We start from the raw sequence: 55402 nt of genomic DNA, 5'->3' as shown, positions 1-55402 counted from the left end.
GCGCAAGCACCTCCTCGACACGCCCGGCTTTGCGCTCCTCGACCTTCTCTCCGATGCAGAGAATCACCTTCAAACCGTGTTCCAGGCCGAAGGCCGTTTTCCGGCCCACCAGGGCGTCATCCTCGCCGAGGACGTGCCTCCGCTCGGAATGCCCGGTCAGGGCATAGTCCGCTCCCAGGTCGGCGAGCATGGCCGGGGATATTTCCCCGGTAAAAGCGCCTTCCTGCGCCGGATAGAAATCCTGGCCGCCCACGTGGAGCCCCTCGATCGGCGTCAAGACGTCCGAGACGGCCTTGAGCGAGGTGAAGGGCGGAATGATCAGCACTTCTCGCCCCGCGGGCAATTTCCCGTGCAGAAGTCCGGCCAGTTCGGACGCTGTTGCCGAAGCCTGGTCCCAGGTCTTGTACATCTTCCAGTTGGCGGCCATGAGTTCTTTCATTTCGAATACTCCTTGAGAGCCTTGAAGCCGGGAAGCTCCTTGCCTTCCATGAATTCCAGAAACGCCCCGCCGCCCGTGGAGATGAAGCTGAAGCGGTCGGCAAGCCCCGCGAGATGGACCACGGCGTCGGTGTCTCCCCCGCCGACGATGGTCCGGGCGTCTTCCAGTTCCGCGATGCAGCGGCAAAGACTCAGAGAGCCCTCGGCAAAGGCTTCGCGTTCGAAGAGTCCCATGGGGCCGTTCCAGACCACGGTACGGGCGCTGCGCAGGGAGCTACAGTATTCCTTGACCGTTTGCGGCCCCACGTCAAGGATCACCGCGTCTTCGGGCACGGAATCGACTGGGCAGGTTCCTGCCGGGCGCTCGTCCTCGACGCTGTGGGCATAGACCACGTCCGTGGGCAGATGCACGACCACCCCCCCGGCCTTGGCCTCGTCCAGGATCACGCGGGCCTCGTCGAGCATGTCGCGCTCGGCGAGAGAATTGCCCACTGCGTGACCGAGCGCCAGCAGAAACGTATTGGCCATGGCCCCGCCGATGATCAGGTGGTCCACCTTGCCGAGCAGATTCTTGAGAATGGCCAGCTTGGAGGAAACCTTGGCACCGCCGGAAATGGCCACATAGGGCCGCTCCGGAGAAGCGATGGCCATTTGAAGGTATTCCCATTCCTTCTTCATCAAAAAGCCGGCGCAACAGATCGGGGCGTGCGCCGGAAGGTCCACCACCGAGGCATTGGGGCGGTGCGCGACGCCGAAGGCGTCGTTGACGAAGACGTTGCAGAGGGAAGCCAGACGCTTGCCGAAATCGCCGCGGGCTTCAGGAGTCTTGCCCAGCTCCTCGGCATGGAACCGCAGGTTTTCCAGCATGAGCACCTGCCCCGGCCGGAGCGCTCCGACCAGGCGCTCGACCTCCTGCCCCACGCAATCCGGGGCCAGGGGCACGTCCATGCCGAGCAGTTCGCCCAGGTGGCGCGCCACGGGCGCGAGGCTCAGTTCCGGCACGGGCACGCCCTTGGGCTTGCCCAGGTGCGCGCAGATAACCAGGGCCGCGCCCTGGTCGAGGATATAACGCAGAGTCGGCAGGGCCGCACGGATTCGGTTGTCGTCGGCGATGACGCCCTTGTCCAGCGGGACGTTGAAGTCCACGCGGATCAGCACGGTTTTGCCGTTCAGGCTCACTTCATCTATGAATTTCATCCCTCACTCTCCTTGGACTGTTCTGCTTTCGAAGCGGGCGCATTATGCCCCAAAAAAGAACATCTGAAAAGGAGCGCGTCCTCCTTGGTGTCGGGATAATACCTCTTCCGCTCTCCATAAAGCTCGAACCCGAACCGCAGGTAGAGCGCGATGGCCGCCTCGTTGGAACGCTTCACGTCCAGAAAGCCGTCTTCGGCCCCGGCCTCGCGGCAGACGGCGAACAAGGCGCGCATCAAGGCCGAGGCCAGTCCCTTGCGGCGAAAGGCGGGGTGCACTGCGAGGTTGAGGATTTCCATCTCCCCGGCCACGAGGGAAAAAGCCAGGTACGCCGTTGGGCGGCCATGCTCGATGATTCCGAGAATCCGAAAAGCGCCCTTTTCAAGGCCGAGACGATACTGTTCCTCGCTCCAATGATACTCGAAACAGCGCCGCTCCAGCCGCATGAGCCCCGGAAGATCCTGTACTCCCAATTCCACGACGCGTGGACCGCATCCACAGTTGCGCACTGTCCGCCCTCCCTCGGTGCTCCGGAAAAATGGCTTGCCTGCAACGAAATTTACCGTAGAATTCCAGCCGCGTCACGGAGAGAAAAGCATGAAGACCATAGCACCAGCACAAGCGCCCCAGGCGGCCCCCAAAAGCGTCGAGGTCATGGACACCCGCAACCGCCCGCTCCTGGTCATGCCCCTGCCCGACGTACACAGGCAGCTCCTGCCGCATCGCTCCGTGACGGTGCTGATCTACGATCAGGAAAACAAGCTTTTCCTGCAAAAACGCAGCCATAAAAAATCCATCTTCCCAGGCCGATGGGATGTGTCTTCCAGCGGACATGTTCTGGCCGGTGAAGCCACACGCGACGCGGCCTTGCGCGAATTGCGCTTCGAGCTGGGCATCGAGGCGGAAAGATTGCGCTTCGTGCAGAAGCTGCCTTCTTCCCCGGGCACGGGCTTTGAATTCACCACGGTTTTCGCCCTGGATCGATACGCTCAGGAAATGGAGCCAAACCCCGACGAGGTGGAAGAAGGCTATTTCTACAGCGCCGAGGAGATTCATTATCTCGTGCGCGAATTCCGCGAGCTGCTCACCCCAGGGCTTGTGCATCTCTGGGAAGTCGGTCTGCCCTTCCCTTCCTGGGACGTTCTATAGTGGACGATTCTTTCGGCGCGATCAGGAGCTGAGCAGATCGCTCATCTGTCCGTGAATCAGACCGTTGCTGGCGAGTATGGACGAGTCTCCCGGCGAATAGGGCACGTTCTGATCATAGCATGACACCTGCCCTCCAGCCTCCTCCACAAGCAGAATTCCGGCAGCCGTGTCCCAGGGTTTGAGCGCCCTTTCATAAAAGCCGTCATAGCGCCCGCAGGCAACATAGGCCAAATCCAGCGCGGCCGCGCCAGGACGTCGCACGCCGCGCGTGCGGGGAAGCATCTTGCCGAGATGGTCCAATATTTCAGGCAAGTATGTATTGATATCATACGGAAATCCCGTGGCCACAAGCCCCTGGGAAAGATGATCGGTTTCGGAAACGCGGATGGGCTTTCCATTGCAGAACGCCCCTGCCCCGCGTTGCGCGGTGAAAAGTTCGCCCAGCAGCGGAAGATTGATCAGACCAAGGAGCGGAGCGCCTTCGTGCCAGAGCGCCACGGAACAGGCCACGAAAGGAAGCCCGTGCGCAAAGTTCGTGGTGCCGTCCAAGGGGTCGATGATCCAGGTCAGGTCGCCCAGTCCTGCTTGGGAGGCGGATTCCTCGGCCAAAATGCGCGAGCCCGGAAGCAGGCCCGCGAGGCGCTCCTTGAGCAATTCCTCAACGGCCACGTCCGTTTCCGTGACGAGATCATTGTTGCCTTTTTTTCGGATATCCTTGGGCAGCCTGAAGTTGCGGGCAATGAGACTGCCTGCCTCCGACACGGCCTGACGCGCGTCTTCCAGCAGCAGTGCGGAATCGAAATCCGTCACGTCGCGCTCCCTGCGGTTTGCGGACAACGTCCAGCCGCAGCTCACCTGTCGAGCAGGACGTGATCGAGATCCGCGTTCTTTTCCAGCACCTTCGCCGTCCCCCGAACCACGGTGGTCAACGGATCGGCGTCTCTCCGGACCTTGATGCCGCAATCGCGGCTGATGAGGTCGTCCAGGCCCGCGAGCATGGACCCGCCTCCGGCGAGCAGCAGGCCGTTGTCGTAGATGTCCGCGGAAAGAGAAGGCGAAGTCCTTTCCAGTGCGTTGCGCACGGCTTCCACGATGGCTCCCAGAGGTTCCCGGATGGCCTTGCGCACGTCGCTGTCCGTGGCCACCACCGAGGAAGGGGCTCCGTCCACGAGATTCTTGCCGTAGACCTGCATGGTCCGGGGCTCGCTCAGGGCAATGGCCGCGCCGACCTCTATCTTGACCTTGTCCGCTATGGTCTCGCCGATGAGGAGCTGTTTCTTGTCCTGGAAGTAGCGTTGGATCGCCACGTTCATGGCGTCTCCCGCGACGCGCACGGACTCGGCGAAAGCTATGGACGACAGGCTGATGACCGCGACCTCGGAAGTACCGCCGCCGATGTCCAGCACCATGTTTCCGAGAGGCTCGCGAATGGGCAGGCCCGCGCCTATGGCGGCGGCCAGGGGTTCGATGATCAGGTCCACCTGGCGCGCGCCCCCTTCCATCCCGGCTTCGATGACCGCGCGCTTTTCCACGGGGGTCACGCCCATGGGCACGCAAATGACCAAACGCGGCTTGAAGATGTTCATCTTGCGGCTGGTGTCGCGCACGAAATGGGCGATCATCTGCCGCGCAGCGTCGTAGTGGGCGATGACCCCGTTGCGGATGGGCCGCAGCACCTGGATGCGTTCGGGAGTCCTGCCTATGTACGCCTTTGCCTCTCGACCGACGCAAATGATCTTGTCGGTATAGGTGTCTATGGCGATCACGGAGGGTTCGTTGGCGACGATTCCCTTTCCCGGCGCGGCCAGCAGGATATTGGCCGTGCCCAGATCCATGGCCAGACTCTGGCCACCGAATAGAGCCGATAGTTTCCGTATCAACGCGCCTTGCCCGCCTTGCTGACGTTCATCTGAAACGATTATCTTTTGTTACGGCGTTGGATGAAGAATTCGATACTGCGATTGTAGGTTTTTTCCTCTTCGACAGTGAAGTAGCAAGCGGGAAGTTCACCGCGTTGCCTGTGGTAATGGAGACACTCGCAACACAACGCATGCTTGTCGCAGGTGAAAGTGCAGGTGCAATAGGATCTGTTGATTTTGACCCGGGGACATTGGTCCTGTTTTCGCATAGTTAAAAGGCCCTCGCTTCCGAAATGTTCTCTCTCGCTCCCGGATTGGCATATAGGCAATCCCTCCTCCGTGTCAACGCGATCCAGCGGCTTTCCAACGGATTTCAGCATACCGAGATCACGATCATCACCAGGTCGGGAAACAAGGCGCAGCGTTGTTTTTTCGGGCGAAAAAGATTAAGTGGAAGAGATGATAGCAGCAGATTCATAGCTGACGATGATTCTTTCCGAGGGGGAATGACAAAACATGTGGCGAAAGGCATTCAGCGAAGCGCCCGGATATGCCTGGAAAGCACGCGGCAAGCGCGCCCGAAGGCTTCATATCGGCACGCTCGACGCGCTGCGGGAGCCGCTGGACCACGCCCACATTCAACTCTGCCTCCTGCGCCCCTTCTTCGAGCAGAAGGACTACCCTCTTGTGGAGGCCCGTGAACTGCTGCCCTCCTTCGAGGTGGATCTCTTCGAATACAAAGAACTTCCCGGCTTCAGCATGGTCGTTTTCGAACGCCCTCTCAGTGCCTTCGAGGAGATATTCCAGTACGACGTGCTCAAGACCGGCCTGGCCGGGCGCAATCTTCCGGGCCCGAAGTCGAACGCGGAGTGCGACTCCCTTTCCCCGCATCGCGCCTCGAACATGGAACTCCTGCAATCCAGGCTTCCCCGCCGCTTCCATGAAAGCTTCAACAAGGACTTCGAGGGTACGGACATCTGCGAACTCGCACAATATCCGCGCCTTCTGCCGTTCCTGCTCAAGCTGGAGCGCGGTCACGTGCTCGCCCTGGACGACCGCGATCATTTCAGCCTCGCCGGGATCTACGCTTCCTTTCCCTCGGATCTGGATTCGGAATTGAAGCGCTTCGGCCTCAAGATCGGCAAATTCAAGTCCGGGGACAACGACCTCTACGAATGCAACCGCTCCTTCGTCTATCAATTCCTCATGGAGCTGCACGGCTTTTCCATCGTCTCCGAGCGCCGCACCTCCTCGGCCCTCTTCGCGCGCAGGCTCCAGCGCATGGGCGAACGGTTCATGGTCCGGGTTCTGGGCCAGTCGGACAGGACCATCACCACCCTCTCGACCCCCCGGCGAAACCGCCCCTACCCGCGCGTTGAGAAAATCGCGCTGGTGCAGGTTTCGGAAGACAAGACCGAGGCCATCGAACTGCTCAAGGACCAGGGCTTTTTCGTGGACGCGAAGCAGCGCGTGGTCATCCTGCGCGTGACCTACGGCCAGCACCGCTTCAACCCAAAGAACATTCAGGAAGACCGCGCGCTCTCGGTGCAGGGGCAGGAGATCATCCATCCGCTCACCGGCAGGATTCTGAAAAACCTGAACATCATCAAAGAACCGTCGAGCATGATCCTCCAGCTCAACGACATCGTGCGCGGAGAGCATCGCGGCGCCATCACCTATGCGCGCAACGAAGTCATCCGCGATCCGGACACCCATGAGAAGCGGCTGAAATTCCTTTCCAGCTGGCTGAACAAGCACCAGCGCCGCATCATCGGCTATTCCGACGAATTCTACTCCAAGCTGGTCCAGGTGCTGGACAGCTACCTGCTCACTCCGGACAACTTCGAAGCCTTCTCGCAACTGCACGCCCTGCACCAGGAAGTCTGGGCGCGTTTCAGCTACATTCAGCAAACGCGGCGGATCAAGATGCTTGAGGATTTGAGCCGAAGGCGCTACAAGGGTCGCCGGATCGGCTATTTGAAAATGTTGGCCCATATGGCCGAAATCCTGAACGATCTGAAATTCGAGATCGTCAAATATTTCGACAAGCCCGTGGTTTCTGCCCTGGCCATCGGCAAGCGCGTCCTCAACGACGGCTACCTGCGCCGGACCTACGCCACGCAGCGAGACGACGACCTGACTTCGGACGGGCGGGAAATCAAGCGGCTCTATGGCCGCATCGTGGCCCTGGTCGACGAGATTTCGGCCATCCGCAAATCCCGCATGGACAAGAACACGCTCTCGGCCGCGCCCTGAGCGAACGAAACAACCGCTGGAACCATCCCCAGGAGGACACGTGGACGCTCCCGAAACCCTCCGCACCACTCCCCTTACCGCTTGGCACAGGGAGAACGGCGCGAAAATGGCATCGTTCGCCGGTTTCGACATGCCCATCCAGTACGCCGGCATTCTCGCCGAGCACAATCACACCCGCAGCAAGGCCGCTGTATTCGACATCAGCCACATGGGCGAATTCCTGCTCTCCGGCGCAGGAGCCAGGGACGGGCTCAACGCGCTCGTGACCCAGGATCTGAACACCCTGGCGCCGGGCAAGTGCCGCTACGGATTCCTGCTCAACGACAAGGGCGGCATCCTGGACGACCTGATCATCTACTGCCTTGCGCCGGACGAATACATGCTCGTGGTCAACGGCGCATGCGAGGAAAAGGATTTTTCCTGGATCGCCGGGCACCTTCCCGCTGGTCCCGCCCTGCAGAACATTTCCAGCGCCACGGCCAAGATCGACCTGCAAGGGCCGCTTGCCCTGGATGTTCTCGAAAAAGTCCTCGGCACTTCCTGGAAACATCTCAAATACTTCAATCATGAACCAGCCCAATGGAACGGCGGCCCGCTGCGGGTGAGCCGGACGGGCTACACCGGAGAACTCGGCTACGAGCTCTACCTGCCCTCGGAACAGGCCCTCTCCCTCTGGCTGGCCCTGGTCGCGGACGATCGCGTGCAGCCCGTGGGCCTCGGCGCGCGGGACACCCTGCGCCTGGAATGCGGTTATCTCCTGTATGGTCAGGATCTGGACGAGGCCCACAATCCCGCCGAAGCGGGCTACGGCTTCCTGCTGACCAAGGAAGCCGACTTCATAGGCAAATCCAGCCTTTCCACGCTTCGCCAGCACCTCGTTCCCCTGAGCATCGAGGGACGCCGCTCCGCCCGGCACAACGACAAGCTCCTCGACGCGCAAGGCAGGCACGTCGGCATCGTCACCAGCGGATCGTTCTCTCCCACTCTGGGACACGGCATCGCCCTGGCCTGGATCGATGCGGGCCACGAAACCGGGACGGATTTCCTTGTGGAAGGAGCGCGCACCAACCTTCCGGCAAAGCGCGTTGAGTTGCCTTTCTTCAAAGAAGGCACGGCGCGCAAAAAAGTCGACTGATCAACCCTGATCACGTCCATCAAGCACAAGAAAGGCGGCCATGTGGCCGCCTTTCTTTATAGCAAGCAATATTTACTGCGCGTTGATTGCGCCCGCGGTCAATCCCACTCCGGCCGCAATGCCAGAAGCGCCTCACGAACCCTGTCGCGCTCCCGGTCCATCATTTCCGGGGTCAGCTTGCCTTCGGGAATCCTCAGCGGAGCGCCCACCCGGACCCGGCAGCGCGCCAGCGGGCAAGGCAGTTCGAACTTGTCCCAGGATTTCCTGAAGACGTATTTGCGCGCGGGAAAGGCCCGCACCGGAAAGAGCAAGGCCTGGGCACGCTGCGCCATGAAAACCACGCCGTCCTTGACCTCGTGGCGCGGACCGCGCGGACCGTCCACGGTGAACACGCCCACGCGGCCGTTTCGATTCACTTCCTTGGCGAGTCCGAGCAGCGCGCGAAGACCGCCCCGGCTGCTGGAGCCGCGATTGGTCTTCAGACCCAGGTTCTCGAGAACACGGGCAATGAACTCGCCGTCGCGGCTCTGGCTGACCACTACCGCGTACTTGTCGCCCGTTCGGTAGCCGAACCCGGTGACCCCCACCAGCTCGTTGTGCCAAAGAGCAAGAACCACGGGTATTCCCTTGCTGTGGGCCTCGGAAATGGCCTGCCATTCCGATTTGTCGTCATAGCGGATCAACCAGGTCCAAAAGCGGAATAAAATAGTCAGAAACGGCGTGACCACCGCGGGATTGATTTTCATCGGCAGGCGTTCTCCTTGCGCGCCAATATCTACGTTGTCCACGGTCTCTTTGCAAGATTGACCGCGCATCCGATTCATCTATCCAATCAAGTCGTCTCCATTCCGGATAACGATTTGACCGCAACAACCCTCTATGATGGATTGTAGCCGGAGGAAACAGAAATGAATGAAATCCGCCTGGAATGCCAAGGCCTGCCCTGCCCCCAGCCTGTGCTCAAATGCAAGAAGTGCATTGAAAACGACTCTCCGGAAGCTCTTGCCGTTGTCGTGGACAACGAGCCGGCAAGGGAAAACGTATCCCGCTTTCTTGCCAGCAAAGGCTACAGGGTCAGCGTTGAAGAGCAGAACGGCCTCCTGACCATCCGGGGACTCGCGGACGAATCAAAGGAATCCGGAACCACGGACAAGAATTGCGCCGTCTGCGAAGTCATGTCCGGCGAGGAGCTGGAATCCCTGAGCGCCCGAACGGTCGCCTTCATCACCACCGCCCAGCTCGGCGTGGGTGACGACGAACTGGGTGAAAAGCTGATGCTCAACTTTTTGGCGACGCTGCCGGAACTGGGTTCGTCCCTCTGGCGCATCGTCCTGGTCAACGGCGGCGTTCGACTGGCTTGCGACGGGCATCCCTGCCTGGAAAAGCTGGAGACGCTCGCAAAGGCCGGAGTCGAAATCCTGGTTTGCGGAACCTGCCTTGATTTCTTCGGACTTCTTGAAAAAAAGCGCATAGGCGAAACCACGAACATGCTCGACGTGGTCACCAGCCTTCAGCTTGCCAGCAAAGTCATCAAGGTCTAAGCTCGTTTCACACCCCAGACACCTTCCGGACGCACCGGGTCATCGGCCCTGGCGCGTCCGGTTCTTCATGTGCCGCATGAAGAAAACCATCGTCTGCAATGGAACGAATGACTACAGACAACAATCTTATTCGACTCAACAAATTTCTCTCGCAATGCGGCGCGGCCTCGCGCCGGGGCGCGGACGAGCTTATAGCAGCGGGCAAAGTGCTCGTGAACGGGAAAACTCCCGACCCCGGCGACAAGATCGATCCGGACAAGGACGAAGTGACCCTGAACGACGTCCCCGTGCGGATGCGCCGTGAACATCTCACGATCATGCTGCACAAGCCCGTACAGGTCGTCACGACGCTTAGCGATCCGCAACAACGCAAAACCGTACTGGAATTATTGCCGGAAAGGGTCCGCGAGCTTCGGCCCGTCCCTGTGGGCAGGCTCGACTACTTTTCCGAGGGACTTCTGCTGCTGACCACGGACGGCGAACTCTGCAACCGGCTGACCCACCCGCGCCACCACCTTGTGAAACGCTACGAAGTCACGGTGCGAGAGGACGTCCCGGAAAGCGCATTGCAGACGATGCGTGCGGGAATGCGCCTCAAGGAAGGCGAGCGTCTGGCCCCGGTGCGGGTCTGGACCCGTCGTCTTCCGGAGGGGGAAACCCTGCTCCAAATGGAACTGGTCCAAGGCGTGAACCGTCAGATCAGACGCATGTGCCGGGATCTGGGCCTGACCGTGCTGAAGCTTTGCCGCGTGGCTCAAGGCCCTCTCAGCCTCGGCACCCTGCAAAGCGGGAAATGGCGGCAACTCAGCGCCCAGGAACTGGACGCGGTCCGCCGCGCCGTGGGGCTGGCTCCCTCCTCCGCTCCCCGTGGCTGATACCGGGGACGCCATCCCCTGGACGCGTTTCGCAACAACATTTTCAGCTCGCCAAGCACGAAAAAGGGCCCCGATCAGGGGCCCTTTGATTTGCGTCACTGCGGTGCGCCCTCTGCGCGGCGCTATTGCTGCACGGTGTTGTCGTTGACCTGCGCGCCTTCCGGGAGCACGAACTCGAACTTGGAATCCTTGACGTCCACATCCACCTTGAGATTGCGCAGATAAATCTCGTTGCCGTTGCCCTGGAAATCCACGGTCATGATCCGGCGCAACAAGTAGGTTTCAGGCTCGACCCCGATGTAGGCGAAGAGCATGCCGGGTTCGGGCTTGTGCGGCACCAGCCGGAAAAGCATCAGGTTCGTATCGGCCCAATGCTCCGCGAGCTTCTCCTGGCCGTCCCAGACGCCTTCCACCTTGAAATCTTCCTTGAGGTTGGCCTTGCCGATGAGGAAGCGCATCAACGTGCGCGAGTTGAGCAAATCCTGCACGGGCATCTTGTTCGCGGTGTTCAGTTCGTGCAGATAGTCCCAAACCGCGTCCTTGCCCACCACGATGGTTTCCTTGGCTTCTTCCGGAGCCAGGGTTTCCCAGCGCACCAGGGAGGGACGCTTGAACCAGATGCGCCCGGTGCTTTCGGTGCTGGCACCGATGGCCGCACGGGTCAGCCGCTGCGTGAAATCGGCCTCGAAGGACTTCACCGTTTCATAGCGATGTTGAATCTTGTCGGCTATTTCGCCGGCATCCTGCGCCCAGGAAAAAGAAGCGCCCAAGGTGAGCAAAGCAAGGACAAGCATGGAAACGACAAGGCGCATATGGACCTCCATGTTGCCGCGTCCTCGACATCAAGGACGGGGTCGGATGATTTTCGTTTCAATGATGCAATTTACGGGCAAGCACCGACGAAAGTAAAGCGGGATCATTTGGGGCGGATGACGTTGCGTGGTTTGCTGCCTTCCTGGGGGCCGAGCAGGCCGTCCTGCTCCATCTGCTCGATGAAGCGGGCGGCGCGGTTGAATCCGATGCGGAAGCGGCGCTGGATCAGCGAAATGGAAGCCTTGCCCTGACTCATGACGAAATCTACGGCCTCCCGGTACACGGGATCGTCGGAATCCCCGCCGTTGCCGTTGCCTCCCCCTTCGCCGCCCGCCTGCCATTCGCAGAAGTCCAGCTCGAACCGCTGCTCGCACTGCCCGCGCCAGTGCGCCACCACCGCCGCGATCTCGGCGTCGTCCACATAGGCGGCGTGCAGGCGCTGCAAGGTGGAACCGCTGGGCTTGTGGAGCATGTCGCCCAATCCCAGCAGGCGTTCCGCGCCCACGGTATCAAGGATGGTGCGCGAGTCGTGCCGGGCCGAGACCTGGAAGGAAATGCGGGTCGGGAAGTTGGCCTTGATCAATCCCGTGACGACGTCCACGCTGGGCCGCTGGGTGGCCAGGATGAGATGGATGCCGGCGGCGCGGGCGAGCTGGGCCAGCCGTACGATGGAGGTTTCCACCTCCTTTGCGGCCGTGAGCATCAGGTCCGCCAGCTCGTCGATGACGATGACGAGATACGGCATCGGTTCCAGGTCGCTCTGCTCGTCGGGAATGTCCTTGCCGAGCTCCACGAGACGGCTGTTGTAAGATTCGATGTTGCGCACGCCGATGCGGGCCATGCTCTCGTAGCGGCGGTCCATCTCCTGCACGGCCCACTCCAGGGCGTTCTTGGCCAGGGCCATGTCCGTGACCACGGGATGGACGAGGTGCGGCAAATCCGCATAGACGGCCAGCTCGATGCGCTTGGGGTCCACCAGCAGCAGCTTGAGCCGCTCCGGATCGGCCTTGTAGAGCAGACTCAGGAGCACGCCGTTGAGAAACACGCTCTTGCCCTTGCCCGTTGCGCCGGCCACGAGCAGATGAGGCATGCGCGCGAGATCGGCAACCGTGGGCCTGCCGTGGATATCCTTGCCCAGGGCCAGGGTCAGCAGCGACGAGGACTGGAGAAACGCCCGGGACTCGAACATCTCCCGGATGTAGACGGTCTGCCGCTTGGTGTTCGGAATCTCCACGCCCACGCTGTCCTTGCCGGGAATGGGCGCTTCGATGCGCACGGAGCGCGCCTTGAGCGCCAGCGCAATGTCGTCCGAAAGCGAGGCGATGCGGCTGATCTTGACGCCGGGAGCGGGCTTGAACTCGAACATAGTCACGACCGGACCGGGCACGACCTTCTGGATCTCGCCCTGCACGCCGAAATCGCCGAGGCAGGCTTCCAGGCGCTTGGCCTGGGCGGCGAGTTCCTGCGGCGACTCCCGATCCTGCTTTTCATCCGGCGCTCGCAGCAACTCCGGGGACGGCAGGGACAGACGCCCGGACCGGGTCTTGGGCGACTTGGGCACGGCGGCAACGTTGGCGCGCACGACCTTGGGCTCCGGCTCCTCGGTAAAGGGCTTGAGAATCAAATCATCCGCAACGCGCGGCGGTTCGGGGAAGTCCGGTTCATTCTTCTTTTTCTTCTTCTGCTTCTCGGCCTGGGTAAAGGCGCGCATGGCCCGCGCGCGGCGGCGCTGCTCCTGCCAGGCGGACCAGGCTCGAACCACGGCGGCGGATACGGCCTTGCCCAGGTCGCGCCAGCTGAAGCCGACGAGAAGATGCGCTCCGGCCAGCGTCAGAAAGAGCCAAAGAAGGAAGCTGCCCCAGCTGCGTACATAGGGCACCACCAGCGCGTTCAGGCTGCGGCCCAGCCAGCCGCCGCTGATGATGTCGTAGACGTGATCCGGGCCGGGAGCGAACCAGGGATGCTGCATCCAGGCCGTCAGGACCACGAAGAGCAGAATGAGCCCGGACCACTGGCGAAAATTCATCCGGATCCGGCGTATGAACCGCGAAAGGCCGAAGTAGAGGAAGAACAGCGGCCAGAAAACAGCGCCCATGCCGAAAAGCTCCACGAACAGCCCGGCCGCATACGCGCCGACGGTTCCGGCAAGGTTGTTGACCTTGGGCGCCATCACCGACTGGTTGAAGGTGGGGTCGGCGGGGTGGAAGGAAAAGACGCTGACGAAAAGGAAGGCGGCCACGAAAATGCAGGCCAGTCCTCCCAGTTCCGGGGTCAGGGTCCGGATTTCCTCGGGTTTCGCGGTTTTCTTCGCCAACTCTCTCTCCCATGAGCACATCGAGGCCGAGGGCTTGTCGTCCCCCGGCCTCGATGCATAGTGTACGATACGAACGCCGAAGCGCGGCGGTTATTCGCGGCCGATATAGGCGCCGGAGCGGGTATCAACCTTGATGGTGTCGCCGGTGTTGATGAACAGCGGGACGTTGATCTTCTTGCCGGTTTCAAGGATGGCGGGCTTGGTCGCGCCGCTGACGCGGTCGCCCTGGACGCCCGGTTCGGTCTCGGCCACGTTGAGCACGACCGAGGCCGGCAGGTCCACGCCGATGAGCCGCCCCTGGTAGAGCAGCGTCTTCACCGTGTCGCCTTCCTTGATATACCCACCCTCGTCTCCAAGGGCTTCGGCGGGCACATTCATCTGTTCATAGGATTCAAGATCCATGAAGACGAAATCCGTGCCTTCCTTGTAAAGGAACTGCATGTCCTGGGAAGCGAGGTCGGGCCTTCCGACCTTCTCACCGGAACGGAAAGTGTTGTCCAGAACCTGGCCCGTGATCATCTGGCGCAGCTTGGTGCGCACCATGGCGCCGCCCTTGCCGGGCTTGAAGTGCTGGAACTCGATGATCTCGAAGGGCTTGCCGTCGAGCTCGATCTTCAGACCGACGCGAAAGTCCTTGGTCGAATACATGTTTTGATACCCTCTTTATACTTATGCGCCGCTCCATGCGGCGGATTCCCATTGCCGACTATCAATCCTTCAGGCGCTGGTACAGCGTCTGAACAGCCAAGGCATAACCGAGAATTCCGAATCCGGCAATGACCCCGATGACCCGCTTGCCCATCAGGCTTTGCTGCCGCAGGGGCTCGTCCGTGCGTGCCCAGATGTTGGAGAGGTGCACCTCGACGCAGGGAACGCCGATCCAGGCGAGGCAGTCCGCGATGGCCAGACTGGTATGGGTGTAGGCTCCGGCGTTGAAGGCCACGCCGTGGACGCCGTCCGCGCGGGCCTTTTCGAGCCGGTCGATCAATCCCCCCTCGGAATTGGACTGGAAGAACTCCAGTTCCACCTCGTCCGCCCGTTCGCCGAGGAGATCCCTGACCAGGACAGGCACGTCCGCCATGCCCTTGTCGCCGTAAATTTCCGGCTGGCGCTCTCCAAGATGACCGAGATTGGGACCATTGAGAACCAGAAAACGATATTTTGCCATGGTTCCACCCAACACTTTGGATTTCTCTGCGATTCAAATGACGTCAATGCGATCATGCCGTGATCGGTTCGCATCCTATACTATGGGGCGCAACCTGCCAACCTTGACGCCGCGCCGCAAAGCAGGCAACACTGCCCGTCCCGGACTGAAACGCTCCGGCCCGGCCCCACGGCCCGGTCCAAGCGGAACCTCCGGCGGGAATTCTTATGAACCGAACGCTTGAGTTAGTCAAAACCGTTTTCGAGCCGAACCAGCTCGAAATCCTGGACGCGCCGCAGGTCGCGCTGGCGGGGCGCTCCAACGTGGGCAAGTCCTCGCTGGTCAACTGCCTGGCCGGACGGAAGTCCCTCGCGCGCATCAGCTCCACTCCGGGCAAGACGCGGAGCCTGAACTTCTATCTCGTGAAGCCCGACGACTTCTTTTTGGTGGATCTGCCCGGATACGGCTACGCCAAGACCTCGAAAACCGAACGGGCCAAATGGGGAAAGCTCATCGAGCGCTACGTGACGAGCACGCGCCAGCTGACCACCATGGCCGTCCTTCTGGACAGCCGTCTGCCCCCGCAACGCATCGACCTGGAACTCGTGGCCTACCTGAGGTCCATGGGAATTCCGCTCCTGGCGGTGCTGACCAAGGCGGACAAGTGCAAGCAAAAGGATCTGGCGCATCGGGTCAGCGAATGGCGCGACCTGCTCGGCGGAGCCGGCGTTCCCCTGCCCTTTTCCAGCAAGACGGGCCGCGGGCGGGACAAGCTCTGGAACCTGCTGGCCGAGTCGGTCAATCCCAGTCCCGCGTCGAGCGAGGCTGAGTAAGCAGCCGGAACGGAGCGCTGACAGCGCGCTCCACGAGCGGCGAGCCGACGTAGATCAGCCGCAGAAGCGCGGCGGCGGCGAACACCGCATCCCCGAACCAGGCTCCGACGATGGGCGCCACCGCTCCCTGCTGCCCGGCGGAAACCCCCACCACATACACGCCGTACTGCGCGAAGATCAGCAACAATCCGATCCCCACGCCGATGTAGATGTTTTCCGTGAAGGTAATCAGCGCCACGGCCACGAGCGCCATGGCCGCGAGGTTGAAGGCGTAGGAAATCTTCGCGTGCCAGGCGGTCTTGAGCCGCTCCACGTTGGAGCCGGACCTCTCAAGATCGCGGATGGCCTTGCCGAGCTGAAGCAGGGGCAGTTGCGCCCGGTCCGCACTCTGCCGAATGGCCGCCATGGCGTTGATGTCCTGCATGACGGGCAAAAGCATGCTTCGCGTTGTCTGCGAGGTGAAATCCACGGTGCTCAGGATCAGGGGATAAAACACGCGCCAGCCGAACTCCTCGACCTTGACCCGTTCCGAATTGATGACGCGGATCAATTTTCGGCTGTCCAGGTCGAACTCGTACACCGTGACGTTCTTCGCCGACATCTTTCCGGGAGCGATCTCCTCGGAATGGATGACGAACTCCCCACTGCGAAACCAGACGTCCTTCATGACCAGCTCGTCGAGCTGCTTCTTGCGCACGTCCTCCTTCCAGATGCGGTTGGCCTCGGTTTCCCCCCAGGAGCCGATGAACTGCGAAAAGGCGAGCTGCGCGCAGCTGAGGATCAGCGCGTAGACGAAGAAGAAGCGGACCAGCCGCCCCAGGGAGCAGCCCCCGGCGCGCAGGGCCAACAGCTCCCTGCTGCGGGCCATGAGTCCGAGCTGGACCACGAGGGACAGGAAAAAGACCGAGGGCAGGATCTGGGAGACGATCAGCGGCAGCTTGGCTCCGTAATAGGCGGCGATGGTCTTCACGCCCAGGCCCGCCTCCACGAAGTCGTCCAGGCGGTCGAACATGTCGGCCAGGAGATAGACGCCCGTGCCGATGCTCAGACAGACGCCGAGCAGGAAGAGATTCTGGCGCACGAGGTAACTGCGCAGAGTGTTCAGCCCCAGGCTCACGACTTGGCCCTCCGCAGCCGGAGCCTTGGCAGACGCGGCCGGAAGCGAATGGTCCGCTCGCGCGCGGCCATTTGCAGGATGACCAAAAAGAGCAGCAGGAAAAGCACGTTGGGCACCCAAAGCCCGATCTGCGGCGACAGGGTGCCGGCTTCGCCGAAACTCACGCCGAAGGAGAACATGGTGTAGTAGACCAGGAACAGGCCGAGCGAGATGAGCAGCCCCCATTGCTGGCGCAGCCCCTGGAAGATGCAGGCGATGGGCATGGCGAACAGCGAAAGCACGAAGCAGCCCGCGGGCAGGGCGAAACGCTTGGCCAGCTCCACCTCCACCTTGCTCGGCTTGGTGTCCACGTCGTCAAAGGCGTTCGGGTCGGCCCGGAGCTTGCGCAGCTCCGCCACGGAAAGTTCGCTCGCCTTGCGCTCTCCGGGCGAATAGTCGCTTCCGAAGAGCTGGGCCAGCGAGAGCTTGATGACGTAGGAACCGAACTGGAGGATGTCCAGCTTGGCCCCCTCGCGCCGATAGATCCGCCCGTTCTTGAAGGAGATCAGCAAGGCGCCCTGTTTCACCTCCGTGACCACCGAAGCCTTGTCCGCCACGATGTTCACGGTGATGTTCTTCTGGCGCTTGTCCTGCACGAAGACGAATTCCATGTCTCCGGTCTTCTCGTCCACCTTGTGCGCGTAGAAGGTCAGGCCGGGGAAATCCTGGTTGAAGATGCCCGCCTGGAGCGCGAGCCGCGTCTGGGAACGTACCAGTTCAAGGAGCGTGCCCTTGAAATGGGTCATGCCCCAGGAAATGCCGTGGTAGGAGACGAAAAGGCTGCCCAATGTGCAGAGGATCGCAAAGATCAGCGGGGCCGGCAGGAGCTGATACAGGCTGACGCCGTTGGCCTTGAGCGCCACCAGCTCTCGGTCCGTGCTCATGCGCAGGAAGGTCAGGAACACGGCCAGCATGCTGGCGATGGGCATGAGCAGAAGCAGGAAAAAGGGCACGAGATAGATGAACAGCGTCATCAGCTCGCCGCCGCCCACGTTCTGCGCCAGCAAAAGGTCGCGGAGCTGGAGCATCCTGCCCAGCAGTATGATGCCCAGAAGGCACCCCAGGGACAGGAAGAAGAGGTGGAAAAGTTCCTTGATGATCTGGCGATGGATGAGCTTGAACAAGCCGCCCTACTCTTTTGACCCGGCTATTTCTTCTCTTCGGCGTAGAAGCGCTGCAAAAATTCACAGTCTCCCGGACCAAGGTTGAACCGCATGCTCGCCTCTTCCAGCAACTTGGCCAAGGGCGTGTCGGATTCGCGGCGCTTTTCGTCGATCCAGGCGACGGCCTTTCTGCACATCTCGCTCTGGGGCATGACGGTGCTCATTTGAGGGCTCCTTGCTTTGCCCGAATACGATTTTCGGGAGTTCGACCAGGAAGTACACCACCTTCCCCGGCCTTGCAACTTGCGTCTTTCCGGTTTACCCCCTGCGAGAATATCATCCGGCCTCGCGGCCGCACAGGAGACTGAAATGGACGCTTGGCTCATTGCCGTCATCATGGGCATTGTCGAGGGGCTGACGGAATTTCTGCCCGTCTCCAGCACGGGACACCTGATCATCTGCGGACATCTGCTCGGATTTGTCGGCCCCAAGGCCGAAACCTTCGAGATCGTCATTCAGCTCGGCGCCATTCTGGCCGTGGTCCTGCTCTATTGGCCGCGTTTCCTCGGTCTGCTCCTGCCCGAACAAGGCAAGGCCTTTTCCAGCCTGCGCGGCCTCTGGCTGCTTTTCCTGACCAGCCTCCCCGCCTCCCTGCTCGGCCTGCTGGTCCACGGCTACATCAAGGAACATCTCTTCAGCCCGCTGACCGTGGCCGCTGCGCTTTTCACAGGCGCGCTGGCCATCTTCGTGGTCGAGGCCATGCCCCGGCGGGAAAACATGCGCAGCCTGGACGAACTGACCCCGGCCACGGCCCTGGGGGTCGGCCTGTTTCAGTGCCTGGCGCTCTGGCCCGGCTTTTCCCGCTCGGCGTCCACGATCATGGGCGGCATGCTGCTCGGCGTGGACCGCAAGACCGCGGCGGAATACTCCTTCGTGGCCGCCGTGCCCATCATGTTCGCGGCCACGGGCTACGACTTCTACAAAAGCGCCAAGCTCTTCAACGCGGACGACCTGTTCATGCTCGCCATAGGCTTCGTGGTCAGCTTCTTCTCCGCCTGGATTGCGGTCAAGGGCTTCATCTACCTTCTGGGCAAGCTGACCCTGCGTCCCTTCGCTGTTTATCGCATAGGGCTCGCCGCACTGGTATTGCTGATTTTTTCCTGATTTCCCAAAAACGCCTTTTTCCCCTTGCGTTCGCAAAAGAGAGAGGATATACAGCGTTTCCGCTTCGGGACACAGACCCGAAACATGGCGAGGTAGCTCAGTCGGTCAGAGCATGCGGCTCATATCCGCAGAGTCGGGGGTTCAAGTCCCTCCCTCGCTACCATGAATACAAAGGCCCTGCGCAAGCGGGGCCTTTTCTTGCTTTGTCCGGGCTGCGCGGCGTGCGATTGCTCCCCTGCGAGCTTCGATTCCGGCCCTTGAAGGCTCGACGATACGGACCTGCGGCTATTTTCATATCCTAAGGGATTTCCCCTTGCCAAACGTCGGCAGCGTCTTATAGTTTGCACATCCGTTCAGTTCATTGAAATGGGGGCGCCCTGGTTTCGACGGAGATGCAGAAACCAAGGTTGCAGGTCGGGGATGGTCGTTGGCCCCGTCATCAAATCGACCAGGCATACAAGTGCCAACAATGACTACGACTACGCTATGGCTGCCTAGTTACTAGGTAACTGTAGTTTCGGGGCATGACCCCGGCGGCTCTCCGGGTCTACGCCCGATAAACCGGAGACGCTGACGACACCCCTCGGGCTAGCGATCCGCGGCTGCACGTCCCGCAGAGAGCGAAACTCATAGGCGCGCTGGCTGCACGGCCGCCCGGACAGGGGCAATCCTGGCAGCGAGACACGAAACCTGTCCTAAACCTGTAGACGCCTTGTGTGGATCGTTTTCGGACGGGGGTTCGATTCCCCCCGCCTCCACCATCCCCCATTTTTCCATCTCTTGGACAAGCAAAAGCCCCGCTCGGACGGGGCTTTTGCTTTCCTGAATAAGATGTCCGACCAATTCGCTCCGAGACGTTAGGGAGGCGAATTCCGCCGCTCTTCCGACTTCGCTCTTCTTGAATCAATTCAAGCCAAGCACTGCCCCTCGGCGGAATCGCTGTCCGGGCCGATGCCTTCAAGCTTCAGCAACGCCAGCAGGTCCGCAAAGCTCTGATCCACGCTTCGCCCCGCCGTATCCAGACGAACCGCTTCGGCCCGCTCCCAAGGATCGTAGTCGCGCTCTCGCACTTCCTTCCAGGTCGGCAAGACAAGACCCGGTACGGTCGAAGCGCGCCCCTCGACACGCCGCCGATGCTCTTCACGATCCGAGCAGACAATCTCAATGTTTCGGCACTCGGCTCCCGAATCCTCGGCGACCCGGGTCCACTCCCGCCGGGTCAGCGCGATGGGGTTGCAGCAGTCCGCGACAACGCTCATGCCGAGCAGAAGATTGTCTTGGGCGATGCGGTACGAAAGCCGGTACCCCTCGCCTTGTACGTCCAGCCCGCAAAGATCGCGCAGCCCTTGCTCAATCGTGTCGATGCGGAGATAGGAGGCGCGAAGACGCCGAGCCAGCAGACGCGCCAATGTCGTCTTTCCTGCTCCGGGCAGACCGGAAAAGATGAGAAGCATGGGATTGGTCGCAGTCATTCGTCTCATCGGATGCCTTGCCGCCCCGCAGCAGCGCGAAACGGCCTCGCACCGTAGGTACGCATCATTCGCTGCGGGGGCAATAGCGCTCCCAGCCCATGAGCGTTGCAGCTCCGGCGATGGTCGTGCCGTAAAAGACCACGGGCTTGTCCAAGAGAAAGGAAGAGATGCTGCCGTTGGCGAAGGTGGTGCCCGTGACCAGGAACACGTCGGCCCAGGCCAGGACTTCGGCAGCCTTGTCCGGCCCCTCGACGAGCGCGCCGCGCCTGACCTGGCCGACATTGTCCGGGTCCAGATCCAGCACGCGCAGTTCAACCGCCACGGACAGCGCGCCGATCATGGCGGGCTGAAACCCCACCAGGCCGACGCGAGGCGAACCGAACCGTTTCGCGATGAAGCCGGACAGTCCCGCGGCGCATTCCCCCGGCCCGGCGTCGCGGCAGTGAATCGTATTCGAGGTCTGCCCCGCGCTGCGAAGGACCGCGTTGAGCGTGGCCACGAATACGGCGCGTGAAAAATTGCTGTCCAGCGGCAAGGCAGCCACCTCGCCCAGGGTTCCGGCGTAGTGGTCGAAATGGTCGGTGAAAGCCTGGCCGCGGGCGTTCCGAAAGCGGGCTTCCATCAGTCGTTCCTTGCCTTTCTGGATGGGAAAATCTCCGTATCCCGGCCTGCCGATGGCCTGTTCCGTGGTCAGGGGCGCGGCCACAACCTGCACGGACTCCCCAAGGATTCCCTCGGCGGTCCAACTTTCAAGCGCCTTGTCTCGAACCAATTCCAGCACGGACGGCATTGCATTCTCCTATACGGCGGAAAGCCGTTTGAGGGCGAAGTAGATCAACAATGAAAACAACCCGATCAAGCAGGACAGGACCACGGCACGGTCAAATTCCCCGCTGAACACGGAGTTGTATATCTCCAGAGACAACGTATTGGTCTTGCCGAGGATGTTGCCCCCCAGCATGAGGGTGATGCCCACCTCGCCCAGGGAGCGGCCCAAAGCGAGAAACCAGCCGGCAGCCAGCTCGCGTTTGACGTTCGGCAACTGCACCAGCCAGAAGGCCTGCCATTCGGATTTTCCAAGCACGTAGGCCGCCTCGGCCAGGCGTGTCGTTCCTTGCAAGGCGGTCACCACGGGCTTGACCATCAACGGCAGCCCCGCCACGAATGAAGCCGCGACCACGCCGGGAAAACTGAAAACGATCTCCGCGCCCGTGAGCCGCCCCAACGGCCCGGAACGCCCCAAAAGCAGCAACAGCACGAACCCGGTGGCAATGGGCGGAAACACCAACGGAAGCGTCACCAGGAAATCCACGACCGTTCGGAGCGCGGTCCTTTTCTCGCGTGTCAGATAGTATCCGAGCAGCACGCCCGCTCCCAGAAGCAGCGCACCGGAATACAGCAACACCCGAAGAGTGAGCCAGAGCGGCCCCAGCGTGGAGGGATCGAGCAACATGTCCCGCCAACCGGACACGCCTACAATCCGTTGGCTCGAACGATTTCCACAGCTTTTTCGCTCTTCAGAAACCGCAGGAAATCTTGTGCGGCATCAGGGTGCGGCGGCGAACGCAATTCACAAACAACGATCCTGATCGGATCGTAGAATTGTCCATCCAGCTCAACGAATCCCCCGAGGGTATCGCGGACGTTGAGTGCATGGGTCAGGTTCAGAAAGCCAAGATCGACTTCATCCGCAGCCAGATAGGCATAGACCTGCGGCACGGTGGCAACCTCCACGAGCTTCTGCCGGATCTGTTCATAGATCCCCGTGCGTTGAAGGTATTCCAACGCGGCCTTTCCGTAGATGGCATGCTTGGTATTCGGCAGGGCGACGCGCCTGGTCTGCGCCGAGGTCAGGCTTTCCGAAGACGGATTCCCTTTTCCCTTGGGCCAGGCCAGAACAAGGCGGCCGCGGCCGAGCGTATGGGTGGCCGCCGCGTCGATGCTCCCATCTCCCAGGAAGAATTCGGCTCCCAGCACCAAATCAACCTTTCCGCTGGTCCGCGCCTGAGAGGTGACCTGGGCCATGTTGCCGTAGACGAGATCCACCTGACGCCCTGTTTGCGAGGAATATTCCTCCACCAGCGCATTGACCATCTTCTTGTAGCCCGCACCGGAAGCCAGTACCAAAGCGCCGTCATCTGCGAACGCAGGCGTTGCCGCAAGCAGCAAGATCAGGAACAGCATACTGTTTTTCATGAGCTTTCTCCCCGGAAAATTTGCGCGTGAGAAAACGCCCCGCGCGCCGACCACATCCACAGGAACGGGACAAGGTACGATTTCAACCGAATACGTGCAGTGGATATGTCGGGCAACGAGGTCACGCCGATTGGAATAACCGTGACCTGGGCAGCCAGACCGCCAGAGGAGAAGCCGGAAACCGCGAACAACGGACAGCGGGCATACATTTCGGCTGCCGGCGGTCGGAGGCCGCTGCTACGGCAAGCCGGGGGGAAGGGGCGCTCAACGGTAGCGGTGCAGGATCTCGTCCAATCGCCCGTCCGCTTTCATGGCGGCTAGTTCCTGATTGATCTTTTCGAGAAGGGGAGCCCAGCTTTTCTGCTTGGTGAACACGAAACGATAGGGAGAAATGTCCGTGGCGACATCGGTCAACGCAAACCGTTCGCCATGCAGTTCCGGCCTGTTTCGAAAAAGCCAGAGCGTTTCAGCCCGGTTGACCACGGCGGCGTCGGCCCGGCCCATCGCAACGAGGTCGAGCATGGCGAACGGCGAATCCAAGGGGACGCGGTCCGCTTCGCCTGCGGCGAACATCTCATCCAGGCCAGGATAGACGAAACTGCTGATGACCGCGATCCGAAGGCCCACGAGATCCTCAAGCGTGTCAAAGCGAATCGGCCGTTCCCGGCTGTAAAGCAATACGTCCTCGGATTCGAACAGGGGATCGGACCAGAGATAATCCTCGGCGTTCGGCACCCACTCTCGCGCCTTGAGATGCAGGTCCACCTCGCCCGAGTCGAGCATGACCCAGCCCCGCTTGTTGGGCAGGCGAAGCAGCTTGACCTCGTATCCCAAGGGATTCAGGACTTCATGAAGCAGGTCCGGAAGCAACCCGCCCAACTTCCCGCCGGAGTTCTCGATGAGATAAGGAGGCCAGTTCGTGTCCGGAATGAAGGCCACCAAGCATTCGCCACGGGCCGACCTGCTTGTTCCGACCCCTCCGGCAACCGCCAAGGCCATCAGATATATCATTAGATGAAAACGGCGAAAAAGCTTCATGCGCGATTGATGTCCTCGAAATGGAGCAATCTTGGATTCTATGTCCTTATGCATCTGTCAAAATTGGATGTCAAACCATAATTCTTTCAACAAAACAAAAAGAACGATATCTTCGCGCCGGCGAATCCGGCAGGTCCGGATGAGCGCAATACGTGTTGTATGCAATTCACATTTCTCCGGAAATATGCTCAAGTTGGGCAGAACTTGTTTGCAAGACAGGGGATGGTAATGAGTGAAAAATTATTAGCCGACCTGACTCGGCTCTGCAAAGTGACGGCAGCCGTGGCCAAAGGCGACGATTCAAGCGTCGACGACCTCATGGGCTTGACCGCCGACGAAGATTTCTCCCCCCGGCTGGCGGAGTTGGCCGAGCAAATAGGCAGCTTGGTCGTCCAGAAGGAAGCCCGCGAATTCCGCCTGGAATTGATCATCGAGGATCTCCTCGACGCCCATTCCCGACTGGAACAGGCGAACCTCGACCCGCTGACGGGGCTGCCGAACCGCGCCATTTTCCACGAACTGCTGGAAAAGGCCTGCGATGAATGCAGCCAAACCTGCCACTCTCTGGCCCTGATGTTCATCGACCTTGATAAATTCAAGCAGGTCAACGACACCATGGGGCATGACGCCGGCGACGAGCTATTGGTGCAGGTTGCGGACCGGCTGCGCGCCTGCATTGGAAAACATGGTCAGATCGCCCGGCTCGGAGGCGACGAATTCACCGTCATTCTTCCCGCCCTGGACGACGAGCAGGTGGCCCTGGCCCTGGCGGCCAACATCTTGCGCGAATTGCAGCGTCCCTTCGATCTCAAGTTCGGCCGCGCGCACATCGGCGGTTCCGTCGGTCTGAGCTTTTATCCCCACGAGGCGGATCGACCTGTATCCCTGCTCAAGAACGCCGACATCGCCATGTACCGGGCCAAGGAAATCGGTCGCAACAACTGCCAGCTCTACCGCGACCTCGGCAAGCTGCTCTGAGTCTCTCCGCCCTTGCGCAAAATGGCCCGCTCCGTGAAAACGAAGCGGGCCTTTTCATGGCGCATTTGCGCGATTGCGTTTCGGCGTCAGCCGATTTCGCCTATTGGCGGAACTCCTGGCGGTAGTGGACAAGATCGGCCACCGTCAGCACGGGAAAATTCTCGCGCTCGCCAAAAGCAACGATCTCCGGCAGGCGTGCCATGGAGCCGTCCGGGTTGGTCAGCTCGCAGAGGACTCCGCTGGGACGCAGCCCGGCAAGACGCATCAAATCCACCGTGGCTTCGGTATGTCCCCGGCGCTCCAGCACGCCCTGAGGCTTGGCGCGGAGCGGGAAGACATGTCCGGGACGGTGCAGGTCTTCCGGGCGGGCGTTGTCCGCCACGGCGGCCTGCACGGTACGGACGCGGTCCGCCGCGGACACGCCGGTGGTCACGCCTTCCGCCGCCTCAATGGAGACGGTGAAGGCCGTCTGGTAGCGGCTGGAATTGTTTTCGACCATGGGAGGCAGATTCAGGGATCGGATTTTCTCGTCCGTGAGGCAAAGACAGACGATGCCGCTGCATTCGCGAATGAGCATGGCCATCTGCCCGGCGGCAAGCGTCTCCGCCGGAAAGATCAAGTCTCCCTCGTTCTCGCGGTCCTCGTCGTCGGTGACAAGAACCCCCCTGCCCTGTTGCAGGGCATCCAGCGCAGCTCGCACGCGCTCGACCTGATCGCCAAAACGGGAAAGCAAAGACTGATTCATGGTAAAACTCCTCAATAAAACGTTACCAGAATCAGGGCAAAGAAAGGACAGCCGTTCGCAGAACGCGAAACAGCCGACGCGGGAGAATCGCCCGCGCAGGTCGGTGACTGCCTTACTCTCTTCCATCCGGACTGTGACCGTCGGCTCCGGAATCTCACCGGATCTGCTGACCTCCCCCACGGGGGGAGCGCTCGCGGGCTTTCCTGCGCATGGCCGGAATTACCGCCGGTGGGGAATTTCACCCCGCCCTGAGAATAAGTCCGGAAAGACAATACCTTTTGGCGTCGTTTGTCAATCCTGAGTCCATGTTATAATTTTCAACGCTTCTATAAAATTCATAAAATTATTTCAGAGAATTATACACCGAGAAAAGACCTCGTGACGTTCTTGCCCGCAAAAAACAGTGCCTCCCCCTTTACACAGAAGCATATGCAATCTATGATCTCAAATAGTAACCCTTCTCATTTACATAAACATCGGGAGGAAGATATGGCTAACATGGATTATCCTGGTCCTTGCCCCAGTTGTGGTGGAATCGACGGTTGCAGCGCGGGTGTCTCCAAGGAAGAAGCCGTGCAGCACTACTGCAAGGGACTTGAAATGGAACTGAACGCCTGGAAGGCGAGGCTCTACGACGTTCTCGTGGACGTGGGATCGTTGAATGCGAGCGACCAGGAAAAGCTGGCCGATACGCTGACGCTGATCAAGTCGACCGTCAAGGAAATCGAAGCGGTGCGTGGACAGATGCTTGAAATCTGCCCCACCAGCCTCTCCGACAAGGAATCGGAAATCGGCAGCAAGCTGGAAAAGCTGCGCGTCAACTATACCAAGGCCCTTCAGGTCATCAGCCCCGGCTGGTTCGGCGGCTAGGCATCGCCCTATACGACACAACGGGGAGCTTTTGCTCCCCTTTTTTTATTGCCCTGGTCGAAAGCCGGACCGAGGCAGGCTGAAGACGAAGGCCGTCCCCTTGCCTTCGCCTTCGGATTCCGCCCAGATGCGCCCGCCGTGATTTTCAATGATGCGACGGACCAAGGCAAGCCCCAGCCCGGATCCACCCTGTTTCTGGTCCAGTTGCTGGAACAGCCCGAAGACGGTTTCGAGATACTCCGCCTTGATTCCGTTGCCGTTGTCCTCAAGCCGGACCACGACATTGCCGCGGTGAGCGGAAACATCGATTCGTACCAGCAATGGTCTCTCCGGCGATCTGAATTTCACGGCATTGCTGAAAAGATTCAAGAAGACCTGCACCATGCGCGGACGGTCGCACAGAATCGACGGGAGGCTTTCCAGACCCTGCACGCGCCCGCCCGACTCCTCGAAAAGCCCCTGGGACAGCTCCAACGCCTCGCGGGCGACCTCCTCGAGCGAAACCTGCACCAGGGGATTGTCCATTCGCCCGACGCGGGAGAGTTCCAGCAACTCGCGCAACAGCATTTCCATTTTATCCGTTGCGCTGTTGATGCGCGCGAGGTCCCCAAAAACCCGATCCCTGTCGCCTTTGCTGATGTCCCGTTCCAAGAGGCCGAGAAATCCCTTGATGGTGATGATCGGACTCTTGAGGTCGTGCGAGACGGTGTAGGTAAAGCGTTCCAGCTCGTCGTTCTTGGCTTCCAGCTTGGCGACAAGACGCTGAAGCTCCAGCTCGTGCCTTCGCCGCTCGCCCACGTCCCGAACCACGCCTTCGATGCCCACGGGCTTTCCCGTCCGCTGATCCACGATCAGATGAGAATTGGTTTCCACTTCCACAGGGCTTCCGTCGCGATGCCGCAACGCGGCCGTGTATCCGGATACGACGCCATCGGCCATGATCTTTTCCAGAAACGGCTTGCGTTGTTCCGGGGAGTAGTAGAATTCCGAGGCCACGTCCTTGCCGAGCAGATCGTCGCCGCGCGCATAGCCCAACATCTCATACATCCTCGGATTCACCATGATCAACCGGCCTTCCATGTCGGCGCGGTAGAATCCGTCCATCATGTTGTCGAGGATCTCCCGCAGGGTTTCCTCGTTGCGGCGCAAGTGGTCCTCCATCTCCCGGCGCTTCGTGAGGTCCGAGTGGGCTCCGGCCATGCGGCGGATATGCCCCTTCTCGTCCCGCAGGCAGGTTCCGCGTCCATAAATCCAGCGCCAGGAGCCGTCCTTGTGGCGAAGGCGGTATTCCACCTCGAAAAAATCCGCGCTGTTGTCGAAGAGGGATTGGTTCGCCTCCATGACACGGTCGAAATCATCAGGATGGATGCGCGACTTCCATTCCTCGATCCGGTTTGGAATTTCATGGTCCTCGTAGCCGATGATGCTCTTCCAGCGAGGAGAATAGTAGACCTCGTCCGTATCCCGGTCCCAGTCCCATATGCCGTCGTTGGAGCCGTGCGTCGCCAGCTGGTAGCGCTCCTCGCTGCGGGCCAGCGAATCGGACGTCCACCCTACGCGCCGAAGGAGCTTGCGGTTGCTGAAGACGAGCATGAGCGCCAAGGCCAAGAGCAAACCGCCGACGGCGGCAAACCAGGTCCAAGGCAGGCGCTCCATGAATCCCTGTCCTGTCCAATCGTCCACGATGCGGCTCATGCGATCTTCCGGCACGGCCTGGGCATTGCTGTTGAGCAGCGCAAGGGTTTCGGAGTCACCCTTGCGCACCGCGGGCCTGACTGCTTCGGAATACAGAGGTGTTGGAGCCAAACGAAACGACTTCCCATCGGCATGACGGGCCAGAAGAAACATAATCACCGGCTCATCGCCGATGAATACGCGGATGTCGCCGTTCAGAGCGGCCCGCACAAGAGCCTCGTAGCCAGGATAGATCTTCAACTGAAGCTGCGGCGCGTGCCGAAAGAGATACTCCTGCGCGAAATCGTCCTGCGCGACTCCGACCCTGAATCCCTTGAGGTCGTCGAGCGTTCGGACTCCCAGCACGCTTTCATGAAAAAAAATGCCCGCTTCAATGTTCAGGAAGGATTGCCCGAAGTCGAAACGACGCTCGCGTTCCTCGGTCTGGAACATGCCGGAAATGATGTCGGCCTCTCCACTCTCCAGCATCCGCAGCGCTTCCGGCCATTCCGTCAACCTATAGTCGATGGGAATGCCGGTTTCGCGCGACCACGCCTGCCAATACTCGACGAATATCCCCCTGGGGTCGCCGTCGGGCCCGGCAAACTCGAAAGGCGCATACTCCCTGCTCCCGACGACAACCAGCTGGCGGCCGGAAGCATATGCTCCCAGCACCGCATCCGCCGGAACCGCCGCCCCGACCAGGGCGGCGAGCAGAAAACAGGTCAACATCAGGCCCTTGAATCCGTCACGCTTCATGCAGTTCCTCTCTCGAAAATCCCTATATACCCGCTTGCCGGACAAGCGCAATCGATACGGACATAATTGTCTGTACAGGTCGGCAATAGATTCCGGTTCTTTGCTTGGCACCCTGGTTGCTTAACACTCCTGACGGGAAATTCGTTCCTGCCATACCGAAGTATTAGAGATTCGGTAGGCGAAATCATACTTCCGCCCGATTGTTGGCAAAACACCTGGGAGGGTAGTTTGGGCTCACGATCAGAAAAAAAGGCGTGAAGCAACCAAGGGGGAAATGGACATGCGTAAATTGATGACCTTGATGGCGATGATTCTCCTCGTTCTGTCGGCCCTGCCCGCGCAGGCCAACGTCTGGACCTTCGGGGACGACGTGAACAACTGGGACGGCTGGGGAACCTACAAGGAAAACAAGCTCGACGTGATCGGCATTCCCGACATCACCGGCGGCGAAGCCACCTACAGCGGAAACACCCTGCAAAGCGTCAGCTTCTTCTTCACCGTCGACAAGTACCAGAATCTCTACCCCAATCTGCGCTCCGGCGACCTGTTCGTGAACACGGACGATGACAGCTCCTGGAACTACGTCATCAAGCTGAACAGCGACCTGACCGCCAGCGTCTACGACTTCCAGAAGTCCTACACCGACCCGAACGCCTATGAACTCGGATTCTATTCCGGCGGCGACTACCGCGACAATCATCCGGCCTGGGGCATCGTCTCCGGAGACGCCATCGCCACCGGCACCTGGTCCGGAATGCCCGCTCTCAACGGCGGCACCACCGGCACCATCACCATCGCGGGCCTGAACATCGACTTCGACAGCCTGACTCTCGGCTACACCGTGAGCTGTGCCAACGACGTGATCATGACCGACGCGCTCTCCAAGACCCCCATCCCCGGCGCCGTTTGGCTCCTCGGATCCGGTCTTCTCGGCCTGATCGGCCTGCGCCGCCGCGTCAAGGCGTAAAGCCAATCCGTCCCACAGAACGCCGAAAGGGCGGAGCCTCCAAGGCTCCGCCCTTTTTGCGTCATTCCATGAATTCGTTGCCCCTTCGGGACGTCATGGACACGCCTTCCGGCACGGCGCCCTTGTCGACGCTCTGAATCAGCCGCTCCAGATTGCGAAGGTAACCGCGGTAACGCAGCAAATAGAAAGACAGGCCCTTGGAAAAGCTCCGGCCCACAATGCCGTCCACGAAAAGCCTGCTGACCTCCCGCTCGTTCTCCAGGATTTGCTGCGACGCGAAGAAAACCGCCCTCTCCTCGCGCGACATGGCCGCGACCATGCCCCGCAAGGCGCTCGCCGCACGCGGCTGGAACATATACAAATAGAGAAGATCCAGCGCGTTGACGATCATGACCTTGTCGAGCGAACTGCGCGCCGTACGGATTTCGCTGAAGAACTCCTCGGAACGCTGCAACATCAGGAGCACGTCCTTGCGCGGAAAGAGCAGCTCCAGGGCGGAAAACGTCTCGAATACCTGCGCCAGCTTGGCCTTGTAGTCCCAGCGCCGCATATCAATGTTGTTGCGGCGGTCGGCCAGGCCCTCGATGAATCCGGCCACGCAATCCGAGGCCAGCTTGGAAATCACCGCGGCCCAGCGTTGCAGGACGCCGTTGACATCGGGCGTGCCCAAAAAGACCAGCCCAAGCCCGACCAGAGAGTTGAAGAGCACGGCGATGGGAATGGAAAGCACGCTGCGGAAGAAATTCCCGAAGGCCGCGCTGTGCGGCAGTCCCCGGAAGAGATTGTGGCTGGTGATGTAGACGCCGTTCGTCAGGGCCATGATCGTATAGAGCAGGAGCGGATCCGTGCTGGTGTTGATGCCGAACATGCGGTCGAGGACAAGGCTCTTGGTCAGCCAGTCCAGCAGGGGAACGGAAAAGCCGGTGAAAAGCAGGGAGTCGCAGATACGGCTCCAACTGACGTAGTCGTTCCAGCGCAGCAGAGGGGAACGCCGTATGCCCCCGCCGCCGAGCACGGACTGAATCACGTTGCGAACCCCGGTGATTCCGAACCAGATGAAGGCCCCAAGATAGGCCAACACCCACCAGTCCTTGGTCAGGGCGAACGTGAGGAATGCAGGGACGAAGCCCACCGCCACCTTGAGCAGGTTCAGCCATCTGCTGTTCAGATACTTGAATCTCGGCTGGCGATGACGGCGCTCGGCTTCGCAGCCGGGCTGCAAGCCGCTGTCGGGCTCGCGTCGCGGGCCTCCCAGGGTGGCCACATTGCCCCGAGACTCCATGGACACCGTCCACCGCACCGGTTTCCAGTCCGAGACCTTGCGGCAGGTGAGCCCCGCGAGCCACTGCGTCGAGCGCAACAGCGCGAACCAGCGCTCGCCCAATGCTCCGGCGGCTTCCATGGGGATGCAGGTCACCCGGCGCCAGACTTCCACGGTGACGGGAAGGAACTCACGCTTGTCGCTCTTGGCCAGAAGATGCCGCTGCGACCGGGACGGCAACGTCTGCGCGACGACAAGTCCCATCCCGCGCGTGAGCACGGACCTTCCGGTGGAACGGCTGCCCATGCTCGCCTTCAGGGGAGAATTTCGGAACGGCGCACGGAACCCGTTGATATTGCCCAATATCCTGTTGAGCTTGTCCAGCAGGTCGTTTCCCTCAATGCCGCCCTGCTCAAGGCTGCTGATCCGCTGGCGCAGAATGCGCTTGAGCGCGATGGGGCTGGAATCGTTCAGGGCCAGCCGCAGGCGGTTCAGTTCGACGCTTTGCGCGGATCGGCTGTCCACGTCGCCCTTGAGATTGAATATTTCCATGTGGGTGACGTAGCCGCGGCAATCGAAAAGGATCTCAAGAGCCTGCTCCGTTCCCAGGCCGTCGGGAATCAGGGTCACGCGATTCAGGGAATGGAGTCCCGCGAAGCGCTGCATCAGCTTCAACGGAGGCATTGCCATCAATTCCGGAAGGTCAGGCGCTTCCGGATCCCCGGGATCGACAAGATCAGGGTTGCGTTCGGGGATGAGATACTGTTCGACGATCTCCTCTGCACAGAGGCGGGAGATGCGTTCCAGAAGCAGACGCGCACGTTCCGCCTCCTCCCCTTCTGCCCCGTGATCGCAAAAATCCGTCCGCAGCCGGGCATGCCGTTCCCGAAGCAGGGGGACAAGCTGCTCCAGGATGAACGTGCCGAGGTGCAGCAACGAGGGCTGCCCCATGCCCACGAATCCGCAGAATTCCACCTCGTCCACCTGCGGCGCGTCGATGTCCAGGCTGCGCCCCAGGTCGAGGCGATGGCGCTGATTGTAGGCCCGGAGCACCTCGAAAACGTAGGCGTGCTGATAGTTGGAGGCCGCACGGCCTGCGGACATGAACTCCTGGACGTCCGGGCGACGAAGGAAGGCGAGGTATTCCTGGGAATCGGCGAAGCCGCGCGGTTCCCAGACGAATCGGGCGAAGCGGTCGCGATAGCGCGCGGAGACGTCCACCCCGACATGCACGGAAATCTCCATGACCTCTGCGGCCCGCAGCAATTCCTCGGCCACGCGCGGATCGACGTAGTTGTAATAGACCACGGTGAGCCTGCGAATCCCCTTGATCCAGGCATCCATGATCAGGTGGGTCGGAGACTTGCGCCCCTTGGTGTTGGCGTCGTGGACATGATCGTCGAAGCTGATCTGGTTCCACTCCTCCGGCATCTCCACGAGATGATACTTGTGCAGCTGCTGAAGAACGACGCGCGGCTTGCCGGAGGTCACGATGCGAAAGTCGTGGGCCAGCTCGAGCTGGCGAAGATAATCGCCCTTGGAGCGCACAAGCTCCTTCATGACCTGCAAAAGCACGCGAGCCGCATTGGTGCGCAGCGACCCCTTGGCCGTGGTCAGCACCTCGTCGCGCGCTGCGCGCAGGGCTTCCACGCGCTCGTGCGCCTTGCCGCGTTCCAGGGAGCCGAGCAGGTGGATGACGGCGTAGGCCACGCGCAATCCGCGCGTCGCGGCCATTTCCTTGATGCCGTGGGGATGAAGATAGGGAGCGAGCAGTTTCTTGAGATCCCAATGAGGCTCGTCGCGCTCCAGGACATCATTGACGATGGCAAGCAGCGCATAATCCCGCTTATCGAAAAACAAGGGCGAAATATGCTTTTCCGTCGCGGCAGGCGCGGATTCAGTGCTCAATTCAACCATGAAAACGACCTCATTCCGTATCTGGATCCTTGGAACCGCCATAGCGGCAAGATTTGTTACAATTAGGTTACGTTTTCCGCATGCCATGCCGGGATGCATCCGACAAGCAAAATCATGCCGTCATCGGCGAAAAAACAGCATCCATTTCAAGAGATTGTATCCCGTGCAGAAGGAAGGGATCCGCAAAGCCCAGCAAGAAGACATCAACGGATGCCGACCACCGTGCCCAGGCTGCGAAGAGAGGAAAAAACCCCGTCGGTCAGGGGAACGTTCTATTCCTCGGCTTCCGGATCGGGATGAAACTCGAACCCGTAGCTCATCTGCTCCCCTTTTCGCGCCGCCCAGACCAATTGCGCCACATGCTCGTCGAATCCCCCGTTCGGATGGTAGATGCGCATGCGGATGGCGATGGGCTTGTCCGTATTCATGCGGACGCCGCTTTGGGATAGATCGACGGATTCCGCCTGAATGATGTCCGCATCGACGAAGAATTCCACCTGTTTTTGCACAGGTGCCCGATCAGTGGACCTTTTTTCGCTTTCATGACTCATGGCATCCTCCTTCGTCGCCATCGCCGGGCCTGGAGACGGCGCACATGTGGTCGGGATCACGATAGCTGTTCTCATGCCTGTGCGTCCACGCTTTTTCGCCGGGAGGCCTCCCTTCTCGCCGAGACATGCCGGACCTCAACAGAATCCGGGAGCCGCCGAGAGCCGTGGAACACAATTCTTGACACTCTCCATAGCCTGGAATATTTTTTCGTCAGACTGGTAAACCTTGGAACACCCTGGAGGCCGCTGATGGAAAAATGGGAATGCCCTTGCGGATATGTCTATGATCCTGAGATCGGGGATCCTGAAAACGGCGTGGCCCCCGGCACCGCCTGGGAAGACGTGCCTGAAGACTGGGTCTGTCCCAAGTGCGGAGCGGAAAAAGAGTACTTCGAAAAAGTCTAGATATTTTATAACAGGGCGGATTCAAAAGATGTCCGCCCTGTTCATTTTTCGAAGACTCATGCTCCTCCCAAGCCCTCGAAAACCTGCTCCACCTTGTCAAGCACCTCTGCCATCGTCCTGTCGATGATCTCGCTTGTCAGTTCCAGACGCTTGACCACCTGATCCGAGGGGCGGTAATTCAAGCCATCCACGCCCACGCCTATCCCGGACATCTTGGCGAGCGCGTCCGCCACATGAACCAGGTCCAATGCCAGATCGCTGCCGTCGAAACCGAGCGGATCGTACTTCCAGCGGACCACTTGCACTATATTCTCCGGAAGCTCCCAGTAGTCCAGCAGCAACGCCCCCACTTCCGCGTGGTTGATGCCGAGGATCTCCTCCTCGGCCCGCTCGAAAGTCAGCCCCTGGTCATGGGCCAGTGCCAGGATCGGTTCGGCGTCCACGGCCAGGAAGGTTCCGAGAACGACCTTCCCTATGTCGGAAAGCAGACCGGCCGTAAATGTGTGTTCCGGAGCCCGCCGGCCAAGCTGCTTCGCCAGCTCCTCGGCGCTCACGGCCACCGTGATGGAATGCTTGAGCAGCATTCCGGGCGGAAGGCCGTACCCCTTGATTTCCTGGTTGGCCACAGGCTCGAGTCCGGCCGTTGCAAGCATTTTCTTGAGGTTGCCTGCGCCGAGGCGGACAATGGCATCCCGGACGCTGGCAATGCTGCGTGATCCGCCGAAATAGGCAGAGTTGGCAAGTCGCAGCACGTTGCTCGTCAATCCCGGATCGTGCTCGATGATCCGGGAGAGTTCCCCGACATCCACATCCGGATCGCCCAGAAGCACAACGGCCTTCTGCACGGCGGAGGGCATGCGCTTCACGTCCTTGATGCGCGCGATGATCTCTTCGCGTCTGCTCATATGGCTCTCGTCTTGCCAAAGGTTTTGACCACGACATCCCCCGTCTGCATAAAAAGGTACAACGTCCTTGGAATGGTTCCCCCGACTTCGTATCCGTCCAGCGTGAGCCGCTCCTTGTGAAGAACATGCCGCAGGGCTTCCAGATTTCTCGCGCCGGTTCTGAACAGATTGTCCCCCCGCATGTCCGCTCCCCCTGCGGCCTTGAGAATCAGGCTGCGACGCGACGCTCCCAACTGCTCAAGCTTGTCGAGCATGCTCCGAAACCCCACGTTCACGAACATGTACGGGTTGCTCCTGGCTTTGTGCGGCGAGGCCGACTCATCGGGCAGGAGAGCATGCATCAAGGCGCCGACCTTACGATGCGGGTCGTATGCGGTTATGCCGAGGCAGGATCCCAACGAAAAAGTAACGATCACGTCTTCCTTCCGCGTGGAGAATTTCATGTCCGAGATGCTGACCACGATCTGCTGCGTCTCTTCCATTCTGCCCTCGTGTACATACATATTTGTCTTCATGGTACCGCATTTCACGAGGATGGCAACCTAAAGCGAATCAGGCCGCGCCGTCCGCGGGATGACTTGCCATATCCGGCAGCTTGAACTATATTCAATCAAGAGGTTCGCCGTGAGCATCGACCAGATCGACAACAACGCCGTCATGGAAACGGCCAACGCATTCCGCGGGTACGACATGGACACCGCCGAGGTCGCCCGTTTCGACGACCAGACCTACGGCTCCAACTCCATCACCGAATCCGCAGACTATCAGATCACCAGCGGCACCAACAACGCGCTGGATTTCGCGCAGACCGGAACCAACTGGGATCCGCACAAGAACATCCTGGCCAGCTATTTCGACGGGACCGGTGCCATCGTCAACGGCCACTACTGATCCCTTGCCCCGCCTTTTCCCGGCCTTCCGGGCCATGCGAGTGAACCTTTTTTTTCGTTCACCGCATTGCCACGATTTCCGAGCGATGTTATCCTCTCTCTTGAATCTCTTTCCCTTTCCCACATCGAACAATCGGAGGAGCAAATGAGCACCATCCTTTTCATCAAGGCGTCTCCCCGTACGGGCCGGGCCCATTCCCTGGCCGTGGCCGACGCTTTTCTGGAAGTCTACAAGCAGCGGAATCCCGACGACCGCGTCGTGGAACTGGACCTCTTCAAGACCAGCCTGCCCGACCTGGACGCAGTGACCGTGCAAGGCAAGTACAACATCATGCATGGTCGCGAATACACGCCTGAGGAACGCTCGGCATGGAGCGAGGTGGAGAAGGTCATCGAGCTGTTCAAGAGCGCGGACAAGTACGTTTTCGCCGTGCCCATGTGGAACTTCTCCCTGCCCTACAAGCTCAAGCACCTCATAGACGTGATCACGCAGCCCGGCTACACCTTCTCGGTGGGCGACAAGGGCTATGAGGGGATGCTCAAGGGGCGCAAGGCGTTCGTGGCCTATGCCAGCGGAGGCGTCTATTCGCCGGGCACCCCTGCGGAAGCCTTCAATTTCCAGACCCCGTACATGGACTTCTGGCTTGGCTTCATCGGCATCACCGACGTGGTCAGCGCCGCGGCTGCGGGAATGCTCGGCCCGGACAAGGACGCCAACAAGGCCAAGGCCGTGGCGCGGGCACGAGAGCTTGCCCAGGAATTCTAAGCGCCGAGCGTTTCTTCTTGCGGGCGCTTCGGCATCATACGCCGAAAGCCCATTCCCATGACGACAAAGAGGGGGACGCCCAGGCGTCCCCCTCTCTATTTGGTACTATGGGAAAAACTGTTCAGTCTTACTTCGTGCCGCAATCCTTGCAATCCGAAGCTCCGTCCGAAGCCTTGCGCACCAGCGTGAGCACCTGCTCGAATTCCGACAGGGGCGCAGCTCCCCGCACGGCGACTCCGCCGACGACGTACATGGGGGTGCCCCGGAATCCGAATTCGCGGGCTTCCTCCATGTCGGCTTCGATGCGCGCCTTGACCGCTGCGGACTGCGCGTCCGCTTTGGCCTTGGCCACGTCGATCCCCAGTCCGTTCAGGATCGCGGCAAGGGTCTTGCCGTCCGGACCTTCCTCCTGCACGGCCTTCTGGGCGGCAAAGACCTCATCCTTGTATTTCCAGGCGGCGGCCTCGTTCTGCATGGCCACGGCCTCGAACAGAGCGGCGAGATAATCCGCGCCCTCATGCAGCGGGAAATGCTTGAACACGATCTTGATCTCGTCAGGATGGCGCCCCAGCAACTCATTCACCGTCCGGCTGCCCCGGTCGCAATACGGGCAGAAGAAATCGGAATATTCCACAACCGTGATCGGCGCGATGACGTTGCCCAAGACAGGGCGATTCCCTTCGATCACGGGCTTGAACGGATTCTTCAGCTCGCTGCGCCACTGCTCCTCCCGGGCGAGCCGATCCTGGTCCGCAAGGGCCTGCTGCACGATGTCCAGCAACAGCAGCCTGTTCTCACGCAGCACATCCATGACCAGGGAGGGATCCTCCTGGATCGTCCGGCGCACCGCCGTCTTGCTCGCGCAAGCGGACAGCAGCACCACCAGAATCAACAACGGCATCCAAATGCGTTTCACGTCAACCTCCTCGCGGAACGAAAAACGCGGCGACCCCGGAAGGAGCCGCCGCGTCTCGGATACATCCCGAACGGTTAGCGCTTGGCGCCGCAGTTCGGGCAGAACTTGCACTCTTCCAGAGAGATGGCCTCGCCGCACTTCTCGCAGGAGCGCGGCGGCGGGCCGAGCTCCACGAGCAGCTCGCCGCCCATGACGGGAACCATCTTCTTGTCTTCCTCGAAGTTGGCCGTCTTCAGCACGCGTTTGACCACGCCGCTGACAGGGGCGAGCAAGGCCTTTTCCTGCTTCATGATGGAGATGTTGAAGATCTCCTCGCCCTTCTTGACCACGTCGCCGGGACGCACGTGCATGACCCAGAGGTCGCCCGTGGACGGGGAAGCCACATGGTAGGGGTTGTCCGGATCGGCCAGCTCCACGCTGCCGCGCCCGGCCTTGGCCACTTCGCGAATCTTGACCTGATGGCTGAGGTTCTCGGAGTCGTAGATGTAGCGCACGTCGCAGACGCCCTCGCCGTCCGGCTCGGGGATGTCCATGATCTTGCACTTATGGGGCTTTCCGGAATTGCCTATGAACTGCACTTCCTCGCCCTTTTGCACGCCCTCGAACCAGACGTCCAGCGGCAGGTTGTTCGGGTTGCCGTACTTGGACTTCTGCTCGATGGTTTTCAGCGCGTCGGCCGGATGGTTGAGGTACATCACGAATTCCTCGTCCGAGGGCTCGCGTCCGATGGCCTCGTCCAGTGCGGCGCGTTCGGTCACGAGATCCACGTCCTTGAGGGATTCCAGCGGCGACTTGTCCGTGCGCTCGGCCAGGGCCTTTTCCCATTCCAGGCCGAAAGCGGACTCGTAGACCCAGTTCGGAGGCCAGCCCAGGGGCAGCTTGCCGAACTTGCCGAGGAGCAGGTCGCGGAAGGCGTCGTTGCAGTCGCGGTAGATGTCCAGCCGCGCCTTTCGTTCCAGCTCGGAGAGCTTTTCCTCGGGCACGGTGTTGATCACTTCCATGATGTTCAGCAGACGCCGGACCTCTTTCTCGCCGCCGCGCTTGTGCGCGCCCGTAACGTTCAGGAAGGCGGTGTTCCAGGTGATCTGGGAACCGGGCGTGACGTCATGGTAGCGGACGATCTTGCGGGTCTCGGCGAGGAACTTGAGCATGTAGGGCAGCAGGCGGATGTAGCCCTGCTTCATGGCGCCTTCCTGCGAGGAGGAAGTGGCGCCGCCCGGCATTCCGTGCTGGACCACGTCGTGGTCGATGCCCTGGAAGTACGGCGCGGTGTAGCGGTCGTAGTAGGGCATGATCTGCTTGAGGGCGAAGTTGGTGGACCGGATCATCTCCTTGTCGAGATTGGTCTTCAGGCCCAGCTCGCCTTCCAGGAAGGAAGCCGTGGAAAGCACTTCGCCCTGTCCGTACCAGCGCACGGCCGAGCCGATGGCCACGTCGAGGATGTTCGCCCCGGCCGCGGCGGCGGCGCCGCAGGACGGCACGAACAGGCCGTCCGTGTAGTGACGATGGTAATGCAGCACCAGATCGGGGTACTTCTTCTTGAGCTGCCCCACGAGGTCGCGCATGAACCACGGCGGGCAGACCCCGGCCATGTCCTTGAGCCCCAGGATGATCATGTCCTGGATCTTTTTCGGGCTGACCCCGGCCACATCCGCGCACATGCGCAGAATTTCCTCGGTCACCGAGAGATAGTGCTTCACGTCGAACCCTTCGGCCCAGGACATGGAGATGGCGGGTTCGAAGATGTTCGTCTTGCTGGAGAGCGCCACCTCGGCGAAGGGACGCATATTCTCGATATGGTTCAGGAAGTCGAAGCAGCGGATGACGTCGTAATCCTCGGCGATCATCTCGCCCGTGAGCCGCATCACGTTGCGCGGCTGCGGCTTGTAGCCGAGCACGTTGGTGGAGCGGATCAGGATCTGCTTCAGGGTCTTGGGCGCGAAACGGTTCCACTCCTTGGCCTCGCTGAAGGGGTAGGTCATGTTCGCGAGCATGGCCACGTGGAAATGCGCGCCCCCGCCGTTCTCCAGGGAAAAGAATCCGCACTTGTCGAGGTAGGGGCCGATGAGCCGATCCTCGGCGAGGCGGAAGCGGTTTCCGGAGTTGGACTGGGTGATGTCGCGGGTGGTGGTGTCCGTGAGATGGACGATGCCCTTGGCTCGGTCCTCGCGCAGCCCGTTGATGATGTCGGCCCGGTCCATGCCGCGCTTGAAGCGGGGCTGGAATCCCGTGTCGATCGCCGGCGGGCGCACGAACTCGAAGCGGCCCACGCGTTTGTCCGCGCGGGAACGGTATTCGCCGAGCTGCACGTAGGGGTTGTATCCCTTGGCGGAAATCTCGGCGATGAGACGGCAGAGGCGGAAGGAATCCTTGGCCTCGTCCGAATAGGACAGCAGCAGATTTTTATGCATTTCCACGAACTTGGTATTGTAGTTCGCGGAAATGAAATCCGGATGCTTGAGCACCTGGCGGTGGAACGGGATCGTGGTCTTCACGCCGCCGATGACATACTCGCGCAGCGCCCGGCGCATGAGCAGGACGATCTTTTCCCAGGAACGGCCGTAGGCGATGAGCAGGGCGGCGGCGGAATCGTACTGCGAGGGGAAGGTGTAGCCCTCTCCGATGCAGGAATCCAGGCGCACGCCCTGGCCGCCCGGCGCGAAGTAGCGCTCGATGCGGGCCGCGTTGGGCGAGAAGTCGTTCTGCGGGTCTTCGAAGTTGATGCGCACCTGCATGGCGTGCTGGAACGGCTTGCAGTTCTGCTCGTCGAAACGCAGCTTGGAGCCGAAGGCGATGGCCACCTGCTCCTCGACGAGATCGATGCCGTATCGGCATTCGGTGATGCCGTGCTCCACCTGGAGACGGGTGTTGACCTCGATGAGATACGGAGTGCCGTCGGCCTCCACGAGGAACTCCACCGTGCAGACCGAGTAATAGCCCACGGCCTTGACCAGCCTGCGGGAATACTCCTTGAGCTGTTCGCGCAGCTCCGGAGTCATGCCCGGCCAGGGCGAAGGCGTGATCTCGATGAGCTTCTGGTGGTTGCGCTGCACCGAGCAGTCGCGTTCGTCAAAGGCGAAGACGTTGCCGTGCTGGTCCGCGATGACCTGGATCTCAATGTGTCGAACCGAGGTCAGCAGCTTTTCGACGTAAAGGCGGGGGTTGCCGAAGCTGGCCTGGGCCAGGGCCGAGGCCTTGTGAAACGCCTTTTCGAGCTGGTCTTCGGAATACACTTCGTAGATGCCGCGTCCGCCGCCGCCGCCCTCGGCCTTGAGCATGATGGGCAGGCCGATCTGCATGGCGATCTTGCGGGCTTCGGGGACGTTGACCGCCTCCTCGGAGCCGGGCACGACGGGCACGCCGATTTCCTTGGCCAGCTTGCGGACGGCGACCTTGTTGCCCAGGGTACGCATGGCTTCCGTGGGCGGGCCGATGAAGATGATGCCGGCTTCCTTGCATTTTTCCGGGAAGGACTCATCCTCGGCGGCAAAACCCCAGCCGGGATGGATTGCGATGACGCCCCGCTGCTTGGCCTTCTGGATGATCGTGTCGATGTCCAGGTAAGCGCGAGGGTCGTCGCCTAGGAGCATTAGTTCGTTGGCGCCCGACGTGGCCGGAGAGGTCTTGTCCACGTCCGTGGCCGTCATCACGCTGATGGCCTCGGACATCTCCGAGATGGAACGACAGATGCGCCGGGCCGGAATGCCCCGGTTGGCGACCAAAATGGGCTTGTCGCTCATCAGATCCAGAATCTCTTTAAACGATTTGGGCTTCATACGTCCTTCCGATTGTTGCCGACGCCGAACAGACGCATGGTGTCCGGCTGCCGCAGTCAAGGGTTAGGGCCGCTCGAATAAGATGCTGCCCGAATAGACGACGTTCCTGCTCCCTTCCCTCTCCAGGACGAGTCCGCCGTCATGGTGAAGACCGATCAATCTCGCTCGACGCCACTCACTGCCGTCCTGGTGGAAGACCATATGGCCGAGCCAGAGAAGGCGCCGGGAAACAAGAGAAAGAAAATCGGTGGGGGAATTGTTTTCCAAGTGATACATATACGCGTTTTTTGACTGGTTTACAAGCGCACGCCAAGCACGCGCCGGTCCAAAACCAGACCCCTGGAATTCCAAAACGCCCGCTCTTGCCGCGGCATCTTTACGCATTTCGCAATCCTGCGGAGCGCGAAGAAGATTCAGCCCCATGCCGACGATCACGTCGTCCCCTCGCTGTTCCACAAGGATTCCACCGACTTTGCGACCATTTTGATACAAGTCGTTGGGCCATTTGAGCCGCAGGTCGGCCCCGAGTTCCGAAAGGGCGCTGCAGATCGCATATCCGACCAGCAGAGACAGCAGGCCGTCCCAGGGCGAGGGAGGACAGGCAAGATGAAAGCAGACGTGCAGATTGCCGGGCGCCGAAAGCCAGGGACGGCGAAGTTGGCCTCTTCCGGAGGTCTGCTCCACGGCGATCACCGCATCCCAGGGGCGCAGCGCTCCGGCGCGGACGAACTCCCAGGCCAAATCCATGCCCGATTCGCAGCGGCCGCCAATCCAGATGGAATTGGCGACATCCGCATCCGCGCAGAGAACGTCGATCTCGCTGAGGGCTCCGAGGGGTACGCGACAAGAGTGAAACGGCCGGGACGCGCGCAGGTCCGAGGCCCAGCCCGCGCAGCTGTCGGCAAGGGCGTCCACGTCGAGCGGCGCGCAAATTGCGCCGTAGCCTTGATGTAAAATGCGGATTTCGCAGCTCATGAAAATATTCCGGTAGGCAAACCGTAGCGCGCAGAGGTCGGGTGTGGTAGCCATGTGCACATGCAGATTCTGCTCGTCGGCGGCGCCGTCCGCAACCTTTTACTTGGGCGGCCCGTGGCCGACAAGGACTTTCTCGTGCTTGGGGCCACCAGGGAGGATTTTCTTGCGCGCTTTCCCAACGCGCACGAAGTGGGCAAGAGCTTCCCCGTTTTTCTCGTAAACGGCCTGGAGCACGCCTTTCCAAGGGAACAAGACGCCTCGGACGCCGCCCCCGCAGACGAGGCGGAAACCTTGAAAGCGGACCTCGAAGCACGGGATCTGACCATCAACGCCATGGCGCTTGACGAGGACGGCAACCTCTACTGCCATCCGCAGGCCTTGGACGACCTGCACCGCCGGGTCTTGCGCCCGGCCCGGCCCGACGCCCTGGACCAAGATCCCCTGCGGAGCTTTCGCGCGGCGCGCTTCCTGGCCGAATATCCCGATTTCAGCCCGCATCAGGAACTGCGCGAAGCCATGACGCGGAGCGCCGCCTCAGGCGCGCTGGTCGATCTCCCGCCGCTACGCGTCTGCCGCGAGGTGCTCAAGGCCCTTGCTTCACCCCGCCCTTCCCTTTTCTTCCGACTGCTTGCCGAAACAGGATGCCTGGAGCACTGGATGCCGGAACTTCTGCGGCTGCGCGGCGTTCCCGCCGGCCCGCCGGAACACCACCAGAGCGCCGACGCCTTCGAGCACTCCCTTCGCGTCGCCGACGAGCTGGCGGGCCACGCCGAAACCTGCTGGATGGGCATCTGCCACGACCTGGGCAAGAGCCTCACCCCGCCGGAATTCTGGCCCCGCCACCACGGCCACGAGAACCTGGGCGCCGCCCCCGCCGAACTGCTCGGCGAACGGCTCGGACTGCCCAACGCCCTGATCAAGGCCGGATCTCTCGCCGCCCAGCTGCACATGACCGCAGGGAGGTATCCTGCCTTGCGTCCCGGAACGCGCGTGGACCTGCTGATGCGCCTGCATGCGGCGCGGCTGGTGGAACCCATGTTCCATCTGGTCTTCGCGGACAAGGGAGAAGAGCACCTGCCCCTGGCGCGGCGCGATCTGGCCGCCATGCTCGCGGTCCGGCTGCCCGAGGGCGAACGCAACCTCGGCCCCCGCTCCGGGGAAAGGCTTCGGGAACTGCGCGCCCAGGCGCTGAGCAGGCTTCCTGCGGATTGACCTTTGTATTTACTTTGGTTAAGCATGTTTATTATTGGTATGTTATAACTTTTTCTCTCGACACCGGGGAGTGAAATAGAATGAGACTGGTAACCCGTTCGGACTTCGATGGACTGGCCTGCGCCGTGCTGCTCAAGGAAATGGACCTGGTGGACGACTACCTTTTCGCCCATCCCAAGGATTTGCAGGACGGCAAGATCAAGGTGGACAAGAACGACGTGCTCGCCAACGTGCCCTACGTGCCCGGTGCCGGTCTCTGGTTCGACCACCACACCAGCGAACAGGAGCGGCTGGAAAAGGATCTCGTATTCGAAGGGATGAGCAAGCCCCTGCCCAGCTGCGCCCGCGTGATCTGGGAATACTACGGCGGAGAAAAAACCTTCCCGGCCCGCTTCAACGAGATGATGGAAGCCGTGGACAAGGTGGACAGCGCCAACCTCGGCCCCGACGACATCCTGCGGCCCGAAGGCTGGGTGCTTCTGGGCTACGTCATGGACCCCCGCACCGGCCTGGGCCGCTTCCACGACTACCGCATTTCCAACTATCAGCTCATGCTCGACATGATCGACCACTGCCGCCACATGAGCGCGGCGGAGATTCTGGAGCTGGAGGACGTCAAGGAGCGCACCCGCCGCTATTTCGAGCAGACCGACCTGTTCGTCGAAATGCTCAAGCGCAACACCGAAGTCCACGGCAATCTCGTGGTCATCGACCTGCGCGACGAGGAAACCATCTATTCGGGCAACCGCTTTGCGGTCTATCCCCTCTTCCCCGACTGCAACATCAGCATGCAGGTCATGTGGGGCTTCAAGAAGCAGAACATCGTCTTCACGGTGGGACACAGCATCATCAACCGGACCAGCAAGACCGACGTGGGCAAGCTGATGCTTGAATACGGCGGCGGCGGACACCGGGGCGTGGGCACCTGCCAGATTCCCGTGGAGGAGGCCGAGGAGGCCCGCGAGCGGATCATCGCCCGCATCAATGCGGACGGCTAGGGAGATCGATGCCGCGAGAAGCGGCGCAGCGAGGAGCGAGCAGCATGAGCGATGGAATCCGGCGCTTCCTGATCGTGGACGACCAGGAGGACGTGACCCTGTTTATGATGCGCATTCTATCCGCACAAGGAGAATGCGCCTGCACGAACGACCCCCACGACGCCGTTCAGCTCTTCGAGCGTCAGTTGAAGAACGGCTGTCCGTTTGACGCCATATTCATGGACATCGTCATGCCGGGCATGGACGGGCATGAGGCTGCGGAAGCGCTGAGGCGGATCGAAGCGGATTATTCCGTGCCCGCAGGGAGCGAGACCAAGCTGGTGATGATCTCTTCCCTGAGCGACGTTCGCAACGTGAGCAAATCGTTCTTCCGTGGAGGGCTGGCGGACGGCTATCTGACCAAGCCGCTTTCGGCCGAGGGCGTACGCGCGGAGCTGAAAAAGCTCCACCTCATGGATTAGCGTTCTGCTGAGCTTCCCGAAGCTCCCTCAGCATGGCCCGGACAGCTTCCCTGTTCCGGGCATAGAAGGCATTGGCGAACTGCCTGATTTCGCTTTCGACGTCCTTGAAGGCGGGAAATTCCGGAAACGACTTCAAACCTTCGGCGGACATGTCCTGACGGGGATAGGCGAATGTTGAATCCAGTCTCTGCGGATCGTCGAAAGCCGGGGCGCCGGCGATCTTCTCTCGCTCCAGTTCGGCGGGATTCAGCCCGCGCACGTACTGCAAGGTGTTCGAAACCGAACTCTGCCGATTGAGCTTCTCGATCTGGAGATTGAGCCGCGCCTCCATCCTCTTCAACGAATCATAATGAACGCTGACGCGCCTTCGGCGAGGCTCGTCCGGATCGGCGTATTCATGCCCGTGCAGGTAGTCCTCCACGCTGTCGCGCATGTTCCGGTAGGCGAGAATCACGAGCTTGCGGAAGCGGCCCTTTCGGGTCAAGGCGAAAGGCAGCCCCTCCAGCAGCGGCGGAACCGTGCACTCCATGCAAAGCGGAAGGTCCGAGGGATCGAGGCCGATGGCTTCGTAAAACCCGACGGCCCCCTCCTCGCCGAGCAGGACGAAATGCAGGATTTCGGCGTAATGGTCCGCCTGGTCCTGGAGTTTCTTCAGTTCCCGCGAAAGCTTCTTGAACTGCTCGATCTGCTCGTCCATTTCGCGCCGCGCGCCGAAGAAATTGTCGGCCATCTCGCTGAGAACCTCGTCGGCGAGGCCGTCGGCAAAACGATCGAACTCTGACATTGGTCAACGCCTCCGATGCTTTCCCCCCTGGTAGGTTATTTCCATCCATGCGGCAAGGAGGGGATTTGACGTTGAAAAATACGCCCAAACCACCTAGACTCCCGCGATTGCCTCAGTTTCAACGCACTCATGACCTACGACAAGGACCAGCAATGCTTCTCAATGAACACAACAGCAAGCTTCTGTTCCAGAAAGCGGGCGTGGCCGTGCCTAAAGGCGTCGCCGTGACCCCTGAGGAACTCGCCACCTTCTCGCCGGACTTCGACCTGCCCTGGTTTCTCAAGGCCCAGGTGCTCACCGGGGGACGCGGCAAGGCGGGCGGCATTCTCCGGGTGGACACCCGCGCCGATTTCCAGCCCAAGGCCGAACAGATCCTGAACATGACCATCAAGGGCCACAGCGTGCCCTTCCTGCGCGTGGAGCCCGCCTCCAGCATCAAGCGCGAATTCTATCTTTCCTTCACCGTCTCCCGCGCCCGCCGGAGCATCGTCCTCACCGCCGGACGCGAAGGCGGCGTGGAAATCGAAAACCTCGGCGCGGACAACCTGCTCGTACAGGACGTTTCCCTGCCGGGCGGCCTTTCGGACCGACACGTGCGCGCGGCATTCTTCCACCTGGGCCTGGAAAAGGAGCAGTACGCCTCCTTCGCCGCCCTGCTGCAAGGACTTTTCTGCGCAGTGCTCGACAACGGGCTGCTCCTGGCCGAGATCAACCCCCTCGTGCTCACGGCGGACGGCGACTTCCTGGCCCTGGACGGCAAGGTGGAGATCGACGACAACATGGTCGATCTGCGGCCGGATCTGGAAGCCTTCCACACTCCGGCGCACAACGCCCCGGAAGAAAACCGGGCCCGCGCCGCCGGACTATCCTTCGTGAAGCTCCAGGGCTTCGTCGGCCTGATGGTCAACGGAGCAGGTCTGGCCATGGCCACCATGGATCTCCTGAACTTCTCGAACCTGCCCGCGGCCAACTTTCTGGACCTGGGCGGCGGCGCGGACCAGGAACGCATGGAAACCGCGTTTGATCTGCTCTTCAGCGACGACGCCGTGCGGGTCATCTTCATCAACCTCTACGGCGGCATCCTCTCCTGCGAGAAGGTCGCCCTGGCCATGCAGGGCGCGCTCGGCGGCAAGCCCCCGAAAAAACCCATCGTGGCCCGCCTTTCCGGAAACAGCGCGGAAAGCGGCCTGAGAATCCTCAAGTCCCTGAACGCACCGAACCTGCATCTGGCCACGGAAATGGGCGAAGCCATTGAAATTCTCAAAACCCTGCGGCCGGACGACGCCCCGGCGAGCCCCTTTGATGCGCCGCGTCTGGCCGTGCCCGACTTCAGCCCCGCGGCAGCGCCCCTTGCCCCGGCTCAGGCCCCCTTCCCCTTCGGCAAGGGCACTCCCGTGCTCGTGCAGGGCATTACCGGGCGCGAAGGCCGACTGCACACCGAGCTGATGCAGGCGTACGGAACCAACGTCGTGGCCGGAGTGACGCCCTTCAAGGGCGGACAGGAAGTGCTCGGCGTGCCGGTCTATTCCTCGGTGCGGCAGGCCGTGCGCGCCCACGACGTGCAGGTCAGCATCATTTTCGTGCCCCCGCGCATGGCGGCCGAGGCGATCCTGGAAGCCGCGGAAGCCGGGGTGCCGTGGGTCGTCTGCATCACCGAAGGCATTCCCCAGCAGGACATGCTTTCCGCGCTCACCCAGCTGCGCGGCTCCAAAACTCGGCTCATCGGCCCGAACACGCCCGGACTGCTCGTGCCCGGCGAGCTGAAGGTCGGCATCCTGCCCGTGGACCCCTTCACGCCCGGCGACGTGGCCGTGCTCTCGCGCAGCGGAACCCTGACCTACGAGGTGGCCGCGCGCCTCTCCGCAGCGGGCCTGGGCCAGTCCCTCTGCGTGGGCATCGGCGGCGACCCCTTCATAGGCACCAGCTTCACGGATCTTTTCGAACTGCTGCGCACCCATGAACCGACCAAATCCGTTGTGGTCCTGGGCGAAATCGGAGGCCGGGCCGAGGAAGACCTCGCCGAGTATGTACGGGCCACGAACTTCCCCAAGCCCGTGGTATCGTTCATCGCGGGCCGTACCGCGCCTCCGGGCAAACGCCTGGGACATGCCGGAGCCATCCTCGAAAAGGGCGGTTCCACGGAAGACAAGATCGAAGCCATGCGGCGCGCAGGCTTCACGGTCTGCCCGGACCTGGACGGCATTGCCGAGGCTGTGCGAAAAACGCGTTGAACCCGAACCAAGGAGTGACCATGCGGACCACGAGACACATCCCGGCCATCGCCCCGACGCTGCTGGCAGCCCTCCTGCTGCTGGCGGCCACGCTTCCCGCCGCCGCCTTCACGCTCAAGGAGCAGGTGCTCGTGGACAGCTACGAGAAGTCCTTGAAGATCGCTGCGGAGCACGCCCTTGGAAAGATCCGGCCCACCGCCGAGTACCTTTCCTCCGAAGTGGAAAGGATCCGCGAATCCGACCCCCTGGACGGCGGCAAGGTCAAGGCGCGAATGAAGACCGTCTGGAAATTCCCGCTGCTCGATGAACGCTACGTCACGGTCATCGACGTCTGGATCACGCCGGACGACAAGGCCATCTATCTGACCCGGTACAAGATGCACTCGGACAGCAACCGGGTGCCCATCCTGCTTTCCACGGACGAACGCGTTCGCGTGCTGCTGCAAACCCTCGGCATGGTCGAGGTGCAGCCGAAAAAGGACGACTTCTAGGCGTTCGGCCCTTCCCTGGAAGGGCCGAACCTTCCCTGCTTCGCTCCCGCGCCGATCCGATGCCGAAGTTCAAGCCGCGCACGATCTGCTTCCTGAACAGCAACCGCCCCTGGGGCGGCGGCGAAAAGTTCAATCACGACTTCGCCCTGCTCTGCCGCGACGCCGGGCTGACCGTGCATGTCGTGGCCAACACGGGCAGCGTGCTCGCGCAGCGGCTGCGCGGCCAGCCGGGACTGACGCTCCACGAGATCCGCCTCGGCAACCTCAGCTTCCTGAATCCGTTCAAGCTGCTGGCGCTTCGTTCGCTCTTCCGCAAGGAACGCATCGACACCCTGGTCATGGCCCTTCCGGCGGACCTCAAGGCGGGCGGCCTGGCCGCGCGCTGGGCCGGCGTGCCGCGCATCGTCTACCGCCGGGGCATTGCCGTGCCCGTGCGCGACACCGCCCTGAACCGCCTGCTCTACGGCAGGATTCTGCATCGATTGATCGTCAATTCCCTGGACACGAAACGCTGCGTGCTCTCCGCCAATGGGAAGCTGATTCCGGAGGATCGAATCCGGCTGGTCTACAACGGCTTCGACGTGAAAGCCTATGACGCCCTGCCCGACGAGCCGCTTGTGACGCGGCGCGGCCAGGAAATCATCATCGGCAACGCCGGGAGACTGACCCCGCAAAAAGGTCAGCGATACCTGCTGGAAGCGGCCCGCCGGCTCAAGGATCGAGGTCTGGAATTCCGACTGCTCATCGCCGGGACAGGAGAGTCCGAGAATGAACTCAAGGCGGAGGCTGTCCGCCTGGGTGTGGACGACGTCACCGAATTCCTCGGATTCGTGGAGGAGATGAAGCGGTTTCACGCCTCGCTGGACATTTTCGCCCTGTCCTCGCTCTGGGAGGGATTCGGATACGTCCTGGCCGAAGCCATGGCCTCGGAGCGGCCCGTGGCAGCCTTTGCGGTCTCCTCCAATCCCGAGGTGGTGGAACAGGAGTCTACCGGTCTGCTGGCCCCGCCGGGCGACGCCACGGCCCTGGCCGACGCCCTGGAAACCCTGGCCCGCGACCCTGCCCTGCGCGCCGACATGGGCCGCAAGGGCAGAGAACGCCTGCTGGAACGCTTCGACACGCGCAACGTTCTGGCGCAATTCCTCAAGGCCCTGGAATAGGAATAGCCAACTCCCGTCCACGCCAGGGTCTTCCCCGCCGCGCACACAAGCCACGCCGCCTCCGCATCGGATCCACCGCGGGGCGATTCCCCAACCCAATGGACTAGAACAGCTCCCTGTCCAGGAGCAGATGCGAAAAGTAGCCGAGCACGAAGGCGAAATAGTACGGCAGCGCCCGGTCCCACTCCACCTGCCAGAGAAACACGGGCAGCAGGAGCATGGGCGAAGGCAGCAGCAGCATGGCCCACCACGTATGGATCCAGCCCCGGTGGCGTCCCACCACGGGAACCAAGGCGAGCAAGCCAAGCCAGGCCGCGTGGAAATATTGGGCGCGATAGATCAGCCATCCGTCCAGGGCCGCAAGACTCGCATAGAACAATGTCTGTCCCATGGAATCCGTGTCGATATCCGGGAAGAGCGCGCCGAGCAAAACCAGCCCGCCGAGCGAAACCAGCAGTGCGTAGTCGTCCGTGTACAGACGCAACGCCCCCAGAACCACCAGCGCGGTGGCGGCCACCAGCGCTCCGCCGAGCAAATGTCCCTTGTATCCGGGCATGGACGACTCCTGGGCCGGACTATAGTCGGCGCTTCGCCTGGAAGCAAGGCAGGGAAACAACGGGCGATATCCGCAAGATTTTACCAGACGCGAACCGCGTCGAATCCTAGTCTCGGCATGTGACCGCGCTTCGCGCCATCACGAAACGAACCGACCAAGACGAAGGAGAACCACATGACTTGCGGGGAATTCAAGGCAACGGATCCGAGAAAACAGAAATGCGTCATCGTGCTGGACGGCGCGCTTCCGGCGGGGCTGGCCGCCAATGCCGCGGCGGTGCTGGCCGCCGCGGTCTTCAGGAAAGTGGACGGCCTGCTCGGACCGGACGTGCGCGATGCGGACGGAAGGACGCACGCGGCCATCACGCGCTTTCCGCTGCCCATCCTGAAGGGGGACGCCGTTCTTCTGCAAAGCCTGCACGACAAGGCGCACGCGGACGAACGGATCATGGTCGCGGGGTTCACGCATCAAGCCCGCACGGCAAGACATTACGACGACTACACGCAGCGCATGGCCGCAGCCGGGGCCGAAACGCTCTCCTATGCCGGAATCGCCCTGTTCGGATCATGCAGGATCGTGAACAAGCTCACCGGCAATCTCGAATGCCTGTAAGCAACGGCTCCTGCGTTCAAAACAGGTATCCCCACACATACTTCCCTGCCGTGGAAAGGATGATCACCGCGAGCATCCACTTGATGTACCGTGCCGGCACGCACTTCTGGCACCGGGCGCCCAGATACATTCCGGCCATGCCGCCCAGTCCGAAAAGCAGGCCCAGAAGCCAGTCCGGGGCCACGGACATGTTCGGATACCAGGGCGCGATGAACTGGTAGAAGGCCACTCCGGCCACGGAAGTGACGAAAGTGCCCATGAGCGCGGCTCCGGCCACGGTGTATACGGGCAGCCCCAGAATGGAAACGAAGAACGGAGCCACGATGGACCCGCCGCCGATGCCGTAGACCCCGCCCACAACGCCCACGATGAAGCAGAGCAAAGAAACTCCCAGAGTGGAGACGACATAGGTCTCGTCGTAGAAGCGGTAGGAAAGCCTGGTCATGGAAAAGGACAGCACTTCCACGGGTCGCAGCCCCGCCGCCTCACCCTGTGCCCGGAACCGAGCCACGGCTTCCTGGAACCGACGCTCGGATTCGGCCTTGCCTCCCTTGCGGGCGATGAGATCGCGAACCATGCGCGCGCCGATGTACATCAGCACCGTGGCGGCGAAAAGCTTGAAATGCCCCACGTCCGGCAGCCAGACCACCCTCACGACGGCTCCGATGAACACCCCCGGCAGCGTGCCGACGATGACCACCCAGGCCAGAGGCCAGACCATGCGGCCTTCCTTGACGTATCGCCAGACTCCGCTGGGGATGGCCACGATGTTGTAGAGCTGGTTGGTGGCGCTCACGGACGGCGAGGTGTAGCCCAGCACGCTCATCTGGAAGGGGAGCAGCAGAAACGCTCCGGAAACCCCGCCCATGCTCGTGAAGAACGAAACGCAAAAAGCGGCCAAAGGAGGAACCCAGAACGCCACTTCCACGTTAGCGACCGCAAAGTGCATAACCCTACCTCCTCGTTGCCGATCTGGTTTAGTGACTCTTTTTTTGCATTTTCCGTGTCACTAAAATAAACTACTCTCATTGTCCCTGTCATGTATTTTGTGCGAGACAGTCGTTAGAATCTTGCGCTTGGCGTCCAGGGCCGCCGGGCCGCCCGAACGGTACGCGAAGGAGGAGCAATGAAAGACCGACAAGACCAGGATGCGGGTCTGGACCGCGTTCTCGCCGCCTTCGACGAAGCGCAGCGCCGCCGGAGCGAGGATGCGGAGGCAGGCATGGCTATCGAGGTACCGAAAGAAGCCCCCCACCTGGACACGCTGGACCTGGCCCGGCTCACGGAGGCCTTTCGCGCCTGGGCGGCGCGCCCCCGCCGGGTGGATGTTCGCGCTTCGCGCAGACGCATTCTGCTGGTCTATCTGCTGCTGCGCTACACCGGAGCGAAGCTGGGCGAAGTACTGGCCCTGGACATGCGCACGGATTTCGACGAATCGCACTCCCTGCTCCGTCTGGGCAGGAGTCCAGAGGAGGCCGGACGCGAAGTGGGCTTGCCTTCGGAAATCGTCCGGGAGATCGCCGAGGCGCTGCGAGATCCGGAATTGCTGAAGCGCAACGACGCGCCGCTGCGGGTGGACGAAGCCCATATCCGCCGCAAATTCTATGAACGCGCGGATGAATGCGGCCTGCCGCGGGAAGCGGCGAATCCGTCCGCCCTGCGCCGCTCCCGCGCTCTTGAGCTGCTGCGGGACGGCGTGCCCCTGACGGTGGTCCAAAGCCTGCTCGGCCATTCCACGGCCAATCTCACGGCCTCGCTGTTTTCCTTTTCCGAGCAGGAAACAAGGGAAATCACCCAGCGTTTTCTGAACCGGGAACAAAACCGCACTTCCAGCGCGCGCAACGCCTTTTTCGGCAAGATCACGACCCTGGTCCGCGACGAGATACAAGCGGAACTGAGCATCGTCACGCTGGGAGGACACGAGATCACGTCCGTGATCACCGTCGAATCCCTGGTCCGCATGGGCCTTGCGCCGGGAAAGCTCGTCACCGCCGAGGTCAAGGCGCCCTGGATCACGCTGGCCGTGGACGAACCGGACGGGGTCAGCGCGCGCAACGTGCTGCAAGGCAAGGTGGACGTCATCCGGCGGGGAGACATCAACAGCGAGACGACCCTGCGCCTCTCCGACGGAACCAGGCTCTGCGCCATATTGACCACGCGCGGACTGGACCGGATTGGGCTGAAGACCGGAGACACGGCCTGGGCGCTTTTCGACGTGGACGCCGTGATCATGCACGTGCGCTGAGCACGGGCCGGGGATAGGCGGCAAAACCTGTTGAGATAAAAAAAAGCGGCTCCATGCGCCATTGCACGAAGCCGCCCTTCCTTCCCCGCAGCACGGGCTGGGCGTTGCTCGGCGTTGCTAGGCGCTGCTAGGCGTTGATCAGCGCCTCCAGGCCGGGGGCGGCCATGCTCGCCGCGAATTCAATGACCTCATAGCGCGCCGCGCCTTCGCGATGAAACGGGTCGCCCGCCAGGACGGCGTCCAGGGCCTCGCGGCTTTCGGCGCGCGCCAGGAGGATTCCGCCCGTGCGCGGAACCTTTCGCCCGGACGCGAGCAGCACGCCGTCCGCATAGTTGGCCTTGAGCCAGGCCACGTGCTCTTCGAGCAGGGAATCAATGACTTCCAGGGGCTTCAGGTAGGTCAGGGAGACGATGAACATGGAATTCCTCCAGGGATGAGATGAACCGGAAATGAAGGCATACGCCCTTCAAGACGGGAATGCGCATGCCGGGACACCTCATACACCACTCTTCCCCATGAAAAAAGGCGGTTCCCGAAAGGGAACCGCCTCGTCGCCTTCATGATGCGGAAGCTACATGGCGCCGCTGGCCTGAAGCTCCTCGATCTGCTTGTCCACGGCTCGCGTGAGCACTTCGGGCAGGCCCATGATGTCCGTGTTCAGGAAGCCGCGCACGATGGTGGAGGTGGCCTCGTCCTCGTCCAGGCCGCGCGCCATGAGGTACTCGATCTCCTCCTGGGCGATCTTGCCGACCGACGCCTCGTGGGAAAGCTCCACGCCTTCCAGGGTGCCGTCCAGTTCGGGGATGGCGTAGATGCGGCCGTTGCCCAGGATCAGGCCCTGGCATTCCAGGTGGCCCTTGGCCGGAACGGCGTGCGCGCCGATGTGGCCGCGGTTGATGATCGTGCCGCCGGTGGAGATGGTCCGGGCGATGATCTCGCAGCGGGTGTTCGGAGCTTCCAGGGTGACGCGGTTGCCCATGTCCAGGTAGGAGCCTTCCGGAGCCACGATGACCGAATGGAACCGGGCCAGGGAATGTTCGCCCACGAGCCGGATGGACGGGTACATCTGAAGATCGCGCACGGGCTTGAGCAGCACGTAGTTGTTCAGGAACTTCCCGCCTTCCTTGACGATGCCCGCGGAACGGGGCCGCACCGCGACCTTGTCGCCCCAGTTGTGGACCATGGTGAAGGTCAGGGAGGCGTTCTTTTCCACAAAGAATTCGGAGATGCCGAGGTGCGCGCCGCCCTTGGTGCCGTGGGCGACGGAGCAGCCCGTGATGATGTGGGCCTCGGCTCCCTCCTCGATGATCACGATGTTGTGGACGTTCTGTCCGACCTGCTCGGCCTTGAGCATCAGGCAGGACTGGATGGGCTGGGCGATCTTGGCCCCGGCCTTGACGCGGATGAAGTACCCGCCGTGCAGGTTCTCCGCAGCGGAACGGGTGTACTCGTCCTTGTCCTTGTCCACCAGGGTCCAGAAGTAGTCCTTGAGTCCGTCGTACTTCTTGAGGGCTTCCTTGATGTCCATGATTTCCACGCCCTCGTCGTGCGAGCGGCAGTGAACGGCGGAGTGGTCCATCTGGAGGTAGGAGGCGCTGCGGATCGTCTCGTCCGCCACGACTCCCGCCATCAGCAGCTGGTCCCGGTCCTCCTGGCTGAGGACGCCGAGATTTTCGATGGCCTCTCGCTCCTGGCCGTGGAACTTGAATTCCTTGAGATCAACATTGCTCATGAATATCTCCTCAACCCGCGCGAAGCGGGGTTAATTCAGGCACTTCACGCATTCCTGGTATCCGTATTCCTGGATGTGCTCCAGGATGTCGCGCGGGCGCGCCTCGCAGCAGAGGTGCCCGTTGTAGAGCACCTGGCCGCGGTCGGCGTTGACGTAGTCCAGGATGTATCCGGTATGGGTGATGATCAGACCGGAGGTGCGGCGCTTCTGGGCCTTCTGTTCCTTCATGCTCACGTCGTTGCGGGGCTGCACGTCGCCGTCGAGGATGGAGCGGGCCACCTTGCCCACGAGCTGCATGTTCTCCAGGTCCACGCCGGATTCCGGCTCGTCGAAGAGCACCAGCCGGGGGTTCTGGGCCATGAGCTGGAGCAGTTCGGACCGCTTGATCTCGCCGCCGGAAAAGCCCGCGTTGATGTCGCGTTCCAGGAAATGATCGAAATTGACCTTGCGGGCCATGGCGTCCACGTCCACCTCGCCGTGGCGGGCGCACATCTGCACCAGGTGGCGCGTCTTCAGCCCGTGGATGGTCGGCGGGCGCTGGAAGGACATGCCGATGCCGAGCCGGGCGCGCTCGTAGGTCGGGGCGTAGGTGATGTCCTGCCCCTGGAAGATGATCTTTCCCTTGGTGACGTCATATCCGGAAAAACCCATCAGGGTCATGAGCAGAGATGTCTTGCCGGAACCGTTGGGTCCGAAGAGGATGAATGTTTCCCCTTCGTTTATCTCCAGGTCGATGCCCTTGAGCACCTCCCGCCCTTCGATTTCCACATGCAGATTTTCAATCTTGAGCATCGGATTCCTCACTTATATTGACATTCATCGAGCCGGGTTTATTACTTTACCCGGCACGGCAAGTCCAGCCGCGAACACGGCTCCATCAAC

54 protein-coding genes, 1 tRNA gene, 1 other RNA gene and 1 riboswitch (1 of these 57 only partly in view) are annotated in these 55402 nt (G+C 61.3%); of the genes, 23 read left to right on the top strand and 33 right to left on the bottom strand.

From position 1 onward, the window contains the following. The 3 genes in view from tpiA to rimI are tightly spaced (each overlapping or abutting the next) and all read right to left on the bottom strand, a layout consistent with a single transcriptional unit that may run on beyond the window. Window positions 1–439 carry the 5' portion of a triose-phosphate isomerase gene (gene tpiA / locus G452_RS0113900; protein ID WP_022662868.1) on the bottom strand. Its footprint begins 317 nt before the window's first position, so only the first 439 of its 756 coding nucleotides appear in the window; it begins with the start codon at window positions 437–439; its stop codon lies off the left edge, out of view. Further along, window positions 436–1635 (bottom strand): phosphoglycerate kinase, encoded by a 1200-nt coding sequence (locus G452_RS0113895; RefSeq protein WP_022662867.1) that lies wholly within the window; start codon window positions 1633–1635, stop codon window positions 436–438. The genes tpiA and G452_RS0113895 overlap by 4 nt, the downstream gene beginning before the upstream one ends. After that, complete coding sequence (gene rimI, locus G452_RS19635) at window positions 1632–2141, bottom strand: ribosomal protein S18-alanine N-acetyltransferase (protein ID WP_022662866.1); 510 nt, start codon at window positions 2139–2141, stop codon at window positions 1632–1634. Before rimI ends, G452_RS0113895 begins: the two co-directional genes overlap by 4 nt. An 88-nt stretch (window positions 2142–2229) precedes the next feature. On the opposite strand from rimI, the gene G452_RS0113885 reads away from it, so the two are divergent. Beyond that, window positions 2230–2781 (top strand): NUDIX hydrolase, encoded by a 552-nt coding sequence (locus tag G452_RS0113885; RefSeq protein WP_022662865.1) that lies wholly within the window; start codon window positions 2230–2232, stop codon window positions 2779–2781. A 21-nt stretch (window positions 2782–2802) separates the two neighbouring features. Here the strand turns inward: G452_RS0113885 and G452_RS0113880 are convergent, their stop codons facing one another. Continuing rightward, on the bottom strand, window positions 2803–3591 hold the full coding sequence (locus G452_RS0113880) for an inositol monophosphatase family protein (RefSeq protein WP_022662864.1): 789 nt from the start codon (window positions 3589–3591) through the stop codon (window positions 2803–2805). A 41-nt stretch (window positions 3592–3632) separates the two neighbouring features. Further along, window positions 3633–4661, bottom strand: coding sequence for a rod shape-determining protein (mreB, locus tag G452_RS19630; RefSeq protein WP_022662863.1), 1029 nt, complete (start codon window positions 4659–4661; stop codon window positions 3633–3635). A 495-nt stretch (window positions 4662–5156) separates the two neighbouring features. On the opposite strand from mreB, the gene G452_RS0113870 reads away from it, so the two are divergent. Together G452_RS0113870 and gcvT are read left to right on the top strand one after the other, a co-directional pair. After that, on the top strand, window positions 5157–6896 hold the full coding sequence (locus tag G452_RS0113870; protein ID WP_022662862.1) for a hypothetical protein: 1740 nt from the start codon (window positions 5157–5159) through the stop codon (window positions 6894–6896). Between the two features lie 40 nt (window positions 6897–6936). Beyond that, window positions 6937–8031 (top strand): glycine cleavage system aminomethyltransferase GcvT, encoded by a 1095-nt coding sequence (gene gcvT / locus G452_RS0113865; protein ID WP_022662861.1) that lies wholly within the window; start codon window positions 6937–6939, stop codon window positions 8029–8031. A 98-nt stretch (window positions 8032–8129) separates the two neighbouring features. On the opposite strand, the gene G452_RS0113860 is transcribed toward gcvT, so the two are convergent. After that, window positions 8130–8777: a lysophospholipid acyltransferase family protein gene (locus G452_RS0113860; protein ID WP_027189267.1), complete on the bottom strand. Its 648-nt coding sequence runs from the start codon at window positions 8775–8777 to the stop codon at window positions 8130–8132. Window positions 8778–8939: 162 nt separating this feature from the next. On the opposite strand from G452_RS0113860, the gene yedF reads away from it, so the two are divergent. Together yedF and G452_RS0113850 are read left to right on the top strand one after the other, a co-directional pair. Next, window positions 8940–9572: a sulfurtransferase-like selenium metabolism protein YedF gene (gene yedF / locus G452_RS0113855; RefSeq protein WP_022662859.1), complete on the top strand. Its 633-nt coding sequence runs from the start codon at window positions 8940–8942 to the stop codon at window positions 9570–9572. Window positions 9573–9679: 107 nt separating this feature from the next. Further along, window positions 9680–10447 (top strand): pseudouridine synthase, encoded by a 768-nt coding sequence (locus G452_RS0113850; protein ID WP_022662858.1) that lies wholly within the window; start codon window positions 9680–9682, stop codon window positions 10445–10447. Window positions 10448–10569: 122 nt separating this feature from the next. Here G452_RS0113850 and lolA read toward each other — a convergent pair whose 3' ends face one another. The 4 genes from lolA to G452_RS0113830 form a co-directional block, all read right to left on the bottom strand. Then, the gene (gene lolA, locus G452_RS0113845; protein ID WP_022662857.1) at window positions 10570–11259 is read right to left on the bottom strand and encodes an outer membrane lipoprotein chaperone LolA; all 690 of its coding nucleotides are present in this window, start codon (window positions 11257–11259) and stop codon (window positions 10570–10572) included. A 104-nt stretch (window positions 11260–11363) separates the two neighbouring features. Beyond that, complete coding sequence (locus G452_RS0113840; protein WP_027189266.1) at window positions 11364–13595, bottom strand: DNA translocase FtsK; 2232 nt, start codon at window positions 13593–13595, stop codon at window positions 11364–11366. A 69-nt stretch (window positions 13596–13664) separates the two neighbouring features. Then, window positions 13665–14222 carry an elongation factor P gene (gene efp, locus G452_RS0113835; RefSeq protein WP_022662855.1) on the bottom strand — a complete coding sequence of 186 codons (558 nt, stop codon included), beginning with the start codon at window positions 14220–14222 and terminating at the stop codon, window positions 13665–13667. Window positions 14223–14283: 61 nt separating this feature from the next. Beyond that, the gene (locus tag G452_RS0113830; RefSeq protein WP_022662854.1) at window positions 14284–14742 is read right to left on the bottom strand and encodes a type II 3-dehydroquinate dehydratase; all 459 of its coding nucleotides are present in this window, start codon (window positions 14740–14742) and stop codon (window positions 14284–14286) included. 206 nt (window positions 14743–14948) lie between these two features. Between G452_RS0113830 and yihA the strand changes: the two genes are divergently transcribed. Beyond that, window positions 14949–15554, top strand: a complete 606-nt coding sequence (gene yihA / locus G452_RS0113825) for a ribosome biogenesis GTP-binding protein YihA/YsxC (protein ID WP_022662853.1) — start codon at window positions 14949–14951, stop codon at window positions 15552–15554. Here yihA and G452_RS19625 read toward each other — a convergent pair. Genes G452_RS19625 through G452_RS0113810 form a run of 3 tightly spaced genes read right to left on the bottom strand, consistent with a single transcriptional unit; the run spans window position 15520 to window position 18037 of the window. Then, a complete protein-coding gene (locus tag G452_RS19625) occupies window positions 15520–16671 on the bottom strand; it encodes an LptF/LptG family permease (protein WP_022662852.1) in 1152 nt (383 codons plus the stop codon). The two genes, yihA and G452_RS19625, sit on opposite strands and share 35 nt — an antisense overlap. After that, a complete protein-coding gene (gene lptF, locus G452_RS19620) occupies window positions 16668–17834 on the bottom strand; it encodes an LPS export ABC transporter permease LptF (RefSeq protein WP_022662851.1) in 1167 nt (388 codons plus the stop codon). The genes G452_RS19625 and lptF overlap by 4 nt, the downstream gene beginning before the upstream one ends. Window positions 17835–17857: 23 nt before the next feature. Next, the gene (locus G452_RS0113810; RefSeq protein ID WP_022662850.1) at window positions 17858–18037 is read right to left on the bottom strand and encodes a hypothetical protein; all 180 of its coding nucleotides are present in this window, start codon (window positions 18035–18037) and stop codon (window positions 17858–17860) included. Between the two features lie 145 nt (window positions 18038–18182). On the opposite strand from G452_RS0113810, the gene G452_RS0113805 reads away from it, so the two are divergent. From G452_RS0113805 to ssrA, 3 genes are all read left to right on the top strand, one after another. Continuing rightward, window positions 18183–18977: an undecaprenyl-diphosphate phosphatase gene (locus G452_RS0113805; protein ID WP_022662849.1), complete on the top strand. Its 795-nt coding sequence runs from the start codon at window positions 18183–18185 to the stop codon at window positions 18975–18977. 86 nt (window positions 18978–19063) lie between these two features. Then, window positions 19064–19140, top strand: a tRNA-Met gene (locus G452_RS0113800). A 205-nt stretch (window positions 19141–19345) separates the two neighbouring features. Then, window positions 19346–19738, top strand: a transfer-messenger RNA (tmRNA) gene (gene ssrA, locus G452_RS21175). Between the two features lie 147 nt (window positions 19739–19885). Here ssrA and G452_RS19615 read toward each other — a convergent pair. The 5 genes from G452_RS19615 to G452_RS0113775 form a co-directional block, all read right to left on the bottom strand. After that, entirely contained in the window at window positions 19886–20449 is a 564-nt protein-coding gene (locus G452_RS19615) for an AAA family ATPase (protein ID WP_022662848.1), read from the bottom strand. A gap of 64 nt (window positions 20450–20513) precedes the next feature. Beyond that, entirely contained in the window at window positions 20514–21239 is a 726-nt protein-coding gene (locus G452_RS0113790; RefSeq protein WP_022662847.1) for a Rossmann-like domain-containing protein, read from the bottom strand. Window positions 21240–21248: 9 nt separating this feature from the next. After that, on the bottom strand, window positions 21249–21902 hold the full coding sequence (locus tag G452_RS0113785; RefSeq protein WP_022662846.1) for a molybdate ABC transporter permease subunit: 654 nt from the start codon (window positions 21900–21902) through the stop codon (window positions 21249–21251). A gap of 20 nt (window positions 21903–21922) precedes the next feature. Then, entirely contained in the window at window positions 21923–22645 is a 723-nt protein-coding gene (gene modA, locus G452_RS0113780) for a molybdate ABC transporter substrate-binding protein (protein WP_027189264.1), read from the bottom strand. Window positions 22646–22909: 264 nt separating this feature from the next. Then, the gene (locus G452_RS0113775) at window positions 22910–23584 is read right to left on the bottom strand and encodes a substrate-binding periplasmic protein (RefSeq protein WP_162141312.1); all 675 of its coding nucleotides are present in this window, start codon (window positions 23582–23584) and stop codon (window positions 22910–22912) included. 327 nt (window positions 23585–23911) lie between these two features. On the opposite strand from G452_RS0113775, the gene G452_RS19610 reads away from it, so the two are divergent. After that, entirely contained in the window at window positions 23912–24661 is a 750-nt protein-coding gene (locus G452_RS19610; protein ID WP_162141311.1) for a GGDEF domain-containing protein, read from the top strand. Window positions 24662–24761: 100 nt separating this feature from the next. On the opposite strand, the gene ribB is transcribed toward G452_RS19610, so the two are convergent. After that, a complete protein-coding gene (ribB, locus tag G452_RS0113765) occupies window positions 24762–25406 on the bottom strand; it encodes a 3,4-dihydroxy-2-butanone-4-phosphate synthase (protein WP_022662842.1) in 645 nt (214 codons plus the stop codon). A 110-nt stretch (window positions 25407–25516) separates the two neighbouring features. After that, window positions 25517–25666: riboswitch (FMN riboswitch) on the bottom strand. 229 nt (window positions 25667–25895) lie between these two features. Between ribB and G452_RS0113760 the strand changes: the two genes are divergently transcribed. Then, entirely contained in the window at window positions 25896–26276 is a 381-nt protein-coding gene (locus tag G452_RS0113760; RefSeq protein WP_022662841.1) for a hypothetical protein, read from the top strand. Between the two features lie 45 nt (window positions 26277–26321). On the opposite strand, the gene G452_RS0113755 is transcribed toward G452_RS0113760, so the two are convergent. Then, window positions 26322–28709: a PAS domain-containing protein gene (locus G452_RS0113755; RefSeq protein WP_022662840.1), complete on the bottom strand. Its 2388-nt coding sequence runs from the start codon at window positions 28707–28709 to the stop codon at window positions 26322–26324. A 280-nt stretch (window positions 28710–28989) separates the two neighbouring features. Here G452_RS0113755 and G452_RS0113750 point away from each other — a divergent pair, with 280 nt between their 5' ends. Next, complete coding sequence (locus G452_RS0113750; RefSeq protein ID WP_155887731.1) at window positions 28990–29676, top strand: hypothetical protein; 687 nt, start codon at window positions 28990–28992, stop codon at window positions 29674–29676. 61 nt (window positions 29677–29737) lie between these two features. On the opposite strand, the gene G452_RS19605 is transcribed toward G452_RS0113750, so the two are convergent. Together G452_RS19605 and G452_RS0113740 are read right to left on the bottom strand one after the other, a co-directional pair. Next, a complete protein-coding gene (locus G452_RS19605; RefSeq protein ID WP_051142060.1) occupies window positions 29738–32797 on the bottom strand; it encodes a hypothetical protein in 3060 nt (1019 codons plus the stop codon). 329 nt (window positions 32798–33126) lie between these two features. Beyond that, window positions 33127–33405 carry a PilZ domain-containing protein gene (locus tag G452_RS0113740; protein ID WP_022662837.1) on the bottom strand — a complete coding sequence of 93 codons (279 nt, stop codon included), beginning with the start codon at window positions 33403–33405 and terminating at the stop codon, window positions 33127–33129. Between the two features lie 249 nt (window positions 33406–33654). Between G452_RS0113740 and G452_RS21170 the strand changes: the two genes are divergently transcribed. Next, complete coding sequence (locus G452_RS21170) at window positions 33655–33810, top strand: rubredoxin (protein ID WP_022662836.1); 156 nt, start codon at window positions 33655–33657, stop codon at window positions 33808–33810. Window positions 33811–33866: 56 nt separating this feature from the next. Here G452_RS21170 and G452_RS0113730 read toward each other — a convergent pair whose 3' ends face one another. Continuing rightward, entirely contained in the window at window positions 33867–34715 is an 849-nt protein-coding gene (locus tag G452_RS0113730) for an HDOD domain-containing protein (protein WP_022662835.1), read from the bottom strand. Further along, complete coding sequence (locus G452_RS0113725) at window positions 34712–35197, bottom strand: chemotaxis protein CheD (protein ID WP_027189262.1); 486 nt, start codon at window positions 35195–35197, stop codon at window positions 34712–34714. The genes G452_RS0113730 and G452_RS0113725 overlap by 4 nt, the downstream gene beginning before the upstream one ends. Before the next feature lie 142 nt (window positions 35198–35339). Here G452_RS0113725 and G452_RS0113720 point away from each other — a divergent pair, with 142 nt between their 5' ends. Then, window positions 35340–35606 carry a hypothetical protein gene (locus G452_RS0113720; protein WP_022662833.1) on the top strand — a complete coding sequence of 89 codons (267 nt, stop codon included), beginning with the start codon at window positions 35340–35342 and terminating at the stop codon, window positions 35604–35606. A 144-nt stretch (window positions 35607–35750) separates the two neighbouring features. Further along, window positions 35751–36371 (top strand): FMN-dependent NADH-azoreductase, encoded by a 621-nt coding sequence (locus G452_RS0113715; RefSeq protein ID WP_022662832.1) that lies wholly within the window; start codon window positions 35751–35753, stop codon window positions 36369–36371. 127 nt (window positions 36372–36498) lie between these two features. Here G452_RS0113715 and G452_RS19600 read toward each other — a convergent pair whose 3' ends face one another. The 3 genes from G452_RS19600 to G452_RS0113700 form a co-directional block, all read right to left on the bottom strand. Beyond that, window positions 36499–37287: a DsbA family protein gene (locus tag G452_RS19600; protein ID WP_022662831.1), complete on the bottom strand. Its 789-nt coding sequence runs from the start codon at window positions 37285–37287 to the stop codon at window positions 36499–36501. 74 nt (window positions 37288–37361) lie between these two features. Further along, the gene (locus tag G452_RS0113705) at window positions 37362–41063 is read right to left on the bottom strand and encodes a pyruvate carboxylase (RefSeq protein WP_022662830.1); all 3702 of its coding nucleotides are present in this window, start codon (window positions 41061–41063) and stop codon (window positions 37362–37364) included. A gap of 63 nt (window positions 41064–41126) precedes the next feature. Next, window positions 41127–42038 (bottom strand): biotin--[acetyl-CoA-carboxylase] ligase, encoded by a 912-nt coding sequence (locus G452_RS0113700; RefSeq protein ID WP_022662829.1) that lies wholly within the window; start codon window positions 42036–42038, stop codon window positions 41127–41129. Between the two features lie 60 nt (window positions 42039–42098). Here G452_RS0113700 and G452_RS0113695 point away from each other — a divergent pair, with 60 nt between their 5' ends. The 3 genes from G452_RS0113695 (at window position 42099) to G452_RS0113685 (ending at window position 44709) form a co-directional block, all read left to right on the top strand. Beyond that, entirely contained in the window at window positions 42099–43250 is a 1152-nt protein-coding gene (locus G452_RS0113695; RefSeq protein ID WP_022662828.1) for an HD domain-containing protein, read from the top strand. Between the two features lie 80 nt (window positions 43251–43330). Beyond that, entirely contained in the window at window positions 43331–44248 is a 918-nt protein-coding gene (locus tag G452_RS0113690; protein ID WP_022662827.1) for an exopolyphosphatase, read from the top strand. A 44-nt stretch (window positions 44249–44292) separates the two neighbouring features. Continuing rightward, on the top strand, window positions 44293–44709 hold the full coding sequence (locus tag G452_RS0113685; RefSeq protein ID WP_022662826.1) for a response regulator: 417 nt from the start codon (window positions 44293–44295) through the stop codon (window positions 44707–44709). Here G452_RS0113685 and G452_RS0113680 read toward each other — a convergent pair. Then, window positions 44699–45493: a hypothetical protein gene (locus G452_RS0113680; protein ID WP_022662825.1), complete on the bottom strand. Its 795-nt coding sequence runs from the start codon at window positions 45491–45493 to the stop codon at window positions 44699–44701. The genes G452_RS0113685 and G452_RS0113680 overlap by 11 nt on opposite strands. Before the next feature lie 152 nt (window positions 45494–45645). Here G452_RS0113680 and sucD point away from each other — a divergent pair, with 152 nt between their 5' ends. The 3 genes from sucD to G452_RS0113665 are packed head-to-tail and all read left to right on the top strand — an operon-like array spanning window position 45646 to window position 49375. Then, complete coding sequence (sucD, locus tag G452_RS0113675) at window positions 45646–47724, top strand: succinate--CoA ligase subunit alpha (RefSeq protein WP_022662824.1); 2079 nt, start codon at window positions 45646–45648, stop codon at window positions 47722–47724. 20 nt (window positions 47725–47744) lie between these two features. After that, window positions 47745–48215, top strand: coding sequence for a hypothetical protein (locus tag G452_RS0113670; protein WP_022662822.1), 471 nt, complete (start codon window positions 47745–47747; stop codon window positions 48213–48215). Between the two features lie 59 nt (window positions 48216–48274). Further along, window positions 48275–49375, top strand: coding sequence for a glycosyltransferase (locus tag G452_RS0113665; protein ID WP_022662821.1), 1101 nt, complete (start codon window positions 48275–48277; stop codon window positions 49373–49375). Between the two features lie 103 nt (window positions 49376–49478). Here the strand turns inward: G452_RS0113665 and G452_RS0113660 are convergent, their stop codons facing one another. Then, window positions 49479–49931, bottom strand: a complete 453-nt coding sequence (locus G452_RS0113660) for a metal-dependent hydrolase (protein WP_022662820.1) — start codon at window positions 49929–49931, stop codon at window positions 49479–49481. Between the two features lie 174 nt (window positions 49932–50105). On the opposite strand from G452_RS0113660, the gene G452_RS0113655 reads away from it, so the two are divergent. Continuing rightward, on the top strand, window positions 50106–50543 hold the full coding sequence (locus G452_RS0113655; protein WP_022662819.1) for a DUF2000 domain-containing protein: 438 nt from the start codon (window positions 50106–50108) through the stop codon (window positions 50541–50543). Window positions 50544–50559: 16 nt separating this feature from the next. Here the strand turns inward: G452_RS0113655 and G452_RS0113650 are convergent, their stop codons facing one another. Continuing rightward, on the bottom strand, window positions 50560–51492 hold the full coding sequence (locus G452_RS0113650; protein WP_022662818.1) for a sulfite exporter TauE/SafE family protein: 933 nt from the start codon (window positions 51490–51492) through the stop codon (window positions 50560–50562). 177 nt (window positions 51493–51669) lie between these two features. Here G452_RS0113650 and G452_RS0113645 point away from each other — a divergent pair, with 177 nt between their 5' ends. Beyond that, window positions 51670–52788 carry a TOBE domain-containing protein gene (locus tag G452_RS0113645; protein ID WP_022662817.1) on the top strand — a complete coding sequence of 373 codons (1119 nt, stop codon included), beginning with the start codon at window positions 51670–51672 and terminating at the stop codon, window positions 52786–52788. A gap of 127 nt (window positions 52789–52915) precedes the next feature. On the opposite strand, the gene G452_RS0113640 is transcribed toward G452_RS0113645, so the two are convergent. From G452_RS0113640 to G452_RS0113630, 3 genes are all read right to left on the bottom strand, one after another. Further along, entirely contained in the window at window positions 52916–53206 is a 291-nt protein-coding gene (locus tag G452_RS0113640; protein ID WP_022662816.1) for a YciI family protein, read from the bottom strand. Window positions 53207–53359: 153 nt separating this feature from the next. Continuing rightward, window positions 53360–54520: a SufB/SufD family protein gene (locus G452_RS0113635; RefSeq protein ID WP_022662815.1), complete on the bottom strand. Its 1161-nt coding sequence runs from the start codon at window positions 54518–54520 to the stop codon at window positions 53360–53362. 30 nt (window positions 54521–54550) lie between these two features. Next, the gene (locus G452_RS0113630) at window positions 54551–55312 is read right to left on the bottom strand and encodes an ABC transporter ATP-binding protein (RefSeq protein ID WP_022662814.1); all 762 of its coding nucleotides are present in this window, start codon (window positions 55310–55312) and stop codon (window positions 54551–54553) included. Between the last annotated feature and the right edge of the window lie 90 nt (window positions 55313–55402).

Origin of the sequence: Paucidesulfovibrio longus DSM 6739, assembly GCF_000420485.1 — a bacterium.
GTDB classification, from domain to species: Bacteria; Desulfobacterota; Desulfovibrionia; order Desulfovibrionales; family Desulfovibrionaceae; genus Paucidesulfovibrio; species Paucidesulfovibrio longus.
The sequence above is the reverse complement of the archived record's forward strand: the minus strand, read 5'-3'. Positions and strand labels throughout refer to the sequence as shown.

Coding starts and splice junctions, on each gene's coding strand:
- sucD (WP_022662824.1), top strand. CDS start 45,646: ATGCTTCTCAATGAACACAACAGCAAGCTTCTGTTCCAGAAAGCGGGC.
- G452_RS0113730 (WP_022662835.1), bottom strand. CDS start 34,715: ATGAGCAGACGCGAAGAGATCATCGCGCGCATCAAGGACGTGAAGCGC.
- G452_RS0113860 (WP_027189267.1), bottom strand. CDS start 8,777: ATGAAAATCAATCCCGCGGTGGTCACGCCGTTTCTGACTATTTTATTC.
- G452_RS0113630 (WP_022662814.1), bottom strand. CDS start 55,312: ATGCTCAAGATTGAAAATCTGCATGTGGAAATCGAAGGGCGGGAGGTG.
- G452_RS0113830 (WP_022662854.1), bottom strand. CDS start 14,742: ATGGCAAAATATCGTTTTCTGGTTCTCAATGGTCCCAATCTCGGTCAT.
- G452_RS0113750 (WP_155887731.1), top strand. CDS start 28,990: ATGCGTAAATTGATGACCTTGATGGCGATGATTCTCCTCGTTCTGTCG.
- G452_RS19610 (WP_162141311.1), top strand. CDS start 23,912: ATGAGTGAAAAATTATTAGCCGACCTGACTCGGCTCTGCAAAGTGACG.
- G452_RS0113660 (WP_022662820.1), bottom strand. CDS start 49,931: ATGCCCGGATACAAGGGACATTTGCTCGGCGGAGCGCTGGTGGCCGCC.
- G452_RS0113685 (WP_022662826.1), top strand. CDS start 44,293: ATGAGCGATGGAATCCGGCGCTTCCTGATCGTGGACGACCAGGAGGAC.
- G452_RS0113665 (WP_022662821.1), top strand. CDS start 48,275: ATGCCGAAGTTCAAGCCGCGCACGATCTGCTTCCTGAACAGCAACCGC.
- G452_RS0113805 (WP_022662849.1), top strand. CDS start 18,183: ATGGACGCTTGGCTCATTGCCGTCATCATGGGCATTGTCGAGGGGCTG.
- G452_RS0113885 (WP_022662865.1), top strand. CDS start 2,230: ATGAAGACCATAGCACCAGCACAAGCGCCCCAGGCGGCCCCCAAAAGC.
- G452_RS0113755 (WP_022662840.1), bottom strand. CDS start 28,709: ATGAAGCGTGACGGATTCAAGGGCCTGATGTTGACCTGTTTTCTGCTC.
- G452_RS0113680 (WP_022662825.1), bottom strand. CDS start 45,493: ATGTCAGAGTTCGATCGTTTTGCCGACGGCCTCGCCGACGAGGTTCTC.
- modA (WP_027189264.1), bottom strand. CDS start 22,645: ATGAAAAACAGTATGCTGTTCCTGATCTTGCTGCTTGCGGCAACGCCT.
- G452_RS0113705 (WP_022662830.1), bottom strand. CDS start 41,063: ATGAAGCCCAAATCGTTTAAAGAGATTCTGGATCTGATGAGCGACAAG.
- G452_RS0113695 (WP_022662828.1), top strand. CDS start 42,099: ATGCAGATTCTGCTCGTCGGCGGCGCCGTCCGCAACCTTTTACTTGGG.
- G452_RS0113700 (WP_022662829.1), bottom strand. CDS start 42,038: ATGAGCTGCGAAATCCGCATTTTACATCAAGGCTACGGCGCAATTTGC.
- yihA (WP_022662853.1), top strand. CDS start 14,949: ATGAACCGAACGCTTGAGTTAGTCAAAACCGTTTTCGAGCCGAACCAG.
- G452_RS0113790 (WP_022662847.1), bottom strand. CDS start 21,239: ATGCCGTCCGTGCTGGAATTGGTTCGAGACAAGGCGCTTGAAAGTTGG.
- efp (WP_022662855.1), bottom strand. CDS start 14,222: ATGTATTCGACCAAGGACTTTCGCGTCGGTCTGAAGATCGAGCTCGAC.
- G452_RS0113870 (WP_022662862.1), top strand. CDS start 5,157: ATGTGGCGAAAGGCATTCAGCGAAGCGCCCGGATATGCCTGGAAAGCA.
- G452_RS0113655 (WP_022662819.1), top strand. CDS start 50,106: ATGACTTGCGGGGAATTCAAGGCAACGGATCCGAGAAAACAGAAATGC.
- G452_RS21170 (WP_022662836.1), top strand. CDS start 33,655: ATGGAAAAATGGGAATGCCCTTGCGGATATGTCTATGATCCTGAGATC.
- G452_RS0113715 (WP_022662832.1), top strand. CDS start 35,751: ATGAGCACCATCCTTTTCATCAAGGCGTCTCCCCGTACGGGCCGGGCC.
- lolA (WP_022662857.1), bottom strand. CDS start 11,259: ATGCGCCTTGTCGTTTCCATGCTTGTCCTTGCTTTGCTCACCTTGGGC.
- G452_RS0113635 (WP_022662815.1), bottom strand. CDS start 54,520: ATGAGCAATGTTGATCTCAAGGAATTCAAGTTCCACGGCCAGGAGCGA.
- G452_RS0113740 (WP_022662837.1), bottom strand. CDS start 33,405: ATGAGTCATGAAAGCGAAAAAAGGTCCACTGATCGGGCACCTGTGCAA.
- yedF (WP_022662859.1), top strand. CDS start 8,940: ATGAATGAAATCCGCCTGGAATGCCAAGGCCTGCCCTGCCCCCAGCCT.
- G452_RS0113670 (WP_022662822.1), top strand. CDS start 47,745: ATGCGGACCACGAGACACATCCCGGCCATCGCCCCGACGCTGCTGGCA.
- G452_RS19615 (WP_022662848.1), bottom strand. CDS start 20,449: ATGACTGCGACCAATCCCATGCTTCTCATCTTTTCCGGTCTGCCCGGA.
- G452_RS0113725 (WP_027189262.1), bottom strand. CDS start 35,197: ATGGAAGAGACGCAGCAGATCGTGGTCAGCATCTCGGACATGAAATTC.
- G452_RS0113640 (WP_022662816.1), bottom strand. CDS start 53,206: ATGTTCATCGTCTCCCTGACCTACCTGAAGCCCCTGGAAGTCATTGAT.
- G452_RS0113785 (WP_022662846.1), bottom strand. CDS start 21,902: ATGTTGCTCGATCCCTCCACGCTGGGGCCGCTCTGGCTCACTCTTCGG.
- ribB (WP_022662842.1), bottom strand. CDS start 25,406: ATGAATCAGTCTTTGCTTTCCCGTTTTGGCGATCAGGTCGAGCGCGTG.
- G452_RS0113650 (WP_022662818.1), bottom strand. CDS start 51,492: ATGCACTTTGCGGTCGCTAACGTGGAAGTGGCGTTCTGGGTTCCTCCT.
- G452_RS0113760 (WP_022662841.1), top strand. CDS start 25,896: ATGGCTAACATGGATTATCCTGGTCCTTGCCCCAGTTGTGGTGGAATC.
- G452_RS0113645 (WP_022662817.1), top strand. CDS start 51,670: ATGAAAGACCGACAAGACCAGGATGCGGGTCTGGACCGCGTTCTCGCC.
- G452_RS0113690 (WP_022662827.1), top strand. CDS start 43,331: ATGAGACTGGTAACCCGTTCGGACTTCGATGGACTGGCCTGCGCCGTG.
- G452_RS0113895 (WP_022662867.1), bottom strand. CDS start 1,635: ATGAAATTCATAGATGAAGTGAGCCTGAACGGCAAAACCGTGCTGATC.
- G452_RS0113850 (WP_022662858.1), top strand. CDS start 9,680: ATGACTACAGACAACAATCTTATTCGACTCAACAAATTTCTCTCGCAA.
- G452_RS0113840 (WP_027189266.1), bottom strand. CDS start 13,595: ATGTGCTCATGGGAGAGAGAGTTGGCGAAGAAAACCGCGAAACCCGAG.
- G452_RS0113810 (WP_022662850.1), bottom strand. CDS start 18,037: ATGAGCACCGTCATGCCCCAGAGCGAGATGTGCAGAAAGGCCGTCGCC.